The organism is Burkholderia sp. MSMB1588, assembly GCF_001546925.1.
GTDB classification, from domain to species: domain Bacteria; phylum Pseudomonadota; class Gammaproteobacteria; order Burkholderiales; family Burkholderiaceae; genus Burkholderia; species Burkholderia humptydooensis.
Genome location: NZ_CM003770.1, coordinates 2,005,451 through 2,063,121 on the forward strand (window position 1 = coordinate 2,005,451; position 57,671 = coordinate 2,063,121).

Genomic DNA, 57,671 nt, shown 5'->3' on the forward strand with positions numbered 1-57,671 from the left:
TCGGCAAGCTGAAGTGGAAGCAGGTGCTCGCGCCCGCGGTCCGCTATGCGCGCGACGGCTTCATCGTCGACGAGCAGCTCGCGCAACGCGGCGTCGACGCGTCGAAGGAGTTCGGCGGCAAGACGAACTTCGATCAATATTTCAACGGCCTGAAGGCGGGCGCGAACTTCAGGCAGCCGGAGCTCGCGGCGGTGCTCGCGCGCATCGCGAACGACGGCGCGAAGGACTTCTACGACGGCAGGACGGCCGACCTGATCGCCGCGTCGATGAAGAAGGGCGGCGGCCTGATCACGAAGCAGGACCTGATTCAGTACAAGGCGGTGTGGCGCGAGCCGATCCAGGCGAGCTGGAACGGCTATCGCGTGATCACCGCGCCGCCGCCGAGCTCGGGCGGCATCGGCCTCGTCCAGTTGCTGAAGATGAAGGCGGACCGCAAGGCCGACTTCGACGGCGTCTCGCTCAATTCGCCGCAATATGTGCACCTGATCGCCGAGATCGAGAAGCGCGTGTTCGCCGATCGCGCGCAGTATCTCGGCGACCCGGACTTCTACAAGGTGCCCGTCGCGCAGCTCACCGGCGACGCGTACATCGCGAAGCGCGCGGCCGAGGTGAATCCGGAGAAGCCGTCCGACACGAAGAGCGTGCAGCCGGGCCTGGGCACGTCGATGCCGGAGAAGGCGGAGACGACGCACTTCTCGGTCGTCGACAAGTGGGGCAACGCGGTGTCGAACACGTACACGATCAACGGCTACTTCGGCTCGGGCGTCGTCGCCGAAGGCACGGGCATCGTGCTCAACGACGAGATGGACGACTTCTCCGCGAAGCCGGGCGTCGCGAACATGTTCGGCGTCGTCGGCAGCGACGCGAACGCGATCGAGCCGAGGAAGCGGCCGCTGTCGTCGATGTCGCCGACGATCCTGACGAAGGACGGCAAGGTCGCGCTCGTGATCGGCACGCCGGGCGGCTCGCGGATCTTCACGTCGATCTTCCAGGTGATCACGAACCTGTACGACTTCAGGATGCCGCTGAAGGACGCGGTCGGCGCGATGCGCTTTCACCATCAACTGCTGCCGCCGAACACGATCTTCTGGGAGCCGTACCACCCGATCGACGGCGATCTGGCGAAGGGCATCGAGGCGAAGGGCTACACGCTGAAGGGCCAGGATTTCAGCGGCGACATCCAGGCGATCCAGATCGACGGCAAGACGCCCGAGGCCGTGTCCGATCCGCGCGGCCGCGGCGTGTCGCGCGTGATCCAGTGAGCGCGCAGCGCCGCGATCGCTTCGCATCGTTGGACGTGGCAGCCGTTCATCGACGCACGTAGCGGCGCGGGCGCTCATTCGCTCTTCCGGTCCGTTTGCGCCGCATTGCTCGCGAGGAAGCTGTCGACCGCGACGAGCGACTGCTCGTCCAGCGTGCCGAGAATGCCCTTGAGCTTCAGTTGCAGCTTCAGCGCGTCGAGGTAGCTCTCGAACAGCTTCTGGCGGATGTTCGAGATGTCGGTGCGCAGGTTCAGCGTCTCGTAAGTCGTGCTGTAGCCCACCTGGTGCGCCTTCATCGACGAGTCGTACGCGAGCCGCGCCGCCTGCAGCGACTGCTGCAGCGCGCGGATTCGCGCGCCGATCGATTGCAGCGCCGCGAGCGTCTCGCGATGGTCGGTGCTCAGTTGCTGCTCGACTTCGCGCAGCCGGTTCTGGTACTGCGTCGCGACGTGGTCGGCCTCGATCTTCCGGTAGTGCACGCTGCCGCCCGAGAAGATCGGAATCGTCACCTGCACGCCGATCGCGCTCTGATGGAAGTCGTTCTTGTCGGTGAGGCCGCGCAGGTTCGGATTGAGGCCGCGCGAATACGTCGCGAACAGGTCGACGGTCGGCAGGTGCTCCGCGTTGATGCGTTTCGACGCGAGCCGCGCGACGCGCAGGTCGCGGTACGCCTGCTGATACGACGGGTTGTCCTGAGGCTGGTAGTCGCCCGTCGGAATGCGCGGCGACACGCCGTGCATCGCGAGCCGCGGCCAGCGCGTGAAGTCGATCGCGGAGCCGAGCAGCGTCTCGTAGCGGGCGCGGCGCGCCTCGACGTCGGTGCGCGCGAGCGCCTCGTCCGATTGCGCGAGGCTTCTGCGCGCCTCGATCTCGGCCGTGTCGCCGATCGTCTTCATGCCGAGCTGCGCCATGCGGCGCGTGTCGCTCTCGAGGCGCGTGAGCGCGTCGACTTCGTCGTCGGCGAGCTGCAGTTTCTCGCGCGCGGACAGCAGATCGAAGCACGCGTTCGCGACGCGCATGATCAGCTCCTGCTTCGCGACTTCGAGCTGCTGCCGCGCGGATTCCTCGAATTCCTTCGCGCGGCTCATGTCGTACAGGTACGGCATGTTGAAGAGCGCCTGCGAGAGCTGCGCGGCGCCGTACGCGGCGGTGCTGTTGCCGCTCACGTCGATGCCGAACAGGTTCGCGTGCGTGCCGTAGCGGCCCCATTCGAGCTGCGCGCTCACCTGCGGCAGCATCTGCGCGCGCGCCTGCGGAAACTTCTGCCGCGCGGCGTCGTATTCGGCGCGCGCCTGGAGGAATTTCGGATCGTTCGAGATCGCGTGCTGATAAACGTCGTCGAGACAGAATGCGCGCGCCGATTCGGAACCGGTGCCGAGTGCGGCAAGCGCCGCGCAAACAGTAACGTAAGCCACATTGACGCGAAGCCGAAAGGATTTTGTCGTTAAGTGAAAACCCGCATGCCGAAATTTAGACGAGGCACCCAAATTCGCTGTTTCAAACATCTCCGTCTCCCTCTTCCGCCTTGTGTCAAGCGGTCTGCGACACAAATTAAACGTTTTAAATAATGAGTTGAAACGCATGCATCTTTTTGGTGAATTCCGGATCGTCAAAAATCTATATAAGACGCGGCCGGCCATCTTGTTTCTGTCTTGGGCGCATGATAGCCTGATTCCGGCTTGTAATCGCAGCGATAAAAAATAAACGTCGTTCGGTTATTTACGGCCATTGGCATTAATAGAGAAGTCTTGACGTCGTCTTTATTCTTTACGAGGAGATAGTTATGAAGGTCATGACGATGGAGCAGGCCAGGATGGTCAACGGTGGCGGCCCGATCAGCTCGCTGGGCACGCTGGCGGCGGCGTCCGGTCCGCTGTTCACGGCGCTCGGCCAGTTCATGCCGACGCTCGGCGGCTATCTGCAAGACCCGAAGAACTTCAATAGCAACGGCAAGTAAGCACTAGCCGTCGCATTCGCGCGGGGAGGCGCCCCCCGCGTAAAATCATCCGAAGTTCGAGCTGTAAAAACGGTAATCCGTGGCCAATCGAGATATAAAAACATTTATTCATTCGTTTTCGTTGGCAATCGGAGGAAATGATCAGGAGACAGTGATGTCGAGGCATCTCCGAATGGGGTCGTCCGCTCGGGCGGATGCGGATTCGGGTCGATGACATCGCTACCAGCGTAAAGGCCACCCCAATGCAAGCCATATCAGAACAGCAGGCCCGTGCGATCCGCGGCGGAGGCTCCGCGTACGCCAACTCGGCCGCCTACACGGTTTCCCTTGCGAATCAGTCGATCGGTCCCGTCGTCAACGGGCTCCTGACCGAGTACCAGGTCCAGGCCGTCAACCAGTTCAAGATGGCGCTCGGCTCCGGCAACTGACGCCGGTTTCGCGCATCGTTTCCCGTCGCGTTCCGCACAGGCGGGGCGCGCGTTCACGCCGCGCTCGCGCGCAGGCCTCGGGCCAGATCGCGCCGCGCGCGGGCCGGCATTGTCGTGTCCAGCGATTCGCAAGCTATGTGGTTCAATACAAATAAAGTCAGGCCCATTCTTCAGGACGAGGTGACCGAGTGCGGTCTCGCGTGCCTTGCGATGATCGCGACCTGGCACGGCCGCGACACCACGTTGCGCACGCTGCGCAACCGGTATCCGGTCAGGATCGATTCCGGGCTGTCGTTCTTCGATCTGATGGAGATCGCGAACGACCTCGGGATGCGTGCGCGCGGGCTCCAGTTCGAAGCGAACGAGATCGACGCGCTGAAGCTGCCCTGCATTCTGCACTGGGGGATGAACCACTACGTCGTGCTGACGAAGGTCTGCTACGGCAGCGTGCACATCGTCGATCCGGCGCTCGGCGAGACGAGGCTGCCGCTCGCGCAGGCGCTCACGCAGATCACGGGCTACGCGCTCGAGCTCAATCCGGACATCGGCTTCAAGCATGTCGGCACGTCGGACAGGATCCGTCTGGGCGACTATCTGGTCGGCTTGACGGGCATCCGCAAGAGCATCCTGCTCGGCGTCGCGGGCGGCATCGCCGCGCAGTTGCTGCTGCTGCTCGGGCCGTCATACGTGCAACTGACGATCGACGAGGCGCTGAAGAAGACCGACGTCGACATCCTGTACCTGCTGACGATCCTGTTCGGCATCGTGTTCCTGTTCGACACGCTGTATGCGAACCTCGTCGGCAACATCAAGAGCTACCTGCGCAACATCGTGTCGCAGCAGTTGTCGTCGAACATGGTCGGGCATCTCGCGCGGCTGCCGATCGGCTATTACCTGTTCCACAACACGGGCGATTCGATCTCGCGCGTGTCGTCGGTGTCGGAAATCGGCCGCTTTCTCGTCGACGGGCTGATCGGCGGGCTGCTCAATATCTTCACGTGCGTCGTCACGCTCGTGCTGATGCTGTACTACAGCCCGGTGCTCGCCGGCATCAGCCTCGCGGGGATGGTGCTGTTCGCGCTGTCGCGGCTCGCGATCCAGCCGCAACTGCAGGATGCGATGTCGCAGATCCTCACGCGCGGCGCCGAGGCCGACGCGCTCCTCATCGAGAACATCCGCTCCGCGCATTCGATCAAGCTGCTGTCGTCGGAGACGGCGCGCAGCAGCCTGTGGGTGAACGCGTTCACGCAGAAGCTGCAGGCGGTGCGCCAGCAGGAGCGGCTGCAACTGCTGTTCGACGCGATCTCGAAGGGCATCGTCCACGTCGAGCAGCTCGTGATCGTCACGTACGGCGCGTGGCTCGTGATGCACGGCCAGAGCACGATCGGCATCATCTACGCATTCATCCAATACAAGAACCTGTTCGCCGACAAGTTCGTCGATTCGATCCAGCTCTACGTGCGGCGCAAGGTGCTGCAGGTTCACATGGACCGCGTCGCCGACGTGCTGCAGACCGAGACCGAGGAGCCCGCGCCCGACGCGCCGGTGCGCTCGATCGAGCATTTCGACGGCTCGCTGTCGATCCGTGCGCTGACGTACACACCGAAGGGCGGCCGCCGTGCGATTCTCGAAGATGTGAATCTCGACGTGCCGGCCGGCGCGAAGATCGCGATCGTCGGCCGCACCGGCAGCGGCAAGACGACGCTGCTGAACCTGATCTGCGGGCTGTACCAGCCGGCGCCCGGTTCGCTGTTCGTCGGCGGCGTCGATTTGTCCGAGGTGAACCTGAGACTCTACCGGAAGCACGTCGCGGCGGTCACGCAGTCGGATCAACTGTTCCGCGGCACGATCCGCGACAACATCACGAACTTCGCGCCCGCGCCGCGCCTGGGCGCGATGCACGAGGCCGCGCGCCTCGCGTGCATCGATCGCGACATCGACGTGCTCGACAACCGCTACGACACGCCGCTCGGCGACACGCAGAAATTCCTGTCGGCGGGCCAGATGCAGCGGCTGCTGATCGCGCGCGCGCTGTATTGCGAGCCGCGCCTGCTGATCCTCGACGAGTTCTCGTCGAACCTCGACCAGGCGACGACGCACGAAATCTGCCGCAACGTGCTGACGCTGCCGTGCACGATCGTGCTCGTCACGCACGATGCGTCGATCCTGTCGATGGTCGAGCGCATCTACGAAATGCGCGACGGCCGCCTGGCCGACATCACGCCCGCGCGGCAGCCGGAGCTGGAGGTGCAGAAATGACGCTGATGCGGCTTTTTCTCTTCAATGCATTCTCGTACTGCTTTTTCGTGCGGCGGGTGGTCAAGCGGGTCGCGCTCGGCCGCTCGCCCGAGCGCGGGCTCGGCATGATGCGCTGGTGCGCGGGCGTGTGCCTGCGCCTGTTTCCGTCGATCCGCGGCTCGATCGAGATGTCGGTGCGGCACATGCTGAGCGCGCACCTGAACGACGATCCCGCGCGCATTCGCGGCGTCGCCGACGGCATCGTGCGCGAGCTGTTCGAGGCCGAGGTCGCGGGGCTGATGCTGCGCTCGCACAGCATCGCGTCGATGAAGGCGCTGATCGACCGGATGGCATGCGAGGGCGAGCCCGCGCTGCGCGCGGCGCTCGCGCGAGGCGGCCCGCTGATGCTCGCGGGGCTGCACTTCGGCAATCTGATGCTGTTCGTGTCGAAGCTGCGGCTGATGATTCCCGGCGACCGCAAGATGATGATCGTGATGCACAAGGACGCGCCGGGCGCGTTCTTCGACGACGCGCAGCGCCTCGTCGAAGAATACGGCGCGGGCAAGATCGAGCTGATCGACATCGAGCAGCGCGTGCATCTGCGCCGGCTCGTCACGGGCTTGCGCAAGGAGGCGCCCGTGTTCCTGCTGTTCTCCGACTTGCACGGCCGCTTCGGCAAGACCAACGCATGCCGGCTCGGCGGCCGCTGGGTGCGGCTCGCGGGCGGCGGCGTGAAGCTCGCGGTCGAGCACGACATTCCGGTGCTCGTGTCGTACGCGACGGGCGTGCCGTTTCGCGACGCGTGCAAAGTGCATTTCGTCGCGCTCGACGCGCGGCCCGCGTCGCGGATGCTCGGCGTCGCCGACGACGCGTCGCGCGTCGCGGCCACCCACCAGCGGATTGCCGACAAGCTCGAGGAAGCGCTCGTGAAGCAGCCCGAGCAATGGCACTTCTGGGAGCACTTCACGCCGTACCTGATGCCATCCCCGTTGCTCGAGCAGAATGCGCGCGCCGCCGCGCGGACGCTGCGCAGCGCCTGACGAGTTTCGCCCATGCCAATCTGGATGACCGCTCTGAGAGAGCAGAAGACGCCGCGCAAGCTCGCGCGCGGCACGACGTTCGGCACCGTGATCAACGGCGTCGTCGACGTGCCGATTTCGATGCGCTTTTTCTGCTATCTGTCGATCGCGATGTTCGCGATGTTCATCGTCGCGCTCGTGCGCCTCACGTATGCGAACACCGAGAACGTGATGGGGGTGCTCACGCCGCGCTCGGGGCTGATCGGCGTCGGCGCGCCGCCCGGATGGGCGGTGCGCGAGGTGTTCGTCGCGAAGGATCAGCACGTGAAGGCCGGGCAGAAGCTGTTGAGCGTCACGCGCGACACGAGCTTCGTGTCGCAGGCGAACAACGTGCAGGGGATGCGCGAATCGATCAAGCGGCAGCGCGTCGAGGTCGGCCAGCAGATCGACGCGGCGAAGCTCGAGTACCAGTCGACGATCCAGCAGATCAATCAGCAGATCGCGGCGTTCGAGCAAAGCCGCGGGCTCATCGACAAGCAGCTCCAGGACCAGAAGCGGATCGTCTCCGAATACCAGGAGCGGCGCGACCGCGTGAAGCAGTTGCTCAACGAGCAGGTCGTCACGCTCGAGCAGTACAACCAGGTCAACACGCAATACCTGCAGGCGAGCCAGGCGTATCAGGACCTGATGCTGCGCCGGGCCGACCTCGTGAAGAACGCGATGAAGCTGCGCGGCGATCTGGAAACCGTGCAGAGCAAGTACGACGGTTCGAACGCCGAGCTGAAGATCAAGCAGGAAGAGCTGAACTCGAAGGAATACAACATCGACGAGAGCGTGAACCAGGCGCTCTACGCGCCCGCCGACGGCCAGATCGTGCGGCTCGACGTCGTGCAGGGCAGCGTGATCGATCCGCCCGGCACGCGCGTCGTCGAGATCCTGCCCGCGAAGGCGGACGGGCTCATCGCCGAGCTGTACATCCCGTCGTCGAAGGCCGGCTTCGTCAAGCCGGGCCAGGAAGTGAAGCTCGCCTACGGCAGCTATCCGGTCGAGAAGTTCGGCACCTATCGCGGCAAGCTGCTGTCGGTGTCGCCCGTCGCGTTCACTGCGAGGGAGCTGAATCTGCCGGCCGACAACGGCGCGCCGCAGACCTACTTCAAGAGCTGGGTCGAGCTTGCCGAGCGCAGGCCCGCGTTCGAAGGCAAGGCGCTCGCGCTGAAGGCCGGCATGACGCTCAGGGCGGACATCGTGCTCGAGAAGCGCACGTTGCTCGAATGGCTGTTCGAACCGTTGTATCGGATCCGGCAGCGGATGTTCGGTACGCCCGCGTGACGGCTGATGCGTAATGGGTGACAAGCGGGGTGACAAGCGGGGTGACAAGCGGGGTGACAAGCATCGTCGACGGCGACGTGCGCGCCGCGGCTGGCGCGCTCCGGTGTCCTGCTGGCTCGGCGCGACGCTGCTCGCATGCGCGTGGTCCGCGCACGCGCAGGACAGCGGCGCGGCGAGATGGCGCGACGGCGCGGACGGCATCGGCTTCTTTCCGGGCGGCGACGCGCCCGGATTCGACGCGAGCGCGTGGGGACCGGTGCCCGGCGACGCGCGCCGCCGGGCGGCGGACGCGGCGGCGGCCGATGCGGGGCGCGGCGCGGCGTCGAACGGTGGCGCGGCGCTGGACGGCGCGCCGGACGGGGCAGGCATATCGGCGGCATCGAGCGCGTTCGCCTCGGACCCGAACGCGCCGCGCCCGCGCAAGCTCACCGAAGAGACGATCACGCTCGGCCAGCGCGCCGCTGCGGCCGCCGCCGCGCGGCGCGTGCGCGCCGAGGGCGACGACGGCATCGGCTTCGCCGACGTGCCCGGCGGGCCGCCTGCGGACGGCGCGGCATCCGCCGACGCGTGCAACGGCGGCGGGTGCGCGTCCGGCGGCGGCGACGACGGCGGCGGCGACAGCGCCGCGCCGCGCCGCCCGCCCGCTGGCGCGGCGCCGCGCTTCATCGCCGGCGTGCGCTACGACCGGATGCCGTACGAGCTGCACCCGATCGATCCGGAGCGGCTGCCCGACTTGCCGGAGGCGCAGGGGCCGACGCTTCTCGAGCAGTTGCGGGGCGACGACAGCAACATGATCGGGATCGGCTGGCACTACGTGCTGTCGACGGGGCGCTCGACGCCCGTGACGACGTCGACGGCGGCGCTCGGAATCGGCAGCTTCGTGAATCCGGGCTCCTCCGTGTCGATCAGCAACACGAACACGCCGGCGTTCACGTTCACGCATTTCTTCGGCGAGCACGTCGCGGCCGAGATCGTCGGCGGGATCCCGCCCGAGCTGACGATGCGCGGCCACGGCAGCATCGGGCTGCCGTTCGACAAGATCTTCCCCGGCGTGCAGGGGCGGCTGCCGCTCATCGACCTCGGCAACGCGCAGAGCAATCCGCTCGGCACGACGCGCGCGTGGCTCGCGTCGACCGTGTTCAAGTATTACCTCGGCAAGCGCGAGGACCGGCTCCGGCCGTACGTCGGCCTCGGCATCAGCTACACGCGCTTCACGAACACGAACCTGAACCCGGTGTTCGCGCACAAGCTCGCGTCGCTCGGCGGCCTGCTGTCGGCGGGCATCTCGCTCGGCGATCTGCAATCGCTGCTCACCGATCCGGGCGCGTTTGATCGCCTGCTGCAGGCGGGCGCGAACCTGATCCTGCCGAACGGCGTGCGCGCGACGGCGAGCGTGAAGAGCGCGTGGACGCCCGTGTTCGTCGTCGGCGCGAACTATCAGCTCACGCGCCAGTTGTCGCTGTCGACCTCGCTGTCGTACATTCCGCTGAAGGCGGCGATCACGGTCAACATCAACGATACGAAGCGGATTCTCGCGTCGAACACGACGACGCTCACCACGAACGTGCTGCTCTGCACGTTGCTGCTCAATTACCGGTTCTGAACGGCGCGGCGCGCGCGGTTCCTCGCCTTTCGCGGGCAATCGCCGGGCGGCACCGGCGCGCAGTCATTCGCCCGACATCCGAGCCTGCGATAATGTCCACGGAACGCGTCTGCGACGCGCAGCAAGGAGGCCGACATGGACATGAGCGAGAAGGACACGCGGCGCGACACCGCGCCGTTGCACGAGCGGCAGCGCCGCTTCGAGGAGGATCTCGTCGACGCGTATGACGAAGAGCTCGAAATGGAGTTCGACGATCGCCGCTTCGACGACGAGTCGCTCTTTTCCGCCGAGCGCCGCGAAGCGCGCAAGCGCTACTTCCGCGAGCTGTTCCGCATGCAGGGCGAGCTCGTGAAGCTGCAGGACTGGGTCGTGAGCACGGGGCACCGGCTCATCGTGATCTTCGAGGGCCGCGACGCGGCGGGCAAGGGCGGCGCGATCAAGCGGATCACGCAGCGCCTGAATCCGCGCGTGTGCCGGGTCGCCGCGCTGCCCGCGCCGAGCAACCGCGAGCGCACGCAGTGGTACTTCCAGCGCTATGTCGCGCATCTGCCCGCGGGCGGCGAGATCGTGCTGTTCGACCGTAGCTGGTACAACCGCGCGGGCGTCGAGCGCGTGATGAACTTCTGCACCGACGCGGAATACGAAGAGTTCTTCCGCTCGGTGCCCGAGTTCGAGAAGATGCTCGCGCGCAGCGGGATCCAGATCGTCAAATACTGGTTTTCGATCACCGACGAAGAGCAGGAAGTCCGCTTCCAGAACCGCATCGAGGATCCGCTCAAGCAATGGAAGCTGAGCCCGATGGATCTCGAGAGCCGGCGCCGCTGGGAGGCGTACACGGCGGCAAAGGAGGAGATGCTGATGCGCACGCACATTCCCGAGGCGCCGTGGTGGGTCGTGCAGGCGGTCGACAAGAAGCGCGCGCGGCTGAACTGCATCCACCATCTGCTGAGCCTCGTGCCTTACTACGAGATCGAGCGCGATTCGGTGTATCTGCCGCAGCGCGAGCATCACGACGACTACATCCGGCGCCCGGTGCCGGGAGAGATGATCGTGCCGGAGATTTACTGAAGTCTTTTTCCGACGCGCGCCGGGCGGGATTGACAAACCGCGCGTACTCCCGCAAGCTTGCGCACATGAATATCCACGGCTTCCGCATTGCGCACATTATTCGCACCATTCATCGAATGGTGGGTTAGCGCGCATCCGAAAGCAGTCACAGCAACCCGCCCCGTGAGGCGGGTTTTTTGTTTCCGTCTCCCGGGCGGCCACTCCCAGGAGAGCCTGCCATGCAGTCAGACGACGCCGTCACGGAAACACCCGAAACGGAAACACACGAAACCCTCATGCCCGTCGCGTCCGCGACGATCGCGCCGAGCGCGGGCACCCTCGATGATTACCTGAAGCTGATCCTGACCGCGCGCGTCTACGACGTCGCGCGCGAGACGGCGCTCGAGTGCGCGGGAAACCTGTCGGCGCGCGTGCGCAACACGGTGTGGTTCAAGCGCGAGGACACGCAGCCGGTGTTCTCCTTCAAGATCCGCGGCGCGTACAACAAGATCGCGCATCTGTCCGCCGACGCGCTCGTGCGCGGCGTGATCACCGCGTCGGCGGGCAATCACGCGCAGGGCGTCGCGCTCGCGGCGGCGCGGCTGCGCGTGAAGGCGACGATCGTCGTGCCGCAGACGGCGCCGCGCGTGAAGGTCGACGCGGTGCGCGCGCACGGCGGGCCGACTGTCGAGGTGGTCCAGGCGGGCGAATCGTACAGCGACGCGTATGCGCACGCGGTGAAGGTGCAGGCCGAGCGCGACCTCACGTTCGTCCATCCGTTCGACGATCCTTACGTGATCGCGGGCCAGGGCACGGTCGCGATGGAAATCCTGCGCCAGCATCAGGGGCCGATCCACGCGATCTTCGTGCCGATCGGCGGCGGCGGGCTCGCGGCGGGCGTCGCCGCGTACGTGAAGGCGGTGCGCCCCGAGATCAAGGTGATCGGCGTGCAGACCGACGATTCGTGCGCGATGAAGCAATCGCTCGCGGCGGGCAAGCGCGTCGAGCTCGCCGAGGTCGGGCTCTTCTCCGACGGCACCGCGGTCAAGCTCGTCGGCGAGGAGACGTTTCGCCTCTGCGCCGCGTATCTCGACGACGTCGTGACGGTCGACACCGACGCGCTCTGCGCGGCGATCAAGGACGTGTTCCAGGATACGCGCAGCGTGCTCGAGCCGGCGGGCTCGCTCGCGGTCGCGGGCGCGAAGCGATATGCGGAGCGCGAGGGGATCGAGGGCGAGACGCTCGTCGCGATCACGTCCGGCGCGAACATGAACTTCGACCGGATGCGCTTCGTCGCCGAGCGCGCCGAGGTGGGCGAGGCGCGCGAGGCCGTGTTCGCGGTGACGCTGCCCGAAGCGCGCGGCAGTTTTCGCCGGTTCTGCGCGCTCGTCGGCGAGCGCAACGTGACCGAGTTCAACTACCGGATCGCCGATGCGCAATCGGCGCACATCTTCGTCGGCGTGCAGATCGGGCATCGCGGCGAGTCGGCGGCGATCGCGGCGAGCTTCGTCGCGCACGGCTTCAGCGCCGTCGATCTGAGCGGCGACGAACTCGCGAAGCAGCACGTGCGGCACATGGTGGGCGGCCGCTCGCCGCTCGCGCGCGACGAGCGGCTATTCCGCTTCGAATTCCCCGAGCGGCCGGGCGCGCTGACGAAGTTCCTGTCGTCGATGGCGCCCGACTGGAACATCAGCCTGTTCCATTACCGCAATCAGGGCGGCGACGCGAGCTCGATTCTCGTCGGCCTGCAGGTGCCTCGGGCGGATCACGCGGCGTTCGACCGCTTTCTCGCGGCGCTCGGCTATCCGTATCGCGAGGAAACCGGCAATCCCGCCTATCGGCTGTTTCTCGGCTGACGTTCGCCGCCGGGCCGCCGGGCCGCCGCGCCGGGCGGCGGCGCGCTCATCGTGCGGACGTTGGCGCGGTCGCCGCGACGCGCGTGCAGCGCTGGGACGAGGCGGAGCCGCTGTCGCCCGTCGGCCGTGCGGGCGCGATCGCCGCGTGCCGCGCGAGCGCGGATTCGGATGCGCGCCGCGCGTGCGTGAGGCGATCCGCCGCAGCCGTTCGGCATCCGTTCGCTTACTTGAGCGCTTACCTGAGCTGGATGATGCCCCAGATCGCGATCAGCAGGCCCGCGCCGAAGCCGATGCCGAGCAGAATATAGGTTTCCATTTCGAATCCACGGATGAAGTGACGGTTGCGACCGGGGCGGCGCGATCGCGATTGGCGTGCGCCGCCCCGGTCCGGCACGCTACAATCGGCCGCCACATCCTACCGACGCAACCTTTCAGCAACCATGCCGGGCTCTTCCGTTCCGTCGAAATCGTCGAAATCGTCGAAATCGAACCTGCGCGCGCGCCTGCGATGGGCGGCGCTGTGGGGGCCGGGGCTCCTCGTCATGCTGGCCGACTGCGACGCCGGGAACGTCGTCGCCGCCGCGCAAGCCGGCGTGCAGTGGGGCGTCGGCCCGCTGCTGCTGCTGCTGGGCCTCGTGCCGTTGCTGTACATGATCCAGGAACTGACCGTGCGGCTCGGCATCTTTACCGGGCGCGGCCACGGCGAACTGATCCGCGCGCATTTCGGCGCGGGATGGGCGTGGCTGTCCGCGGCCGGCCTCGTCGTCGCGGTGCTCGGCTCGCTCGTGACCGAATTCACGGGCGTCGCGGGCGTCGGCGAGATGTTCGGCGTGCCGCGTTCGCTCAGCCTGCCGATCGCCGTCGCGCTGTTGATCGCGATCGTGATGACGGGCTCGCACAAGCGCGTCGACAAGGCGGCGATCGTGATCGGCGCGCTCGAGCTCACGTTCTTCGTCGTTGCGTGGAAGGCGCATCCGCAGTGGGGCGGGCTGCTGTCGAGCGCCGCGCGGCCGGCGTCGGCCGGCACGCCGGTCGGCTATCTTGCCGCCGCGCTGATCGGCGCGACGTTCAATCCGTGGATGGTCTTCTATCAGCAGGCGGCCGTCGCCGACCGGCGGCTCGGCCCCGACGACCGTCGCGCGGCGCGCGCCGAGACGGCCGTGGGCGCCGTGCTCACGCAACTGTTGACGGGCGCGGTGCTCGTCGCCGCCGCGGCGACGCTCGCCGGCGACGGCGCGCCGCGTGCGCTCGGCAGCGTCGGCGAGATCGCGGCGGCGCTCGAAACGGTGGTCGGCCCGCACGCGGCGCGCGTGCTGTTCGGCGCGGGCGTGCTGGGCGCATCGATGGTCGCGGCGATCGTCTGCTCGCTGTCGCTTGCCTGGGGGCTCGGCGAAGTGGCCGGCTACGAGCGCTCGCTCGACGACAAGCCGACGCGCGCGCCGTGGTTCTATGGCATCTATGTCGCGTCGGTCGCGGGCTGCGCGACGATCGTCTGGATCGCGCCCGACCTGGTGTCGCTGAACGTCGCGGCGCAAGTGGTCAACGCGGCGATGCTGCCGCTCGTCGCGGGCTTGCTCATCGCGCTCGCCGCGATCGCGTTGCCGCCGGCGCTGCGGCCGCGCGACGCCTATTTGTGGATGGTGTCGGCGGTGGCGGCGGCGGTGAGCCTCGCGGGGATCGTCGGCGCGGCCTCGGGCGTGATGTCGTGACGGCGGTGCGCGGGGGCGTGCGCCGACGCCGGGAGCAAGGCTTGCGGGGGCGCGGGGTGATGCTTCGTCAAGGGCCGGTATCAGAAGCCGGAGGGCAGAAGCCCGAGATCGAAGCCTGAAGCTCCGGTTCTGAAACTAGAAGCCCGAAATCCGGCGACTGCAGCCGCAAGCCGGACCGCAAAGCGCGCCCTGGAAAGCCGGAGCGCGAGAGGAACATGAGGAACGTGGCGCGGGCAGCAGCCATCCGTTTCGTGACGGCCGGGCGATGATTCGTCGATTCGGCCGGCGCGTGCCGTGCGCCGCCTTGCGCGGCGTCAGTCGACCGAAGGAAATCCGGCGCGCCCTTGCGTCAGGTCGAACAGCGTGTCGCGCGCGGCGTCGAGCGCGGTGGCGGGCAGCCGGATCACGAGCTTGACCGTCATCCCGTACGCGCTGTCGACGAGATCGTGCCCTTCCTGCTCGATCCAGCGGCGCACGCGCGCTTCGTCCGAATAGCCGAGCTCGACCGCGAGCCGTGCGTACGTGATCCGCTCGACGCGCTCGGCGTCGAGCAGCGCGGCGGCGATCGCGTCGGTGTACGCGCGCACGAGGCCGCCCGCGCCAAGCTTCACGCCGCCGAAGTAGCGCACGACCGCGCCGAGCACGCCGTCGAGGTCGTGATGGCGCAGCACTTCGAGAATCGGCCGGCCGGCGGTGCCGGACGGCTCGCCGTCGTCGGACATGCCCGACTGGCCGCCCGCGAGCAGCGCCCAGCAGACATGCGTCGCGGCCGGATGCTCGGCGCGCAGCCGCTGCAATTCGGCCATCGCCGCGTCGCGGTTCTCGACGGGGATCGCGTACGCGATGAAGCGGCTCTTGCGGATTTCGAGTTCGCGCGTATATGGGGCGGCGAGTGTGTAAGTCATGGGCGGTCTTGCGAAAAACGCATTGTATGCGACGTCGCGGCGCGATTTCGCGCGCAGGCAGGCGCCGCGCCCCGGCTGGCCGGCAGCCTGCGCGACATGCGCTATCGCGATTTTTTCCGTGTGATCTTCTTCGCGCCGCTGCCGCCGGCGCTGCGCGCCGCGTCGTCGCCCGCCGCGGCTTCGTCGCCATTCATCTGCTGGAGCCACGACAGCGCATCGACGTAAGACAGGAACTGCCGCAGATACTCGGGCGACAGCTCGCGCATCAGCGACAGCGACCGGTGCACGAGGCTGCTCGAATTGAGCGGCCCGGCGTTCTTCGGCACCTGTTCGAGCGACGCGCGCAACTGGCTGTCCGCGCTGAGCTTCGACCAGGTTTCCCGGAAGTAGTCGAGCATCTCCGGTTCGGGGCGCAACGCGACGCGGGTGCGGCTTGCTGCCTGGCCGGCGTGACTTTCGGCAGGAACGCCGGCGTCGCGCCGCTCGTGGCTGCCGATGTAGTCGAGCAGCGCGGCGAGCGGCCCGCGCGCGGGCCCGGCCGGCGACGCAGCCGGCGTTGGCGTCGAAGCCGAAGCCCCGTATTCGGCCCCATCCGCGTTCGATTCGGCGCGCCGAAGGTCGTCCGCGTAAGCGTCGATCAACGCCGCCAGCCGCGCGTCCAGCAGCCGGCGCGCGTCGCCGCCGTGACCGGCCGTCCGCTGCCGCAGCGCGTCGATGAAGCGAAAGCGCACGGGGTCGAGCCGGTCGGCGCCGCGCGCGCGCCATGCGTCGAGCGTGTGCTGCGCGCGCGCCGCGACGTCATTCACGATGTTCACCGTCGCCTGTCGTCCGCCGCGGCACCGGCGCGATTTCCACGCGCCGGTTCTTCGCGCGTCCCGCGTCGTCCGAATTCGGGCTCACCGGCTGCTCGGAGCCGAACGCGGCCGCGAACACCGATGCCGCCGGCACGCCTTCGTCGATGAACGCACGCGTCACCGTCAGCGCGCGCTTCGCCGACAATTCCCAGTTGTCGGCGAAGCGGCGGTTGCCCATGCGCACCTGCAGGTCGTCCGCGAAGCCGCTCACCATCAGGATCTCGTGATTCGCGTCGAGATACGCCGCGAGCGGCCCGGCGAGGCTTTTCAGCAGATCGCGTCCCGCGGGCTGCAATTCGTCGGAATTCAACGCGAACAGCACGCTGCCGCTGATGCCGATGCGCCCGTTGACGAGCGTCACGCGCCCCGCCGCGAGCGGGCCCGCCAGCGCCTGCTCGAGCGTCTTGCGGCGCTGCGATTCCAATTGCCGCTGCCTGACCTCGGCGTCGAGCTTCGACGACAGCTCCAACTGCACGCCGATCACGCCGACCAGGATCAGCACGAACGCGCCGAGCAGCACCGACATCAGGTCGCCGAACGCGGCCCAGATCGGCGCGGTCTGCTCGACGCCGCCGTCGATTTCGTCGCTCATGCTGCTTCGGCTCCGACGGACGCGCGCTCACCGGCAACGCGCTGCAGCTCTTCGATGATCTGCTTCTGCGACATCATGCTCAGGTCGATGACCTCGCGCGCCTGCGCGACGTAATACGCGAGCTGCTCGTCGCTGCGGGCGAGCGACTTGTCGAGCGCGGCCTCGATGCGTTGCAGATGCGCGACGAGCGTGCCGTTCGATTCGCCGAACGACTGGACGGCCGCGCCGAACGCGTCGCCGAGGCTCGCGACCTCGATCGCGCTGCCCGTGACCTGCGCGGCGACCGCGCCGAGCTTGCCGGTCTCGGCGTCGACCTTGTCCGTGAACTGCGCGCCCACGCGCTGCAGCAGATCCGCGCTCGTCGCGACGAGCGCGTCGACGGCCGCGCGCTGCTCGGTCGACGCGTGATTGACCGCGTCGAGCAGGGTTTCGAGCGTCGCGAGCATCCGGCCGCGCTCTTCGAGCATCGCGGTGTCGCGGACCATGCTGTCGGAGAGCTTCTGGCGCAGCTCGGCGACGACTTCGGCCGCGGCCTTCGGCGCTTCCGAGGCGGCCTGCACGAGCCGCGAGATCTCGGCGATCATGTCGCTCGCGTGCGCTTGCGTGTGGGCCGAGATGTCGCGGGCGGTTTGCGCGAGCGCGTCGCAGATCGCCTGCTGATGGTTTGCAGCGTGCGCGCTCGCCTGCTCCCATTCCGTGCCGAGCTTCGCGGCGATCGACGCGAGCGAAGCGGTCCACGCGGTCAGGCGTTGTTGATCGCGCGCTTCGAGCGTCGTCTGCAAATTCGAATGCGATTCGCCCATCGAGCGCAGCAGCGAAGCGGTGTGCTGTTCGAACGCCGCGGCTTGGGTCGAGATGTCGCGCGAGGTTTGCGCGAGCGCGTCGCAGATCGCCTGCTGATGGTTCGCGGCGTGCGCGCTCGCCTGCTCCCATTCCGTGCCGAGCTTCGCGGCGATCGACGCGAGCGAAGCGGTCCACGCGGTCAGGCGTTGCTCGTCGCGCGACATGAGTTGTGTTTGCAGGTCCGCATGCGACTCGCCGATCGTGCGCAGCAGCGCCGCCGAGTGCCGCTCGAACGTCGCGGCGGCCGTCTCCAGCGCCTGCCGGTTGCGCTCGGCATGCGTCTCGTTCGCTTGCTCCTGCTGCGCGAGCGCGGCGCGCCACGCCGCGGCCGCGCCGCTCGCCGTCGCGTCGAAGCGCGCCGAGACGCCGTCCAGCAGGTCCGCCGAGCGCCGATCGAACGATTCGGCGAAACGGTCGACCGATCCGTGCAGGCGCTCCGCGAGCGCGTCGCTCGAACGCTGATGCTCGGCGAGCGCATCGCGCCAGACGCTCGCGACGTTGGCCGCCGTCGTTTCGAAGCCGGCCGACAGCCGGTCGAGCTGCCGCTCCACCGCGCGCGTGACGGCGTCGTGCAGCGCGGACGTCTCGCGCGCGAGCGCGGCCATCGTGGTCTCCATGACGGGTTGCAGCGCCGATCCGGCGACGCGCGCGCTTTCCGCGACGCTGTCCTGCAGCGACTGCCCGACCGACGAAGCGAGACGCGCGTACGTTTCCTCGGCCTTGCCGAGAAACGCCTGCTGGCCGGCGATCTGCCGTTCGGCCGATGCGGCGCTCTGCTGCTCGAGCGCCGTCATCATCGTCTGCAGCCGGTCGACGAGCGCCGGCATCATGTCGGCTTGCCGCTGCAGGAGCCTGAAGGTTTCGCCGCGCTGATGCGCGTGCGAATGGGTGCGCAGCGTCGTCGCGATCTTCGCGTCGAGCGCTTGCGCGGCGTCGAGCCGCTCGCGCCGGCAAAGCGCCGACAGCAAACCCAGCATCGCCGACGTCGCCACGCCCGCAATCGACGTGCCGAACGCGAACCCGAGCCCCTTCACGGGCGAGGCGAGCGACGCGCGGATCGCCTGCAGGTCCGTCGCGCTTTCGAGCGCCGCGCCGGTGCCTCTAAGGGTCATCACCATCCCGACGAGCGTGCCCAGCATGCCGAGCAGCACGAGCAGGCCGACCAGATACGGCGTCAGCGCGGGGCCCGGCAGTGCGACGCGCTCGCCCTCGATGCGCACGCGCACTGCGTGGCGCAGGCTCGGATGCAGCCGTTCGAGCCACGCGCCGAGCGCGGACGGCGGCTCGGACAGCTCGGCGACCGCGCGCGCGAGCGTCGACGTGGCCTGCTGGTAGCGGCGCAATTCGAGCGCGCCGGCGAGATAGCAGGCCGCGATCACGAGTGTGACGGCGAGCGCGACGGGATTCGAGACGGCATAGCCGGCGCCGATCCAGCAGACCGCGGCGAGGCCGGCGAAAAAGACGACGAGATGAAGGTGAAATCTGGACATGGGAGCCCGGTTAGCTGGCGCGAAGGGCGGCGAGCAGCCCTTCGACCGGTTGAAAACGAACGTCTAGCTCGGCGAGCAGCACGCTCTGCATATCCTTGCGGAATGCGTCGAGCCGTGCGCCCGGCGCGGGGGCGGCGGTGTTTTTCGCGGCGTTGGCATCGGCGCCGATCGTCGCCCCGGACCCGGCCTCGGCCTCGGCGAGACGCTGCTGCTCGGCCTGGCGCACGCGCTCGAAGTACGCGCCGAGCAGCTTCGGCACGGACGCGAAGAGGCTCCGCTCGCGCGCGACGAGCGCGCGCTCCATCGTCGCGTCGAGCACCGCGAGCCGGGCGAGCGCGGGCGTTTGCGCGGCCATCGTCTGCCGAAGGCGGCTGCGCAGATCGCCGATGTCGATCTCCATCGCCTGCTGCATCGACAGGTAGTCGTGCCGAAAGAGCGTGAAATCGGCGGGCGCGTCGTTCGGCGGCGCGCCGCGCGTGGCGGCGCGGGTGACGCCGTCGCGTGCGGCGGCGAACGCGCCGGTGCGGGCAATCGCCTTCGCGAGCGACGCGCGCACGCGCGCGCCCTGGCCGTGCGGGGCGTCGCCGGCGGGGCGCGCGCCGGCCGCGACGGCGGGCGGACTCATGCTCAGCGCGGACGACAGCGCGATCGCGTCGGTCCACGCGAGCCATTGGCTCAGCCGGTCCGACAGCGACTGCCCGGACGGCGGAACGTCGGCGTCCGCGAGGCGGGCAAGCAGGCGGATCAGCGTCGGGCCGCCGAGCGCGCTACGTTGCGGGACTTGCACCATGCGACGAGTGTCAGTGTCAAAAAAAGGCAGCAGTTTACACGTTGGCGGCGGGCGGGCAGGCGTTCTTGATGCGGGAAGGGCGACGGACGGCTTCGGCGCGCCGTTGTGTGAGGGCGCAAAGGCCGGGGCCAGCGTCGTCGGAGCCGGTGGCCAGCTCGCGCATCGCACGCTCGGGTGCGTCGTCGATCGTCATGAAACGATCGACGCAACGCTCGAGCTCTTCCCATGCGGCGACGCCTCGCCGCACGCGAGCATGGCCATGAGCAATGGATCGGCATTCAAAAAGCATTTGTCCATTTTGGTTAGTCGGGTTGGCGCGTCGGGCCGGGGGCCGACCGACTTCATGTTTTCCTCAGCAGATTTGGTATCCTTATTCGCCAAAGAAGGCGGTTCGCCGGTACCGATACTGCGCTCGATCGCCTGACAACAAGGGGCGCGACGCGCCCCATTGCGGCGAACCTGAGAAAAAAAAGGATTTGAACCATGACGTTGGGGCCACGCGGGCCGCAGGAGGCGGCGTTTGCGCCGATCTTCGAGGCGATTCATCGTGGGCTGTTGCAGCGCGAGCGGCTGCTGAAGCTCGACACGCCGCTCGGCGCGAACACGCTGATTCCGTTGCGCGCGATCGGCGACGCCAGGCTCGGCCGCGATTACACGTGGACAATCGACGCCGCGACCACGCGCGACGACCTGAATCCCGACGCGCTGATCGCGCAGCCCGTGACGCTGTGGCTCCAGCAGCCGCGCGGCGTGCTCGACCTGAATGCCGACTACCGGCCGATCCACGGCTATGTGCATACCGTGCGCCGGCTCGGGGCCGACGGCGGCCTGACGTCGTGGCAAATCGGCTTTTCGTCGGCGCTGCACTTTCTCCGGCATCGCCGCGACGAGCATTTCTGGCTCGACCGCGATGCGCAGGACATCCTGTCCGACGTATTCAATCGCTATCCGCCGCTTCAGGGCGCATTCCGGTTCGCGCTGAGCGGGGCGCTCGCGAAGCGTTCGTATTGCCGGCAGAGCGAAACCGACTGGCACTTCGTCAACCGGATCATGGAAGACGAAGGGCTCTATGGCTACTGGACCCACGACGGTCGCGAGCAGAAGACGATGCTCCGGATCGTCGATCGCGTCGAGGCGCTGCCGGACGCCAAGCCGATCGACTTCTATCGAGGCCATGCCGGCGACGAGTTCGACGGGTTCACGCAATGGGCAACGCTGCGCCAGTTGAACAGCGTGCATGTCGCCTCGCGTTCCGGCGACTACCAGCACCCGACGACGCCCTTCGAGGTCCGGCAGTCGGTGCAAACGACCCGCTACGTCGAGCAGACGAACTGGCGCACGCAGGAGCAGAAGGCGATTCCGTATCCGCCGCTCGAAGACTATAGCGCGGGTGCGTACCGGTATCCGGACTCGGATCGAGGCGTTGCGTGGGCGCGCATTCGAGCGGAGGAGTACGAGTCGCGCTCGAGGCGGTACGCCGGGGTCGGCGGCTCGCGCTGGGTCGATGTCGGCGGCCGGTTCGTGCTGAACGATCATCCGGCGCACGCCGAAGCCGATCCGAAGGAGCGGGAATTCGTCGCCGTCGCGGCCCGCTGGACGATCGAGAACAACGTGCCGATCGCCCGCTCGGGCCTGCATTTCCCGTACAGCCTGCAATCGGACATCGAGCGGGCGCGCTCGGGTGAGGGCCCGGCGTTCGCGGTTGCGCCGCATCCGCAGGACGGCGCGACGGGCCTCTACGTCATCGAAGTGGACGCGCAGCGCACCGACATCGAATACCGCAGCCCGTTCGAGCATCGCAAGCCGGCCATGTCGGTCGAGATGGCGACGATCGTCACGCCGAACGGCGAGGAGGTCTGGACCGATCCGCTGAACCGCGTGCGCGCGCGATTCCATTGGGACAGGCAGAGTCCGCCCGACGCGTTCGAGACGTCGCCGCCGTTGCTGGTCGCGCAGTCGGATACCGGGCAGCAGTATGGCGGCGTACACGTGCCGCGTCGCGGCGAGACCGTCTATGTCGATTTCGTCGGCGGCGACTGCGACCGCCCGTATATCGTATCGCGCGCGCCGGGCGGGGCGACGCCGCCGATGTGGCATTCGGACGGGCTGCTGTCGGGCTTCCAGTCGCGCGAATACGGAGGCGGCGGCGGTTACAGCGAGATGCAGCTCGACGATGCGACCGGACAGGTGCGCGCGCGTCTGCTGAGCAAGACGCGGGGCGACTACAGCCATCTGACGCTCGGCTACGGGATCGTTCAGCGGGGCAATACGCGCGGCCGCTATCTCGGCTCGGGCTTCACGCTGCATGCCGACCAATACGGCGCGGTCCGCGCGAATCGCGGCCTGTACATCGGCACGCACTCGACCCGCCATGACGCCGAGCAACTGGAGGTGGACGCGGCGCGCGATCAACTGAAGGACGCGGCCGAGGTGCTCGCGCAGCAGTCGTCGCTGAGCGAGCAGCATCGCGCGGAGAGTCTGAAAGCGGGGCACGACGCGCTCACGGAACTGACCGACGCGACGCGGCAGCCGGTGGAGCCGGGCTTGAGCGGCGGGCGCACCTCGGGCGGCGGCACGGGCAGCGCGAACGGCTTCAAGGTGCCGGCGATGCTGCTCGGCAGCGCGGGCGGCATGGGCCTGACGACGTTTCAGTCGCTGCACGCGTCGGCGGATCGGCACGTGAACGTCGTCGCGGGCCAAAGCGCGTTCGTCGCGACGGGGAAGTCGTTCGTGGCAAGCGCGGGCGAGAAGGTGAGCGTGTTCGCGCAGGACGGGATCAAGCTGTTCTCGAAAGGGGACGTGCGTGTCGAGTCGCATCGCGAGACGATCGATCTGATCGGCCAGAAGACGGTGCGAATCGTGTCGGCGACGGAGCGCATCGAGATCGCGGCGGACAAGGAGATACTGATCACGTCGGGGCAGGCGTACATCCGGCTGAAGGACGGGGACATCCAGATCCATGCGCCGGGCAAGATCGACATCAAGGGCAGCATGCACAGCTTCTCAGGCCCGGCCGGCATGCCGTATCCGATGCCGACGCAGCCGGATGCGGTCTGTGTGCCGTGCATGATGAAACGCGCGGCGGGGCGATCGGCGTTCGTGTCGACGGGGGGCTGATGGATACGCAAACCGTGTTCGGCGAGGCCGATTCGTTAGGGGCGCACCTATATGTGCTCGTCGACCCGTTGCAGAACGGCAGTCTGCCCGGTGCATTGTCGGTCCGGTCGGATCATGTCGCGTGCCTGATGGACGGCGGAGCGGACGTGCGGGCCGTTTCGCCGCACCTCGTCTATATCCCTCCAAGTCACTTTGAATCGGCGCGCGCATGGCTGGAACGACATGGACCGTCATCGCCGTGCGCGACGCTGCTCGCATCGCCATTGCCGCTTGCAGCGCTCGCGGAGCATCTGAAGTCGTTTCTGCGCGTGTGCTTGCCGGATGGCGAACCGATCGTGCTCGCGTATTGGGATCCGGCGATTCTCGCGACGCTGGTCGGTTCGCAAGACGACGAGACGCTGTTCGTGAAAGGGCCGGTGTTGTCCGACCCGCAGCGTCAGGCATGGCTCGCGCCGATCCTGAGGTGGACGTATTGGGATCGCGAAGGCGCGCTGCGTCAGATCGACTGGCGTCAGGCTCGGATGCCGGCCTCCGCCGCGACGCTCAAGCCGCCGTTCAAGCTCGATCAGGGGCAGGTGGATGCGTTGATTGAGGCGAGTGTGCCGGACGGGTTGCTGCAACATTTTAGCGAGCATGCCCCAGAATTGTTGGCCGACGTGCCGGAGCGCGAGCGCTACGGTTTTGTGTGCCGCCAGATTGCGCGCGCGCGGCAGCACGGCATCGAGGGAACTGGCGCATGGATGGATTACTGTGTGCTCGCGATGCGACATGGGGAAGCGTTTGACTTGCGTCCCGATGGCGTGGTGCTGTTGCGCTCCCTCTTGCCGACGGCGAGTGATCGATTTGCGGCATCGTAGATACCTTCTGATCAGGATAGACGCGTATGACATTGACCCAACTCCGACGAGCCGTGCTTGCGACGTGTTTTGCCGCATTCACTCTGACGGCCTGCGCCGGTTCCAGCAGCCTGCCTGACGATCCGCTTGGCGGTGAAGGGCCCGCGCTTGCAATGGTGCCCGTCAATCATACTGATCGCTACGCGGTGAATATCTTTGTTGAGAAGTATTGGGCGGGGGACGCGAGCAGGCGTGGGGGAGGTGGGGGGGCGGCTTGTTGCTTTCCGGGGATGAGGGATTGGAGCAAACCCGTCACCGTGACATGGGAATGGGGATACGAGGAGGATCCGACGACCAAGGTGGTCACGATGCCCGACGAGAAGCACAGGGTCCAGGTGAATTTCCCTTCGGGCGGCCCGCATCAGGATCCGGACTGGCACAAGACGGACGCCTATCTGTGTGTCATTTTGCGTGATCTGAATACTGCGGCATTGGCGTTTTCGCCGAGCCGATCGGGCTGCGTAGCCAAATAACACTTTCCGACGAGAACGACGATGACGGTTCGACAGGCTGGCACCCCCATTACGAATGATGACCTGAAGCAGGTGGCAATTGATAGTGGTCTGATGGTGGCGCGCAGACAATGTCCCGCAGAAAAGGCGGATTTGGTTGCCTGTCGACTCTATCCGAGTCTGCCGTTCTTCTTCGATGGTACAAACAACAACATGGATCGGGATGTGCCGCTTAACAAGCATTCGAACGTCGCGAAGCTGTTCCGTATAACTAAAGATTCGATTCAATCGGATGTGCGGCGCACATATATTCCGGGTGTCGGGACGCCATTTAAATTCGAAAAGGTGGCCGGCTATACCGATCGTCTGAAAGACGATGAAGGTGGGGTGCTCGGGCTTGGGCTCGGCACTGGTGGTGACTTGCGCATCAAGTTCGCCCTCGCGGAGTTCTCTCGATTGCTCGAAGTTGAATGGGGACCGGGCTCATGGAAGCACATGCGCGAAATCACCGTGGCGATTTTCGGGTTTTCGCGGGGCGCAACGGAGGCACGAGCGTTTGCTCGTCGATTCGTGGAGCAGAAATGCAGTAAAGACGGCGGCAAGCTGTACTGGGCCGCTCCGAATGGCGTGCGCGTGCCGTTGCGTATCAACTTTATGGGGCTGTTCGATACCGTCGCTTCAGTGGGTGGTCCTGCCTTACATCTTGATTGGGCGTCGGAACTGGCGATCCCGGCCGAAGTGGAGCGTTGCGTGCACTATGTCTCGGCGCATGAGGTGCGACGAGCATTTCCGCTCGATTCGGTGCGCGTCGACAAGACCTATCCGGGCAACTGCGAGGAAGTCGTATATCCGGGCGTGCATTCCGATGTCGGCGGCGGTTACGGGCCGGAAGAGCAGGGGCGCGAGCAGGACTTGTCGTTGATTCCACTGCGACACATGTATGCAGAAGCTTTGCGGGCCGGCGTGCCATTGCAACCGCTAGACCAGATGGAGCCGAGATTTCGGGACGATTTCAAGCTGGCCGACGACGCTCGGATCGTGAAGTTATACAACGAGTATATGGCTGCGCTTCCGGCCGCGTTCGGCGATGGCCTCGAAGCGCTGATCCAACCGCACCGTTACCTGAACTTCCGGTGGCGCAGCGTTCTTGCTCGCAACCGTGCGGACGATCGCGTATTGGGTCGGCTCTATCAAAAAGTCGGCGCATCGTTTTGCGCGGCCGTGTCGGCCGGAACCGACGCTGACCACCCGCCATGCCAGCCGAACGAATGGGTCTATGACGTGCCGAAGGATCCCGAAGAGCAAGCCAGACAACTATTGGGCGAGCAGCGGCGGCTGGAGCGGCATATCGAGTTCCTGCGCAACCCGATCGAACGCCGCCCCGGCCCGCATAGCTACCCGCCGACCCCGCGCGAACTGACTCCATACGAAAAAATGATCCTGTCGGCGTGGGACGAGCAGGAGCCGCCTTTGCTGGCCGTCGATCAACTGCTGGCCGAATACGTTCACGATTCGGTTGCTGCATTCACGTCGTGGCCCTGTGCGCTATGGGATCAGCGGGGGATCTGGTGTGACCAGCGGCGCTATCTCGCGGAGAATGACCCGATGAATGCGGGGGATTTAGCAGTGGCGTAGGCTTTCGCCGATGTCAGAGTCATTACGGCTCGAACGTCGATAGAAGGGTCCACGCGGATCGCGTAGGCGGTGCGGACCGCGTGGCGTGGCGCGAGGCCACGCGCCGTAGTGACGAGGCGCTCGACGCGCCGCCCGCTCGTCAGCCACCCGGGACAATCGGCTACCATACGCCCCGCGCGATTTTTTTCCCGACCAGACGGAGCGTTTCCCGTGATTCAGCCAACGGAAGTATTCAAGGACAACCTCGCCCAACTGCCCGCGATCGACGGCATCGAGCGCATCGATCTCGTCGACGGCGGCGGCGCGGTGGTCGCGAGCATCGAGAACAAGCCGGGCAAGCAAGGCTCGCTGGCGGTCTATCACTATCTGCGCGACGCGTTCGGCACGCTCGACGCGCAAGCCGCCGAGCACGGCCTCGCGGTGTTCGCCGAACACACCGCCGACGCGCGCCATCGCCCCGGCGCGCATCCGAACGTCGACCGGCTGCTCGTGATCGCGGCGGGCGGCGACGCGCTGCGCATCGACGTCGTCGCGAGAGGCTGACGCGCTTCGTTCAGGCGATCGGTGCGCGCATGCGCGCACCGCGCCCGATCGTCCGTCACGTCACCGGCTGAGCAGCACCGTCGGGTTCGCCGGCATGCCGTTCCATACCATCGGCGTGTCGAGCAGTTCGATCTTGCCGATCCGCTTGTCGCCCGGCACGTTGATCGCCCACACGCGGAAGCTGCTGCCGCTGAGCGGATTGGCCGCGTTCGCGTCGTCGACGGTGGGCGTCCACCACGCGCGGAATCCGCCTTGCAGCACGCGGTATGTCTGGCTGCCGTCCGCATACGTGACGCGCAGCGTGTAATCGCAGCCGCTGCCTTTGCAATACCACGGGTACATGCCTTTATCGACGGTGATCGCCTGACGGTCCGCAGCGGAGGTCGGATCGAACGTCGCGATCAGGTTTCCGGTGTAGGAGAACGGCGGATAGATGTATGACGCGCCCGGAGACCCGGCCTTGCTGAAGCTCACGACGATCGTGTGGACCGGCACGCCGGTTTGCACGGGCAGATTCTGGTTGACGCCGTAGAGCCCCTTGTTGTCGGTCGTCGGCGTGTACGGCGCGCGCGCCTGCGCGGCCGCGTCCCACTTGCTGTAGCCGGTCGGCGACGCCGCGTCGGCCAGCACGCGCGATGCGATCCATGCCTGCATCCGGCCCGTGTTGTAGTCCGAGAACGTCGCGAACGGGTAGCCGCTCGACTGATCGCCGGCGCCGCCCTGCATCGGGTCCTGCTTGTAGCAGCGACCTTGCGCGTCGAGCTGATGCGAGCTCGCGCACTTCGCGTAGCTCGATGCGGTGGCGGGCACGAGCACGTCGAGGAACTCGCGGTGGTTCGGGGCGTAGCCCCACGCCGATCCGCTCAGGCTGCCGCCCGCATACGGATAGGCGCCTTTCGCGTACTCGTCGGCCGCGTGATTGAGGCCGAACGCGTGCCCCTGCTCGTGAATGAAGATGCCGGTGTACCGATGATCGCCGACCGCCGCGCCCGAGCCGACGCCGCCAAGGCCGCCGCCGAGGTTCGCGAACTTCCCGTTTGCGTTCAGCGCGATGAGCGGCGCGTAGTACTGCTCGTTGAGCGGGCCGTCGCCGTTCGCGGTGCGCATGCTCGTGATCAGCGTGAGCATCGCGCTCATCACGCCGTAGCCGTCTTTCTGCTGGTCGAGCGCGGTCACCGAATAGGCGGGCTGCGCGGCGCCCGTGCGGTCCGCGCGCGGGCCGACGACGACCGTCGCGAGGCTGAAGCGTCCGGCCGGGTGCGTGCGGACCTTCAGGTCGGCGGTCGGCCATTTCGCGAAAATCTCCTGCTGCGTGGCGGCGTCGGGCGCTTGCGTGGCCGACAGCGGCGGCGAATTGGTGTCGTCGGCGCCGAACAGGTAGAACGGCAGGATCGTCAACCGCACGTCGGCGTCGGTGCCGAACAGGGGCGCTTGCGCGACGCTCGACGTGTAGTTGGACGCCGACACGCTGAACGACACGCCCGGCACCATCCATGCGGCGGGCACGACGGCGCTCCATCGATCGGCCGCATACGCGCGGCCGTTGGATTCGGTCGGCGGCAGCGCGGACGGCGGGCTCAGCGCGAGCGCGCCGAGCTTCGCGCCGTCCTTCCACGCCTCCAGCACGGGCTGCGCCGCGTCGGCCTGGCCGATGGCGATCAACGCGAGCGCATCGCGCTTGCCGATCAGGCGCAGGCTCGCGCTCGCGTTCGGCAGCGTCCAGCTCAGGCCGCCGCTCGGTATCACGTGCGTTTGCGCGAATTCCATCCTGGCGATCGAGAGCTGGCTCGCGGACGTGCTGCTCGGCGCGGGCGCGGGTGTAGCGCCCGGCGTATTGCCTGTCGTATCGCCCGTCGTTCCCGCGGCGCCTGCCGCCGCCGCCGGCGTCAAGGGCGCGGCGGCGCCCGCGCTCGGCGCACTGGAGGAACCGTCGCCTCCGCATGCGGCGAGCAGCAGGGCGGAGAGCGAGGCGGCGAGGGCGGTTCGCGAGGCGAGGCGGCGGGATGTCATGTGCGTTGTGTCGTTGTCCGGAAAGGGATGGTCGGATGTGTCCGGCGAATCGGCGCTGGCGCGCGTGCCGCCTCTCCTCCTTTTCTCATCATTGGTGCTCGGGGCGGCAGGTCATGCGGAGCGCGAGACCTTGCGCATGATAAACACAATGCATCTCGATGACATTGACGTTTTTCCAGATCCGGACGTTCGATGCCGTGCGAAAACGTGGAGAGCGATGCGCGTCGTTCAAGAATGTTCAGAATGTCGAAGCATGTCGTGTGGCATGGGGTGGAGAGCTGCGTCATCGATGAAGCGAACGCCGAAGCGCGCATCGCATGATGCCGCCGCACGTCGGTCGCTCGGTGCCTCTTCATGGCGATTCGCGAAAAAGAAAATCGATTGTGTGAATCGGAATTCGATGCGTTTTTTTTCGATATCGAATCGTTGAAACTTTACGACAGCGCCGGAATGTGCCGGAAAGCGCCGGAATGATCGATGCGGCGCGATGCGCGCTTTCATGCCGGCGCGCAGGTGGGGCGCGCCGCCGGATGCGTTTTCAAGAAGCGCCGGGTGGAATCCGATAAAAATGACTTGATTCCCGGAATCAACGTTGACACTCGAGTTGCGCGGGAAATAATCTTGCTGCGATATCTTCGAGCCGAGGCGTTAATGTTCGATCTCTCTTCTTCATCCCAATCGGAGCAGTCCGGCCACGCGCGCACCGCCGCGTATCTGCGCGAAATCTGGCAGGCCGCGAACGGCGATCCCGATCTTCTGCATGCGCTCGATTTCAGCGGCGCGGGCGTGCTGCCGTCGGTCTTTCCGGTCACCGATTTCGCATCGGCCGCGATCGGCGCGGCGAGCGTCGCGCTCGCCGAGTTCGTGCATCGCGCGACCGGCACGCTGCCCGGCGTGCGCGTCGATCGCCGCTATGCATCGATCTGGTTCGGCACGTCGCTGCGCCCGCGCGGCTGGGACATGCCGCCTCTGTGGGACGCGATCGCGGGCGACTACCGCACGGCCGACGGCTGGATCAGGCTGCACACGAACGCGCCGCATCATCGCGACGCCGCGCTCGCCGTGCTCGCCGTGCTCGGCACGCGGCCCGACAGGCAGGCCGTCGCCCGCGCGGTCGAGCAGTGGCGCGGCGACGCGCTCGAATCGGCCGTCGTCGAGCACGGCGGCTGCGCGGCCGTCATGCATACGCAGGACGAATGGGCGCGTCATCCGCAAGGGCTCGCGGTGAGCGCGGAGCCGCTGATGATTCATGACGACGTGAGCGTCGACGGCAAGCGCCCCGCGTGGCCGACGTCGGCCGAGCGGCCGCTCTACGGCGTGCGCGTGCTCGACCTGACGCGCATCCTCGCGGGCCCGGTCGCGACGCGCTTTCTCGCGGGCTTCGGCGCGCAGGTGCTGCGCATCGATCCGATCGGCTGGGACGAGCCGGGCACGGTGCCCGAAGTGGTGCTCGGCAAGCGCTGCGCGCGCGTCGACCTGAAATCCGGCGAAGGGCGCGCGCTGCTGCGCCGCCTGATCGGCGAGGCCGACGTGATGGTTCACGGCTACCGGCCCGGCGCGCTCGACCGTCTCGGCTTCGACGCCGACGAACGGCGACGGATCAATCCGGGCCTCGTCGACGTATCGCTCGACGCGTATGGCTGGAGCGGGCCGTGGCGCGCCCGCCGGGGCTTCGACAGCCTCGTGCAGACGAGCGCGGGCATCGTGGCGGCGGGCATGCGCGAAACCGGCGGCGAGCGCCCGGTGCCGCTGCCCGCTCAGGCGCTCGACCACGGCGCGGGTTATCTGCTTGCGACCGCCGCGATTCGCGGCCTCGCGCGCCGGCTCGCGACGGGCGTCGGCGCGCGCATGCGCGCGTCGCTTGCGCGCACGGCGGTGCTGCTCGTATCGGGCGGCTCGCAGGAGGCGGACCGGCCGCCCATCGCGCGGGAGACGGCGGACGATCTCGACGCATGGAGCGAGCAAACGAGCTGGGGACCGGCGCAGCGCGTGCGCGCGCCGGTGGCGATCGAGCGCGCGCCGGTGCAATGGCCGCATCCGGCGCGTGCGCTTGGCACGTCGCCCGCCGAATGGTAGCGGGCAGACGGGCGCGGAAGCGGGTGCATTCGTTGCGGCCGCACGGGAGCATGCACATGGAACAGGTAATCGTAGTCAGCAGCGGCGGCACGGGAATCGGCCTGGCGACCGCGCGCCGTTTCACGCGGCAGCGCGCGCGCGTGGTGATCGTCGGCCGCCGCGCCGACGTGCTCGCGCGCGCGGCCGGGCAGATCGGCGATGCGTATCCCGACGCGGCGGCGGCCGCGTCGCCAGATTGTTCGTCGACGTCACGAACGATGCAGGGACGCACGATGAAAACGATTGGACTGATCGGCGGGATGAACTGGGAATCGTCGGCCGAATATTATCGACTGGTCAACCAGCACATGAGGGCGCGCCTCGGCGGGTGCCGCAACGCGCGCAGCATCATGGCCACGGTCTGCTTCGACGAGATCAAGACGCTGCAGCACGCGGGCGAGTGGGACGAACTGGGCCGCCTGATGCAGCAGGCCGCGCGGCCGGCGCGCAAGGCGTGATTCCCTGCGTGCCGCGATCGGCCGCGGTCCGCCGCTCAATGCAGCATCCCAAGCCGCTCCGCCATCGGATACCGCTGCACGTAGCGCTGAAACGCATCGATGAACACGTTCTCGGCCGCGTTCATCCGGCGCTCGCGGTTCCACATCAGAAAGATCTCGACGTCGAGCAGCCCTTCCTCCGGCGGCAGCCGCCAGAGCCGCTGGCGCGCGAGGTCGTCGCGCACGATGTGCTCGGGCAGGCAGCCGATGCCGTAGCCCGCGAACACGAGGCGGCGGATTTCGTCGAGGCTCGGCGATGTCGCGACGATGCGCCCGGTGAAGCCGCGCTGATCGCGGAACACGGTGAGCGGCGCGAGCGCGTCGCCAATCTGGTCACTGGTGAAGGAAACGAAATTCTCGGCGAGCAGATCCTCGATTTTCAGCGCCTGACGGCCGAACAACCGGTGGTGACGCCCGCAAAACATTGCATAGCGTTGTCGCAAAAAACTGCGTAATTCGATTTTATCGACCGGCGTTCGACATAATGCGAGCCCGCAAGTCGCGGTTTTCTGCAATAAAGAAGAAAGGATATCCGCCGAGCGCATCACTTCGACGTGCAGATCGACCCGTGGATAAGTGCGGCGGAACTCGGCGAGGAATTCGTCGTAGACGGGCGATTCGACGCGGCTCACGCACAGCAGGCGCACCGAGCCGATCAGCTCGCCGCCGCGGTCGTCGAGCTCGTTGTCGAGCCGCGACATGTGGCCGTAGATGTCGGTCGCGATCCGGTAGACCTCCTCGCCCGCGCGCGTCGGCAGGAACTGCGCGCCGCGCCGCTGGATCAGCGTGCGGCCGAGCGAACCCTCGAGCCGCTTGAGCGCCTGGCTCACCGCCGGCTGCGTCAGGTGCAGGCGCGCGGCCGCGCGGCTGATGCTGCGCTCCTGCATGATCGCCAGATACGTGCGCAGCAGATTCCAGTCGAGGCGGTCCATCAGAACGCGTGAAACATGGCTTCGAATATTCGGCATTTATTTTTACTCCAGAGAAACGATTTTGCATCGTAGAACTGGATTAATGAAATTTATTCGAAAGATAATAACTTAGAATTTGACCGATTAATCCCGGTGCGCGATAAAACGCCCATTTGCCGAATCCGGGCGATTCGGCCGGGCGGACATTTCAGCGAGGAGGTTGCATTGAACCGGGGCATCCCACCGAGCCCGCCGGCGCGCCAGCCGCGCCGTGCGGCCGGCGCCGCGTTCGTCGGCACGATGATCGAGTGGTACGACTTCTACATCTACGCGAACGCGGCCGCGCTCGTCTTCGGCGAGCTGTTCTTCCCGTCGCACGATCCGTTCACGAGCACGATGGCGTCGTTCGCGACGTTCGCGGTCGGCTTCTTCGCGCGCCCGTTCGGCGGACTCGTCTTCGGCCACCTCGGCGACCGGATCGGCCGCAAGAAGGCGCTGATGACGACGCTCGCGATGATGGGCGCGGCGACCGTCTGCGTCGGCCTGCTGCCGAGCTACGAGCGCGTCGGCCTGCTCGCGCCCGCGCTGCTCGTGCTGCTGCGGATCGTGCAGGGCGTCGCGGTGGGCGGCGAATGGGGCGGCGCGGTGCTGATGGCGGGCGAGCACGCGCCGTACGGGCGGCGCACGTTCTTCGCGTCGTTCGCGCAGCTCGGCAGCCCGGCCGGGCTCATCCTGTCGCTCGTCGCGTTTCGCGCGGTCGCGTCGATGGAGCACGATGCGTTCATGTCGTGGGGCTGGCGGCTGCCGTTTCTCGCGAGCGTGGCGCTGCTCGCGGTCGGCGTGTTCGTTCGGCTGAAGGTCGACGAATCGCCCGAGTTCGCGCACGAGAAGACGATGGCGCGCACCGTCGCGCGGCCGATCGCCGAGGTGCTGCGCACATCGCGCGCGATGCTGCTGTTCTGCCTGTGCGCGAACACGATCGGCATCGCGGGGCTGTATTTCACGAACACGTTCATGATCGCATTCACGACGCAGCACGTCGGCGTGACGAAATCGCTGATCCTCGATTGCCTGTTCATCGTCGCGATCATCCAGTTCGTGTCGCAGCCGATCGCCGCATGGCTCGCCGGCAAGCTCGGCGACGCGCGCTTTCTCAAGCTCGCCGCGCTGTTCGCGATGGCGTCGCCGTATCCGATGTTCGTGCTCGTGCAGACCGGGCGCCTCGTGCCGATGGTGGCCGGCATCGCGATCGCGACCGTGTTTCTCGCCGGCTTCTATTCGGTGATCGCGGGTTTCGTGAGCGGCGCGTTCCCGACGCGCGTCCGCTATTCGGCGATCTCGATTTCGTACCAGATGTGCGGCGCGATCGCGGGCGGGCTGACGCCGCTCGCCGGCACGTGGCTCGCGCACCGGTTCGCCGGGCAGTGGTGGCCGCTCGCGGTGTTCTACACGTGCCTCGCGGCGTTGTCGCTCGTCGGCGTGATCGCGCTCGATGCGCACCGCCATCGGCGGGCCGACGTCGCCGACGCCGTGCTCACGCGCTGATTCGGAACAAAAGGAGGAATGCCTCAGTGTGGGAAATTGACGGTACGCGGCTCTGGAACAGCCTGACGGAGCTCGCGCAAATCGGCGGCACCGCGCGCGGCGGCGTGCGCCGGCTCGCGCTGACCGACGCCGACCGGCGCGGCCGCGAGCGCTTCGCGCAATGGTGTCGCGAAGCGGGGATGACGGTGCGCGTCGATGCGATCGGCAACCTGTTTGCCCGGCGCGCCGGCGCGGATGACGCGCAGCCGGCCGTGCTCGTCGGCAGCCATCTCGACACGCAGCCCGAAGGCGGCCGCTTCGACGGCGCTTACGGCGTGCTCGCCGGGCTCGAGCTCGTGCGCACGCTGAACGATCGCGGAATCGTCACCGGCAAGCCGATCGAGATCGTGTCGTGGACCAACGAGGAGGGCGCGCGCTTCACGCCGGCGATGCTCGGCTCGGCGGTGTTCACCGGCGCGCTGCCGCTCGACGCGGCGCTCGCCGCGCGCGATGCGGACGGTGTCACGCTTGCCGAGGCGCTCGACGCGTGCGGCTATCGCGACGCGCTGCGCACGGCATGGCTGCGCGGCGCGCATGCGGCGCGCAGCCCGGAGCCGGCGCTCGCGCAGTTGCGCGAACGCGTCGATGCGTACTTCGAAGCGCACATCGAGCAGGGCCCGGTGCTGGAGCGGCACGGTGCGGCGATCGGCGTCGTCACGGGCGGACAGGCGATCCGCTGGCTCGACGCGACCGTGACGGGCGTCGCCGCGCACGCGGGCACGACGCCGATGCCGTATCGGAAGGACGCGCTCGTCGCGAGCGCCGAGATCGCGCTCGCGATCGAAGCGCTCGTCGCGCGCCATGCGCCCGACGCGCTCGCGACGATCGGGCAGGGCGCGATCGACAATGCGTCGCGCAACACGATCGCCGGGCGCGTCGCGTTCGGCATCGACCTTCGTCATCCTGACGATGACAGGCTCGACGCGATCGAGCGCGAGCTGCGCGACGCGTGCGCGCAAATCGCCGGGCGTCGCGGCGTCGCGGTCGACATCGGCGTGCATTGGTCGAGCCCAGCGACGCCGTTCGATCCGGCGTGCGTCGCGCTCGTCGACGCGGCCGCGCGCCGCTGCGGCTACGCGCACGAGCGGATCGCGAGCGGCGCCGGGCACGACGCGATCCGTCTCGCGCGCTGCGTGCCGGCCGCGATGGTGTTCATTCCGTGCGTCGGCGGGCTGTCGCACAACGCGGCCGAGCGCGCGCTGCCCGAGCACGTCGAGGCGGGCGCGAACGTGCTGCTCGGCGCGGTGCTCGCGCGCGCCGGCGTGCGCGAGCACGCGGCGCAATCGACGCAGTCGGCGCATGCGGGCGCGCACGCGGACACCGCCGCGCAGCCGCATTGACCGATCGATCCTGGAACGAACCGAGTTCGCATGCTGACTTATTTTCATCCGGACCAACTGAAGCACAGTCCGCTCACCTATCTGTCGCGCGGCAAGATGCGCGCGCCGCACGAGGTGCCCGAACGGGCCGTGCGGCTGCTCGACGCCGCGAAATCGCTCGGCTTCGACGTGCGCGCGCCCGAGGACTTCGGCACGGCGCCGCTCGCGGCCGTGCACAGCGAGCCGTACCTGCGCTTTCTTGCCGGCGCGCATCGCGAGTGGCGGCGCATCCCGGAGGACTGGGGGCCCGAGGTGATCTCGAACATCTACGTGCGCGAGCCGAATCCGCTGCGCGGCGTGCTCGCGCAGGCGGCGCGCTATCTCGTGGACGGCAGTTGTCCGATCGGCGAGCACACGTATCGCGCCGCGTACTGGTCCGCGCAGAGCGCGCTCGCCGGCGCGGCGGCGCTCGGCCGCGGCGCGCGCGACGCGTACGCGCTCTGCCGTCCGCCCGGCCATCATGCGCGCCGCGACGCGGCGGGCGGCTTCTGCTATCTGAACAACGCGGCAATCGCCGCGCAGGCGCTGCGCGCCGGCCACGCGCGCGTCGCGATCCTCGATACCGACATGCATCACGGCCAGGGCATCCAGGAGCTGTTCTACGATCGCGACGACGTGCTGTACGTGTCGATCCACGGCGATCCGACGAACTTCTATCCGGCCGTCACCGGCTACGAAGCGGAGCGCGGAGCGGGGCGCGGCGAAGGGTTCAACGTGAACCTGCCGATGCCGCACGGCTCAGCCGAACCGGTGTTCTTCGCGCAGCTCGAGCGCGCGAAGGCGATCGTCGAGCGTTTCGCGCCCGACGTGCTGGTGTTCGCGCTCGGCTTCGACGTGTATCGCGAGGACCCGCAGGCGAAGGTCGCTGTGACGACCGAGGGCTTCGGGCGGCTCGGCGCGCTCGTCGGCGGATTGCGCGTGCCGACGCTGATCGTGCAGGAAGGCGGCTATCACCTCGATACGCTCGAGCGCAACGCCGCCGCATTGTTTCGCGGTTATCAGGCGGCGCGCTGATCGCGTCCGCCGGAGCGTCGGGGCGGCGAAGCCGCCGCCGCCCCGACGCTCGACCGGTTTCGTTGGTTCGGCACTAGTGGCTGATCGAGGCTAGTGCGCCGCCCGCCATCTGGAGGTGGCCCTTGGATGCAGGCGGATTTTGCCGCGCGATCGCTCGCGCGGCTTTTCTCTTTTTGCGCCGCGCTTTCGGGCGCGGCGGCGAACGCGCAGCCGCTCGATGTCGCGCTCGATGCCGCGCCGCTCCGATCGAGCCGGCGCGGCGGGCCGCTCTCATGCGAGGCGGTTTCGACTGCGGCGTGTCATCGAACGATCGCTCGCCCGAGCGATCACGAAGCCGCGCCTTTCACTGCGTTCGCGGCATTCGCGGCGCCCACGCCGTTCCCCGCTGCCGCGTCCGTCGAGTCGCGCTGCGGCGCGTCGCCGCCGGCTCCGCGCGCCTCCCACCAGTACTTGCCCGCACGCAGTTGCGGGTCCCGGATCGCCAGATATGTCGTGCTCCACAATTGCGCGGCGTTCGCTTCGGTCGCGTCGGCGCTGCGCGTGCCGAACGCCTCCGTCTGGTATTGCCCGTTCGCGTATGACCACGACCACATCTCGGTCGAGCGCATGTCCTTCGCGCTCGCGATCGCCTGCCAGATCTGCTGCCGCGCCTGCGTGAGCAGCGTGCGCAGGTCGCCCGGCAAATCGGTGCGCGCGAGCTGCCGGTCGAGGCCCGCGGCCCACATCGCCTGCTGCCACGACCAGATCACCGTGCCGTGATATGCGGAGTTCGTGAAGCGCGGCCACAGCGTCGGGGCCGCATACGCCGGATTCGCGATCAGCATGCCGACGTCGGTCACGAGACCGACCGGGAATGGACGCATCACGTCGGTGACGATGCGTGCGAGCAGCGCCGGCGGCGGATCGCCGAACAGCAGCACGAAGCCGCCGTCCGAATGCATGATCGGAATCGGGTTGCCGTTCGCGTCGAGCGCGATCGCATCGAACTGCAGCGCCGTGTTCGGCACCGTGCCGGCCGGCACGCCCGCTTGCGGCGCGTAAGCGGCGAGCTTCGCGCGCGCGTCGTCCGGCGTGACGGCGACCTGGAAGTACGGCGGCGCGGCGCGTTCCCAGACGGCCGCCGCCGCGCCTGCGTTCGCGAGAACGGCGCGCTGGTCGGCGCTCAGATACGGGTCGAGCAGCCCGCGCGCGAGGAAGTTGCTCGTCGCGCGCAGCGCGGCCGGCACGAGCGCGACGTTGACGTCGTACGGGTAGACGCCGCCGCCGATGCCGTCGGTGCTGTCGCGCCAGTTGCCGACGATCTCGCCCGGGCGCAGCCGGATCAGGTTCGCGGCGAGCGCCTGCTGCGCGAACGGCTGCGCGGTCTGCGCGACGCGCAGCAGATTGGCGACGAAGCGGCTGCCGTTGGTCGCGCCATCGCCGCCCTTTTGCGCGAGATACGCGGCGGCGCGCGCCTGCCCGCGCGGATCCTCGATCAGCCAGTCCTCCATGATCGGCGCGAGCATGTAGTCGCCGTCGATCATCTTGTAGTCGTAGGTCGGCGTCGGATCGTTCGGGCGGCCGTGCTTCCGGTTGTCGATCAGCGCGAATTCGCCGATGCCTTCCTCGTGCGCGACCTTGCCGTCCGCGGACAGGCGGCTCAGCACCGAGCCGAGCCCGGCCTCGATCACGTCGGGCTGCAGCACGGGCATCAGCATCCGCACCGAGATCAGCGTGTCGCGGCCGAAGTAGGTGTCGTACTGCCACGAGCCCGCGAGCAGCTTGTCGCTGAAGCTCAGGAATTCGAACACGTTCTGGCTCAGCGGATCGGGGTTGACGGCCGACGTGAACAGATTCGCGCGCGTGATCGGCTGCAGCGGCGTCTCGCCGCTGAACGCCTCGATCCGCAGCCGCAGCGTCGGCGCGCCGGACGATGATTGCAGCAGCAGCTTGCCGGCGCCGTCGGCGGCGATCGCGCCGCCGTCGATCACCGTGACGCGCAGCGCGTAGCCCGGCGCGCCGTCGACACGGTTGCGCTGCCAGAGCGCGACGTTGCTCGACACGGACGGCTGCGCGACGATGTCGGACGGCACGGTCGCGCCGCCGTTGTAGTCGCGCAGGAAGCGCACGGAGCTCAGCAGCGCCTGCCGGATCGACAGGCTGCTCACGTCGGCCGACACGTCGACGCCGATGCCGTACAGCGTCCGGCCCGACGCGTCCTGCATGGTGGCAGGCGCGATCGGCGTGTCCTGGCTCCAGTTGACGGGCTGCGGCGTGTCGTCGAACCAGAGGCCCGCGCCGCTGTTGCCGGCCGGAAACACGACGAGCAGGCGCGGCTTCGTCGACGAGCGCATCAGCAGATGCGCGGCGATCTTGTCCTGCCGGTAGAACGCGTTGATCTGCCCGCCGCGGTCGAGCCGGAACACGAGCGCGGACGCGGACGGTTCGCCGCCGCCCGAGATGTCGTCGTGATCGGAACAGCTTGCGAGAAAGGCAATGAAAAAGGCGAATAAATAACTGAAGACTTTCCTCGTATCAAGACGCGCCTTCATATCTCCTCCATTTGCTCTTGGGCAAGGGAAATTGTGTCGGTGGGTCCGGTGAGCGGACGTTGCCTGACGGGCGAAAGCACTGCTGAATGACGCTTGAATCGGGATGCTCGGTGCGAGACGACCGGATGCGCGCGGGGGCCTGACGGATGCGGATCGCGGCGTGCTGATGCAGCAACGTGCGGTTGCATGCTAAACCATTCGTCACAGGAATGGGGCGCGAATGGGTATTGCCTTTTGCGTCTTCAATGTATCGAGTTGTTAATGATTCAAACGAGCGCGCATTAAAAATGCGGAATTTGGTAATCGATCCCGCTTAATTCGCGTGAAACCGTAGCGCGCGGTCGCGGCGAATCGTCTGTCGATCCGATGGGTGAACAGGAACGTGCTCGTCGGGCTGAAACGGCGGGAACGTCCCGCTCGCGTCGAATCTGGCGATTTCGCCGTTTTCGCGCTGCCGCTGCGAATCGGCGAGCGCATCGGAGGCCGGCATGCGCTGAAGATCCGCGCACATGATTCGAGCGGCGATGCGTCGAAGTTTGCGGTGCGTTCGCGATGTGGCCGAGTGAGCATGCGCGCATGCATGCGGCGCGCGCCGCGTCAATCGACGCCCCGCACTCCCGCGAGCGCGACCGCTTCGTCATAGATCGCCGTCTGCGCGACGCCGTTCGCGATCGCCGCATCGTCGACGTCGCCGCTCAACATCCCCCAGCGCCGATACTGCGACAGGAACCACAGGCCGTCGCTCGCCGCCGGCCGGTTCGCCGTTCCGTTCGAGTAGAAGCGGATCGGCGCGGGCGGCTGCGCGAACGGCCCCGCGCCGTAATCCCCGAGCAGCCGCGGCGCGATCTGCTCGACGGGCACGCCGATCGCGTCCGGCTTTGCGAGCCACTGGGCCGCCCGCATCCGATGCGCCGGATCGTCGAGCCACGCGCACGCGTCGAGCAGCGTGCGCACGAGCAGCCGCGCGGCATTCGGATACAGCGCGACGAATTCGCGCCGGCACGCGAGCGCCTTCTCCGGATGATCGCGCCACACTTCGCTCGTCGCCGCGACCGTGCGGCCCGCGCCGCACGCCTCGGCGACCGCGTTCCACGGCTCGCCGACGCACAGTCCGTCGAGCTCGCCCGCCGCGAGCGCGCCGACCATCTCCGGCGGCGGAATCACGACGCTGCGGATGTCGCGCAGCGGATCGACGCCATGCGACGCGAGCCAGTGATACAGCCACATCGCATGCGTGCCGGTCGGGAACGTCTGCGCGAACACGGGGCGCCGGCCGAGCGTCGCGAGCGCGGCCTTCAGGTTGCCGGACGCGCGGTGCGCGTCGGCGAGCCGGTTCGAGAACGTGATCGCCTGGCCGTTGCGGTTCAGCACCATCGGCACCGCCATCTCGGCGCGCGGCCCGCCGATGCCGAGCTGCACGCCGTAGACGAGCCCGTACAGCGCATGCGCCGCGTCGAGCTCGCCCGACAGCAGCTTGTCGCGGATGCTCGCCCACGACGGCTGCCGGCAAAGCTCGAGCGTGAGGCCGTAACGTTCGCCGAGTTCGAGCCGCTTCGCCGCGACGAGCGGCGCCGCGTCGCTGAGCGCGACGAAGCCGATGCGCAGACGGCCGCGTTCGGGCGCGTCGGGAGTCGCTTGGTTGATGCGCGCTGGGTCCATGCTGAGTGCACCTTAGGGTCAAGATTGCGAGTGCGCCGCGAGCAGCCGGCGGGCCGCCTCGACGATCCGGATGCCCTGATCCATCGCGCTGCGGCGCAGCGTCGCGTACGCGTCCTGCTCGGACAGCTTGCGGCGGTCCATCAGCATGCGCTTCGCGCGGTCGATCAGCTTGCGCTCCGCGAGCTCGAGCTCGACGTCGGCGAGCCGCTTGCGCAACTGCTCGTCGTGCGAGAAGCGCGCGAGCGCGACTTCGAGAATCGGCGCGAGCCGCCCGGCGGACAGCCCTTCGATCAGATACGCGCTCACGCCCGCGCCGACCGCCGCGCGGATCAACCGCTGGTCGGCGTCGTGGCTGAACATCAGCACGGGGCGCGGCGCGGTCGCGTTCATCACCGCGAGCTGCTCGAGCGTGTCGCGCGACGGCGATTCGGTGTCGATGATCACGACGTCCGGGCGCTGCTCCTCGACGGCCGCGGGCAGCCGCGCGGGCGTCGCGACCTCGTCGAGCATCTCGTAGCCGAGGCGCGCGAGCGTGTCGCGCAGCTCGCCGAGCGGCTTGTCGGTATCGGTGACGAGCAGCACCCGCAGCCGGGAGGAAGGATCGGTCGATTCCATGTGTCGGACGGAAGCGGCGGGCGCGTTGCGGCGGCGCCCGCCCATGCTCTTGTGTTGACTACTACACCATACGCGCGCGCACGCGGCGCGCAACCGCCGGCTGGCGCGGCTCAGGCCGCGTGGCAGACCGGCGGGCGATCGAGCGCGCATGCGGCGGCGTGCGAGGCGTGTGCGGCATGCACGCCGTCCGAACCAGCGGGCGCCGTCGCGTCCCGCGCCGCGCAAGCGCCGCCGATTGCGAGCGCTTCGCCGATCGCGCGGCCGACGAGGATCACGGCCGGGCTGCCGAGCCCCGCTTCGGCCGCACCCGACGCGAGGCGGCCGAGCGCGCCGGTCCAGCGCCGCTCGGCCGGCGTGCCCGCCCATTGCACGACGGCGGCGGGCGTCGCGGCGTCGAGCGCCGAGAGCAGGCCCGCCGCGAGCCGCTCGATGCGGCTCATCCCCATGTAGATCGCGAGCGTCGTGCCGGTTGCGGCAAGGCTTGCCCAGTCGGGCTCGCCGTGGTCCTGCCGGTGTGCGGTGACGAACGTCACGCCCTGGCAGTGATCGCGGTGCGTGAGCGACACGCCGAGGCTCGCCGCGGCCGCGAAGCCCGACGATATCCCGTTGACGATCTCGACCGGCACGCGCGCCGCGCGCAACGCGGCGAGCTCCTCGCCCGCGCGGCCGAACAGCAGCACGTCGCCGCCCTTGACGCGCACGACGTGCGCGCCGCGCAGCGCGTAGCGGCACATCAGCCGCTCGATGAACGCCTGCGGCGTCGAGCGGCAGCCGCCGCGCTTGCCGACGCGGATCACGCGCGCTTGCGGCGCGAGCGCGACGATGTCCGGATTGACGAGGTCGTCGAGCAGCAGCACGTCGGCGGCCGCGAGCGCCTTCGCCGCCTTCAGCGTCAGCAGGTCCAGATCGCCGGGGCCGGCGCCGAGCAGCGTGACTTTGCCCATCGTGTTCATCTTCGTATCCCCATGCCGTGCGCGCGGCGCGTTCGCGGCAAATGCGCTTCGCCAAAAAAAGAACGGTGTCCTGCGCATCCGGCCGACGAATCGGCCGGACGCGTGGGACACCGTTGTCCAATTGGACCGTCCGTCGGCGGACGATCCGGAAGAAGTCATGCGATGCGGCACCGGCGCCGTTGCCGATGACGCTTCACGTTGAGCAATATCCGGGCCAGCGCCGCTCGCGCGCCCGGTGACGCGGGGCGGCGGCTTCGCGCGTCGTGTCGTGCAGGCGAGGGCGGTGCGTCGGGGGGCGTCGGGGGCGTCGGGGACATCGTGCGCGTCAGCCGCGGTGGTCGGTTGGTCATCGATGGGCGTGCAAGCCGCCGCGGCGGCTAGGGCGCGGCGCGCGGACCGCCCCGTCGCCGCACCGGTTCAGCACCGGTTCAGCACCGACCTGTCGCACGCCGACAGTGCTGCATCGCACCAGATCTGTGCTTCGCTGCCTCATCGCGCATCGTCGGCGCGCGGCGCGAAACCAGTGCAATCGCGTGCAATCGGGCGCAATCCCGCGCGGCATCAAGCTTTGCAGCGACTGGCACGGCGCTTGCTGAGCGATCGACGGGCGACTCAACGACGATTCGCTTCGCAGCACCGAATACCGATCCGCCCGGCAACGGGCTTCCTGGGCAACGGCGTCCTACGCATCCGGTCACTCGACCGGGTTCGCAGGGCGCCGTTTTCGTTTGGTGAGACAACTCCGATGTCCGACAAAGCCACCCGCATCGATCTTCTCGACTGGCGCACCGCGCCGATGCGCGCGTTCCATCTGACGTGGATCGCGTTCTTCGTGTGTTTCTTCGCGTGGTTCGCGTGCGCGCCGCTGATGCCGCTGATCGCCCGCGAATTCAGGCTGAGCGCGGACCAGGTCGCGAACGTCAACATCGCCGCCGTTGCGGCGACGATCGCGGTGCGGCTCGTCGTCGGTCCGCTGTGCGACCGCTTCGGCCCGCGCCGCGTCTATGCGGGCCTCCTCGCGCTCGGCGCGATTCCGGTGTTCGCGGTGACGTTCGCGCACGATTACCCGACGTTCCTGCTGTGCCGGCTCGGCATCGGCGCGATCGGCGCGAGCTTCGTGATCACGCAGTACCACACGTCGGTGATGTTCGCGCCGAACGTCGTCGGCACCGCGAACGCGGCGGCGGCCGGCTGGGGCAACGCGGGCGCGGGCGCCGCGCAGGCGGCGATGCCGCTTCTCGTCGCCGCCGCGCTGCTGCTCGGGCTGCCCGACGCGTGCGCGTGGCGCGCGGCGCTCGCGGCGCCGGGCATCGCGATGCTCGTGATGGCGATCGTCTACTGGCGCGGCACGCAGGACTGCCCGCAGGGCGATTTCGTCGCGCTGCGCGCGCGCGGCGTGACGATCGACTGCGGCAAGAAGGGCGGTTTCGCGAGCTTCGCCGCCGCGTGCGCGAACTACCGTGTGTGGATGCTGTTCGTCACGTATGGCGCGTGCTTCGGCGTCGAGGTGTTCATGCACAACATCGCCGCGCTCTATTACGTCAATCACTTCCAGTTGTCGCTGAGGGACGCGGGCCTCGCCGCCGGCATCTTCGGCCTTCTCGCGCTTTTCGCGCGCGCGCTGGGCGGCTGGCTGTCGGACCGCGTGGCCGCGCGCCGCGGGCTCGACGTGCGCGCGACGCTGCTGTTCGCGCTGATCGTCGGCGAAGGGCTCGGGCTGCTGGGGTTCGCGCACGCGGGCAGCGTGCCGGCCGCTGTCGTCGCGATGGTCGCGTTCGGCCTCTTCACGCATATGGCGTGCGGCGCGACCTACGCGCTCGTGCCGTTCATCGATCGCCGCGCGCTCGGCGGCGTCGCGGGGATCATCGGCGCGGGCGGCAACGTCGGCGCGGTCGCGGCCGGCTTCCTGATGAAAGGCGTCGGCGATATCCAACAAACGCTCACGCTGCTAGGCCTATTCGTCACCGTTTCGGCGTTCTGCGCGCTCGCGGTACGGTTCAGCGCCGAGCACAAGGCGCGCGAGGCGGCGCTGCGCGAGCGCGCGCTCGCCGCGAGCGGCTTCACGCATTGACGAACGGCTTCACGGATCAACAAAAGGGCATTCATCATGAAAATCGTCGTCATCGGTCACGGGATGGTCGGTCACAAGCTGCTCGAATGCATCGCGGCCGGCGCGCAGGGCGCGAGCGCCGCGCCGCAGGTCGCGGTGATCTGCGAAGAGCCGCGCCCCGCGTACGATCGCGTTCACCTGTCCGAATTCTTCGCCGGCAAGTCCGCCGATGATCTGTCGCTCGTCGAGCCGGGCTTCTTCGAGCATCACCCGAACTTCCGCCTGCTGCTGAACACGAAGGCGGTCGCGATCGACCGCGGCGCGCGCACGGTCGCGCTGTCGACGGGCGAGACGCTCGCGTATGACAAGCTCGTGCTCGCCACCGGCTCGACGCCGTTCGTGCCGAGCGTGCCGGGCCGCGAGCGCGCCGGCTGCTTCGTCTACCGGACGATCGAGGACCTCGAGGCGATGCGGGCCTGCGGCGCGCGCGCGAAGTCGGGCGTCGTCGTCGGCGGCGGGCTGCTCGGCCTCGAATGCGCGAAGGCGCTGCGCGACATGGGGCTCGCCGCGCACGTCGTCGAGTTCGCGCCGCGGCTGATGGCCGTGCAGGTCGACGAAGGCGGCGGCCGGATGCTGCGCGAGAAGATCGAGGCGCTCGGCGTGCAGGTGCACACGGGCAAGAACACGCTCGAGATCGTCGACGGCGAGACGGGCGCGCACCGGATGGCGTTCGCCGACGGCACGCATCTCGACACCGACATGATCGTGTTCTCGGCGGGCATCCGGCCGCGCGACGAGATCGCGCGCGCGTGCGGGCTCGAGATCGGCCCGCGCGGCGGCGTCGCGATCGACAGCGGCTGCCGCACGAGCGACGCGAACGTCTACGCGATCGGCGAATGCGCGGCGTGGAACGGCCAGACGTTCGGCCTCGTCGCGCCCGGCTACGACATGGCGCGCGTCGTCGCGCGGCGGCTCGCGGGCGGCGACGACGCGTTCACCGGCGCGGACCTGAGCACGAAGCTCAAGCTGATGGGCGTGGACGTCGCGAGCATCGGCGACGCGCACGGCAAGACGCCCGGCAGCCGCGCGTACCAGTTCGCCGACGAGCGCCGCGGCGTCTACAAGAAGCTCGTCGTGTCCGAGTGCGGGAAGACATTGCTCGGCGCGGTGATGGTCGGCGACGCGGCCGATTACGGCACGCTCTTGCAGATGATGCTGAACCGGATCGAGCTGCCGCAGGCGCCCGAATTCCTGATCCTGCCGCAGGCGGACGGCGCGGCGAAGCCGGCGCCCGGCGTCGGCGCGCTGCCCGACGCCGCGCAGATCTGCTCGTGCAACAACGTGACGAAGGCGCAACTGTGCGAAGCGGTGGCGCAGGGTGCGACGAGCATCGGCGCGCTCAAGGGCTGCACCGGCGCGGGCACGTCGTGCGGCGGCTGCGTGCCGCTCGTCACGCAGGTGATGAAGGCGGAGATGAAGAAGCACGGCCTCGACGTGAACAACCATCTGTGCGAGCACTTCCCGTATTCGCGGCAGGAGCTCCATCACCTGGTGCGCGTCGAGCGGATCAAGACGTTCGGCGCGCTGTTGAGCAGGCACGGGCGCGGCCTCGGCTGCGACGTCTGCAAGCCGGCCGTCGCCGGCATCCTCGCGTCGTGCTGGAACGAGTTCGTGCTGAAGAAGGAGCACGCGTCGCTGCAGGATTCGAACGACTACTACCTCGCGAACATCCAGCGCGACGGCACGTATTCGGTCGTGCCGCGGATGCCGGGCGGCGAAGTCACGCCGCAAGGGCTGATCGCGGTCGGCCAGGTCGCGCAGAAGTTCGGCCTCTACACGAAGATCACGGGCGGCCAGCGCGTCGATCTGTTCGGCGCGCGCGTCGAGCAACTGCCGCTCATCTGGGAAGAACTGATCGCGGCCGGCTTCGAATCGGGCCACGCATACGGCAAGTCGGTGCGCACCGTGAAATCGTGCGTCGGTTCGACGTGGTGCCGCTACGGCGTCGGCGATTCGGTCGGCCTCGCGATCGAGCTCGAGAACCGCTACAAGGGCCTGCGCGCGCCGCACAAGCTGAAGTTCGGCGTGTCCGGCTGCACGCGCGAATGCGCGGAGGCGCAGGGCAAGGACATCGGCGTGATCGCGACCGAGAAGGGCTGGAACCTGTACGTGTGCGGCAACGGCGGGATGAAGCCGCGCCACGCGGAGCTGCTCGCGGCCGACCTCGACCGCGCGACGCTCGTGCGCTACGTCGACCGCTTCCTGATGTTCTACATCCGCACGGCCGACCGCCTGCAGCGCACGAGCGTGTGGCGCGAGAACCTCGAAGGCGGGCTCGACTACCTGATCGACGTGGTCGTGCACGACAGGCTCGGGCTCGCGGCGGAGCTGGAAGCGGAGATGCAGCACGTCGTCGATACGTACGAATGCGAATGGAAGCGGGCCGTCACCGATCCGGCGACGCGCCGGCGCTTCCGCCATTTCATCAACAGCGACGCGCCCGATTCGACGATCGCGTTCGTCGAGGCGCGCGGCCAGATCCGCCCGGCGACGCTGGACGAGCGCGATGCGGCCGGCCCGGGCGGCGCGCGCGCCGTGCGCGCGGCACAGATGCCCGCCGAAGCGCGCACCGAAGCGCAACCCGCAGTGCAAACCGAAACCGAGACGGCCTGAGCGCGCCGTCTTCGTCAGCCAACGCTAGGAGATCGCCATGAACAACCCACGTCATGCATCCGCGTGGACGCCCGTCTGCGCACTCGACGAGATCGTGCCGAATACCGGCGTGTGCGCGCTCGTCAACGGCGAGCAGATCGCCGTGTTCCATGTCGACGCCGGCGACGGCGGCCGCGCGTTCGCGATCGGCAACGTCGATCCGCATTCGCACGCGGCCGTGCTGTCGCGCGGGCTGATCGGCAGCCTCGGCGAGCGGATCGTCGTCGCATCGCCGCTCTACAAGCATCACTTCGACCTGCGCACGGGCGAGTGCGTCGAGGCGCCGGACAAGTCGGTGAGCGCGTATCCGTCGCGCGTCGAGGACGGCTACGTGTGGGTCGCGGCGTAACGCGCCGCATCGGCCGATGGCGACGAAGCGAGGCGAGGCGAACGTGACGGGCGCGAGCGTGAAGACCGTGTGCCCATACTGCGGCGTCGGCTGCGGGATGGTGCTGCACGTCGAGGGCGGCGAGGTGGTCAAGGTGTCCGGCGACGCCGAGCATCCGACCAATTTCGGGCGTCTGTGCACGAAGGGCTCGTCCGCGCACGTCGCGCTGCGCAACGCGGGCCGGCTGGAGCGCGCGTTCGTGCGCGACGCGCGCGACCGCGATCCCGCGCCCGTGCCGATCGCCGACGCGATCGCGCAGACCGCGCGCCGGCTGCGCGCGGCGCTCGACGCGCACGGCCCCGACGCGCTTGCGTTCTACGTGTCGGGGCAGATGTCGCTCGAAGCGCAGTACCTCGTCAACAAGCTCGCGAAAGGCTACGTGCGCACGCCGCACATCGAATCGAACTCGCGGCTCTGCATGGCGAGCGCGGGCAGCGGCTACAAGCTGTCGCTCGGCGCGGACGGCCCGCCCGGCTCGTACCAGGATTTCGACTGCGCGGACCTGTTCTTCGTGATCGGCTCGAACATGGCCGACTGCCATCCGATCCTGTTCCTGCGGATGATGGATCGCGTGAAGGCGGGCGCGAAGCTCGTCGTCGTCGATCCGCGCCGCACCGCGACGGCCGAGAAGGCGGACCTGTTCCTGCAGATCCGGCCGGGCACCGATCTCGCGCTGCTCAACGGCCTGCTGCATCTGCTGCACGCGAGCGGCAGGACCGACGCCGAATTCATCGCCGCGCACACCGAAGGCTGGGACGCGATGCCGGATTTTCTCGGCAGCTACACGCCGCAGCGGGTCGCCGCGATCACGGGCCTCGCCGAGGCCGACATCCGGCTCGCCGCGCAATGGATCGGCGACGCGCGCGAATGGACGAGCTGCTGGACGATGGGGCTCAACCAGAGCACGCACGGCACATGGAACACGAACGCGATCTGCAACCTGCATCTCGCCACGGGCAAGATCTGCCGGCCGGGCAGCGGGCCGTTCTCGCTGACCGGGCAGCCGAACGCGATGGGCGGCCGCGAGATGGGCTACATGGGGCCGGGGCTGCCCGGCCAGCGCTCGGCGCTCGACGGCGACGACCGCCGTTTCGCCGAGGACGTATGGGGGCTGCCCGCCGGCACGATTCGCCCGGACGCGGGCGGCGGCGCCGTCGACCTGTTCGCGAAGATGGCGGCGGGCGACGTGAAGGCGTGCTGGATCATCTGCACGAATCCGGCCGCGACCGTCGCGAACCGCAAGAACGTGATCGCCGGGCTGCAGGCGGCCGAGGTCGTGATCGTGCAGGACGCGTTCCTCGACACTGAGACGAACCGCTACGCTGACATCCTGCTGCCCGGCGCGCTGTGGGCGGAAGCCGAGGGCGTGATGATCAATTCGGAGCGCAACCTGACGCTGATGCGGCAGGCGGTCGAGCCGCCCGGCGACGCGTGGCCGGACTGGCGGATCGTCGCGGCGGTCGCGCGCGAGATGGGCTACGGCGACGCGTTCGACTATGGTTCGGCTGCCGAAGTATTCGATGAGATCCGGCGCTTCGCGAATCCGAAGACGGGCTACGACCTGCGCGGCGCGAGCCATGCGGCGCTGCGCGATGCGCCGCTGCAATGGCCGTGTCCGCCGGACGGCGGGCAGAACCGCCATCCGGTCCGCTACCTGAACGACGGCACGAGCCGGACGCGCGTGACGCTGCCCGACGGCCGCGTGCCGCGGATCGCATTCCCGACGCCGACCGGCAAGGCGCGCTTCCACGCGCGGCCGCACGTCGCGCCGGCCGAGATGCCGACGCCCGAATTCCCGATCGTGCTGAATACGGGGCGCCTGCAGCATCAATGGCACACGATGACGAAGACGGGCAAGGTCGCGATGCTGAACAAGCTCAATCCGCGTCCGTTCGTCGAGATCCATTCGGACGACGCGGCCGCGCTGTCGATCGCCGCGAAGGACGCGGTGGAGATCCGCTCGGCGCGCGGCCGCGCGGTGCTGCCCGCCGTCGTCACGGATCGCGTGCAGCCAGGCGCGTGCTTCGCGCCGATGCACTGGAACGACGTCTACGGCGACGATCTGTGCGTGAACGCGGTCACGAACGACGCGGTCGATCCGGTGTCGCTGCAGCCTGAACTCAAATTCTGCGCGGTCGCGCTCGCGCGCGTCGACGCGCCGGGCAACGCGGACGCCGGGGGCGACGTCGAGGCGGACGACCGCGCTCGCGCGCCGCGCGCCGCATGGCACGAAGCAACCAGCTCGCACGAAGCCGATGCGCACGCCGCGCGCGAAGCGGCCCGCGCCGCCGCCGCCTCCGAGGAACCCGACATGTCCGACATCGACCCCTTCGCCGCGCTGCTCGGCGTTCCCGCCGCGGCGAGCGCGCCGCAGCTCACCGATGCGGAGCGCGTCTACGTCGCGGGCTTCGTGAGCGGGCTGCGCTCGGCCGAGGGGCGGCGTGCGGCTGGCGTGCCCGTGCTGCCCGCGAGCGCGCCGTTCGATGCGAGGGCGCGTCTGTGGGTCGACGGGCTGCTCGCCGGGCTGTTCAGCCGCGCGCCGGGCGGCGCGGCGGCGCGCGTGGACTCGCTCGTCGACGCGCGCGCGGATGCGGCGCAGCCGGCAGCGCGCGCGGCCGTCGATGCGCCGAGCGTGCCGAGCGGCGTGCGGATCGTGCGCGCGCGGCCGAAGGTGGTGCTGCTGTGGGCGTCGCAGACGGGCAACGTCGAATCGCTGACCGAGCGCTACGCGACGCAACTGATGGACTCGGGCTTCGAGATCCGCGTCGCGTGCATGGCCGACTATCCGGCCGCGTCGCTCGCGAAGGCGCAGTACGCGCTGCTGATGACGAGCACGTTCGGCGACGGCGACGCGCCCGACAACGGCCAGGATTTCTGGGCGGCGCTCCTCGCGGAGGACGCGCCGCGCGCCGACGGGCTGCGCTACGCGGTGCTCGCGTTCGGCGACCGCAACTACGACCAGTTCTGCGGCCACGGCCGCCGGCTCGATGCGCGGCTCGCCGCGCTCGGCGCGACGCGGCTCGTCGAGCGCGTCGACTGCGACGCCGAATTCCAGCCGGCCGCCGACGCATGGCTCGAGCGCGCGATCGCGCGGATCAAGGAAGAGGATGCGGCGCTGCACGCGGTGCCGGCGGACGGGATGATTCCGTCGGGCGCGATTCCGACGAAGACGCGTCCGGCCGCGTCGCGGCTCGTCGCGAACCTGCGGCTCAACGAGCCGGGCGCGGCGAAGGATACGCGCTGCGTGTCGCTGTCGACGGACGGCGCGGCGCTCGAATACGAAACGGGCGACGCGCTCGGCGTGTGGCCGGCGAACTGCCCGGAGCTCGTCGACGAGCTGCTGACGCTCACGCGCCTGAAGCCGGACGCGCCGGTGGCGGTCGCGGGCGTGGGCGAGCTGCGGCTTGCCGACGCGCTCGCGAAGCATCTCGACATCACGCGGCCGCATCCGGACGCGCTCGCGTTCGTCGCGTCGCGCAGCCGCTCGGGCGAAGCGCTCGCGCGCCTGCTCGGCGACGACCGCAAGGCCGACCTGAAGCAGTGGCTATGGGGCCAGCAGCTCGCCGACGTGCTGCACGAGTTTCCACTGGAGCTCTCGGCGGCCGAGCTCGTCGGCATGCTCAAGCGCCTGCAGCCGCGGCTCTATTCGATCGCGTCGAGCCCGAACGCGCATCGCGGCGAGATCCACCTGACGGTGTCGGCCGTGCGCTACGGCAACGGGCGGCGGCAGCGCAAGGGCGTCGCGTCGACGTTCCTCGCGGACCGCGCGGCCGACGCGCCCGTGCCGGTGTTCGTGCAGAAGTCCGCGCATTTCCGGCCGCCGGCGGGTGGTGACGTGCCGATCGTGATGGTCGGACCGGGCACGGGCATCGCGCCGTTCCGCGGCTTTTTGCACGAGCGCCGCGCGCGCGGCGCGAAAGGGCGCAACTGGCTGTTCTTTGGCGAGCAGCACGCGGACACCGATTTCTATTACCGCGACGAGCTCGCGCAGATGCGCGCGGACGGCTTTCTCACGCGGCTCGACGTGGCGTTCTCGCGCGACCAGACAGAGAAGATCTACGTGCAGGACCGGATGGTCGAGCAGGGCGCGGCGCTGTGGGCGTGGCTCGAGGAGGGCGCGCATTTCTACGTGTGCGGCGACGCGTCGCGCATGGCGAAGGACGTCGACGCGGCGCTGAAGACAATCGTCGCGCGGCATGGAGGGATGACCGACGAGCAGGCGGCGGACTACGTCGCGCGGCTCGCGAAGGACAAGCGTTATGCAAGAGACGTTTATTGAAGCGGGCGCGCCGCGCGACGGCGGCGCGGCGACGCCGAGGAACACGGCTTACGTGGGGCCGGCGCAGATGTACGGGCGCAGGCGGCGGGTGCGCAGCCGCGCCGCGCGGGAGGCCGCGCGCATGCGCGCGTGCCGGGACCGGAGCGCGCGCTTGCGCGGCGCGGCGGCTTGAGGCGCGCGGGCGGGCGCCGGCGCGAATCCTGCCGGGTCGGGGATCGCCGCGTTCGCGGCGGCGGTGGCGGTGGGGGCGGCGTCGCGCGTCAGCCCGCGAACTCGTCCTTCAACGCCCGATACAGCCGCCGATAGCGCGCGAGCCGCTCGCCGAGCAGGCCCGCCGACGCCGGGTCGGGCCGGTACGTCTCCGCGATCGCCGGCGCGGTGCACACGTCGTCGATCGCATCGTGCGTCGCCGCGAGCCGCGCGAGCCGCGCCGCGCCGAGCGCCGCGCCGACCGCGCCGCTCGCGTGCCGGTGCATCGCGAGCCCCGTCGCGTTCGCGCACAACTGCGCCCAGAACGCGCTCTTCGAGCCGCCGCCGATGAACGACGCGTCGTCGAGCGTCGTGCCGGCGCGGCGCAGCGCTGCGTAGCCGTCCGCCATCGCGAACGCGACGCCTTCCATCACCGCATACGCGAGGTCGCCCGCGCGATGCTCGCTCGCGAGCCCGAAGAACACGCCGCGCGCGTTCGCGTCGTTGTGCGGCGTGCGCTCGCCGCTCAGGTAGGGCAGAAACAGCGGCGCGCGCGATGCGTCCGCGCGCTCGGCGAGCGCGGGCAGCGTGTCGACGGCGACGTCGTGCGTCTTCGCGAACCAGTCGAGGCTCGCCGCGGCCGACAGGATCACGCTCATCTGATGCCAGCGCTCGGGCAGGCAATGGCAGAACGCGTGCACGCCGTCGCCGGGATTCGGCGCGAAGCGGTCGTTGCCGGCGAACAGCACGCCCGACGTGCCGAGCGACAGGAACCCGCTGCCCGCGTTCGCGACGCCCATGCCGATCGCGCTCGCCGCGTTGTCGCCCGCGCCGCCCGCGATCGTGACGGGGCCGGCCACGCCCCATTCGCGCCGCAGCGCGTCGCGCAACTGCGCGGCCGCGGCGCTGCCTTCGACGAGGCGCGGCATCTGCTCGCGCGACAGCTCGGTCGCGGCGAGCATCCGCTCGGACCAGTCGCGCCGGCCGACGTCGAGCCACAGCGTGCCGGACGCGTCCGACATGTCGGACACGAATTCGCCGGACAGCCGCCACGCGACGTAATCCTTCGGCAGCAGCACCTTGTGCGCGGCGCGGAACACCGCGGGCTCGTATTTCGCGAGCCACAGCAGCTTCGGCGCGGTGAAGCCCGGCATCGCCATGTTGCCGGTGATCGCGCGCGATTCGGGCACGAGCGCCTCGAGCTCGACGCATTCGGCCGCGGCGCGCGTGTCGTTCCACAGGATCGCGGGGCGCAGCACTTGCCCCGCGCGGTCGACGAGCGTCGCGCCGTGCATCTGGCCGGACAGGCCGATCCCGCGCAGCGCGGCAAAGCCGCGCGGGTGCACGGCGCGCACGGCGGCGAGCGCGTCGAGCGTCGCGTGCCACCACGCCTGCGGGCTTTGCTCGGACCAGTGCGGGTGAGGCCGCTCGACGGCGAGCGGCGCGCTGCCCGTGGCGAGCGGCGCGGAATCGGCGTCGGTTAGGATCGCCTTGACTTCGGACGTGCCGAGATCGATGCCGAGGAAGGTCACGGGTGGAGGCTCCGGTGTGAAAGGGTGACGGTGCGCGCGGCGTGCGACGGCGCGGTGGGTGCGACGAGTGCGGCGGGTGCGGCGTCCGTGGCCGGCGCCGCGTCCGCGGCGGGCCGCGCGTGCGGTTCGTGCTTCGCCTGCGGCTCATGCGGCTCGTTCAGCCGGTGCAGCGCGCGAAAGCGCGACGGCGGCATTCCCTTCATGGCGAGGAATTGCCGGTTGAAGTTCGACAGGTTGTTGAAGCCGACGCGATAGCAGATGTCGGTGACGCTCAGCGCCGAGCACATCAGCAGCTCGCACGCCTCGTTGATCCGCAGCCGGTTCAGGTACTGGACGAACGTCGAGCCGGTATGCCGGCGAAAGAAGCGCGTGAACGTGCTGACGCTCATGCCGGCGAATTCGGCGACGTCCGCCTCGCGCAGCGTGCCCGGCAGGTTCTGCCGCAGGTACGCGAGTACCTGGTTGATCGTGGACGACATGTAGTGCTGCGCGTCGATCCGGTAGCCGGGGCCGGCGAGCATGCGGCGCGCGGCACACGACGACAGCCGGTCGAACAGCGACATCAGCACCTCGACGCGCCGGCAGCCGTGCGCGCTCGCGAGCTCGATCATCAGCGGCGCGACGGCAAGCCCCACCTCGTCCGGAAACTGCACGCCGCGCGACGCTTCGTCGATCAGGTCGAGCACCGGCTGCAGCTCGGCGAACGCGGCGACCATTTTCTCGGCCGCCTCGCGCGAGAACTGCAGCACGACGTCGCGCGACGGCACGCGCTCGCCGGGGCCGAGCTCGCTGATCCAGTTGTGCGGCAGGTTCGGCCCGGTGACGACGAGGTTGCCGGGCGCGAAATCGCCGATATGGTCGCCGACGAAGAACTTGCCGCGCGACGCCTGGATCAGGTGGATTTCGTACTCCGGATGAAAATGCCACTTCGCGACCGTGTGCGGATAGTCGTGCGACCACGCGCGAAACGATTCGTCGCGGCGGGTGGGGACGATCTCGAGGTCTGGGTTCATCTGTCGCTCCTGCGCGTGCACGGGCCGGCGCTCGCCGTTCAAGAGCGCGACATCGTCAGCCCGTGCGGCGCGCCCGGCGACGGCCGCATCGCGGCGCCGGCGGGCGTCCCGGCGCCGGGCAGCATCACGTTGCGCCCGGTCGCCGCGTCGAACAGATGCAGGTCGCGCTCGTCGAACGTGAACGTTACCACGGCGCCGAGCGCGGGGGCGGCCGACGCGGGCACGAGCGCCGAGAACGGCGTGCCGTTCCAGCCGAACGTGACGAGCGCCTCGGCGCCGAGCAGCTCGACGAGCTCGACGCGGCCTTCGAGCGCGAGCGCGCCCGCCGGCCCGGACGCGTTTTGCGCGCCGGCGCCGGCGCCCGTCGCGATCCGGAGATAGTTCGGCCGGAGCGCGAGCTTCACGCGCAGGCCGTCGGCCAGGCCCGCGAAGCGGCGCGCGGCGAGCGGCCAGCGCGCGCCGCCCGCGGCGAGCGTGACGCCGCCCGCCGCGCGCTCGATCGCGCCGTCGGCGAAGTTCATCGCCGGCGTGCCGATGAAGCCCGCCGCGAACACCGTGTGCGGGCAGCCGTACAGCTCGGCCGGCGTGCCGAGCTGCTCGATGCGCCCGCCGCGCATCAGCACGACGCGGTCCGCAAGCGTCATCGCCTCGAGCTGGTCGTGCGTCACGTACAGCGTCGTCGTCTTCAGCCGCTGGTGGAGCCGCTTGATGTCGCCGCGCAGTTGCGCGCGCAGCTTCGCGTCGAGATTCGACAGCGGCTCGTCGAACAGGAACACGTCGGGCGTCTTGATCATCGCGCGCGCGATCGCCGCGCGCTGCTGCTGGCCGCCCGACATCGCGCGCGGCTTGCGCTCGAGGAGCGCGTCGAGGCTCAGCACGCGCGCGACCTCGCGCACCCGCCGGTCGATCTCGGCGGCGGGCACCTTCAGGCGCCGCAGCCCGAACGCGATGTTCTCGTATACGGTCATGTGCGGATACAGCGCGTAGTTCTGGAACACCATCGCGACGTTGCGCTCGCGCGCGGCGAGATCGTTGACGACGGTGCCGCCGATCGCGAGCGCGCCGCCCGTGATGGTTTCGAGCCCGGCGATCATCCGCAGCATCGTCGATTTGCCGCAGCCCGACGGGCCGAGCAGCACGATGAACTCGCCGTCGCCGATCTCGAGATCGAGCGGATGCAGGACGGGCGCGCCGCCGTCGTAGCGTTTCGTCAAACCGGTGCAGACGATCTGTGCCATCGCTCAATCCATTTCGATCTGAATCTTCACGTCGTGCGGCTGGCCGCTCGCCGCCGCCTCGAACGCGCGCAGGCCGTCCGAGAACGGGAACGTGCGCGAAATGAACGGCTTCACGTCGATCGCGCCGGACGCGATCAGCGCGAGCGCGCGCGGGAAGACGTTCGCGTAGCGGAACACCGATTCGATCCGCGCTTCCTTCGCCTGCAGCGAGACGACGTCGAGCGGCACCGGATCGAGCGGCATCCCGACCAGCACGAGGCAGCCGTTCGGGCACAGCAGGTCGACGATCCCCGCATACGCCTTCGCGTTGCCGCTCGCCTCGAACACGACGTCCGCGCCCCAGCCGTCGGTTTCGCGCGCGACCGCTTCGGCGAGCGACTGCGTGCTCGCGTCGACCGTCGTCACCGCGCGGTTCGACGCGAACAGCGCGAGCTTCTCCTTGACGACATCGGCAAGAATCACGCGCGCGGCGCCGCCCGCGAGCGCGGCGAGCGCCGTCATCGCGCCGATCGTGCCCGCGCCGACGACGACGGCGATGTCGCCCGGCTTCATCGCCGCTTTCTTCGCGGCCTGCAGCCCGATCGCGAGCGGCTCGACGATCGCGCCCTCGGCGAACGACACGTTCTCCGGCAGCCGGTACGTGAACGCCGCCGGATGCACGACGTAGGGCGTCAAGCAGCCGTGCACGGGCGGCGTCGCCCAGAAGCGCACCGACGGATCGAGGTTGTAGAGGCCGTGCAGCGTCGCTCTTGAATCGAAGCGCGGGATGCCGGGCTCCATGCAGACGCGCTCGCCCACGCGCAGGTACGTGACGTCGCGCCCGACCTCGACGATCGTGCCCGACGCCTCGTGGCCGAGCACCATCGGCGCGTCGACCCGGAACGGGCCGATTCCGCCGTGCGTGTAGTAGTGGACGTCGCTGCCGCACACGCCCACCGTGTGGATGCGGATCTTGACGTCGGACGGGCCGACATCGAGCGGCAGGTCGATGTCGCGCAGCGCGAGGTCGCGCGCCTTTTCGAGTACGAGGGCTTTCAACGGATTCTCCTTGTTGGCCGCTTATCGGCCTTTGAGCATCGAGTTCAGCAGTCGGCTCAGCATGCCGACGAAGACGAGGGGCGGCAGCGCGAGCAGCACCGTCGACGCGTTGATCACGCCCCACGGCACCTCCTGGCCGAGCGACGTGAACGCGGAAGCGACGACGGGCAGCGTCGCCGAGCGCGACGACGTGAGCGCGAGCGCGATCATCAGCTCGTTCCAGACGAGCACGAAGCTGAACACGATGCCGCCCAGCAGCGTGCTCGCGCAAACGGGCAGCGCGACGCGCCAGAACACCGCGTACGGCCCGTAGCCGTCGAGCGCGGCCGCCTCCTCGATCTCGCGCGGCAGCCGGCGGAACACGGGAATCGACAGCCACGTGATCGTCGACAGCGTGACGAGCAGATACGTGACGATCATCGACAGCTTCGTGTCGTAGAGCCCGAGGTCGACCCAGATCGCGATCAGCGGAATCGCGACCGCGACGGGCGGCAGAAAGCGCAGCGACAGCAGGAAGAACTGGATGTCGCGCTTGCCGCGCACCGGATAGCGGGCGATCGCGTATGCGGCGGGCACGCCGAGCACGGCGCCCAGCACGACCGCCGCGCCGACGATCGCGAGGCTGTTGCAAAGGCCGATCGTCACCTCGGGGCTCGACAGCACCTGCCGGTAGTTGTCGAGCGTCGGCGCGAAGATGAAGCGCGGCGTCGGCGTGACGATGTCGAGCAGGCGCTTGAGCGAATTGATGAGCGCCCAGGCGAGCGGAAACACGGCGACGAGCGCGATCGCGCCGCCGATTGCGATGGTGCCGCCGCGCGCGATCAGTCGTCCCATTTGTCGACCCGCTTCCAGATGAACGTGAACACGAGCGTCGTCGCGACCATCATCAGCACCGCCATGCTCGACGCGTACGACACCTTGCCTGACAGCCCGATGCCTTGCGCGTACGCGTACATGTCGAGCGTCTCGGTCGCGATGCCGGGGCCGCCCTTGGTCATCACGTAGATGAGGTCGAACGAGCGCAGCGATTCGACCATCTTGATGAACACGAGGCTCATGATCGGCGCCTTGAGCATCGGCAGCGCGATGTACGCGTAGACCTGCCACGTCGACGCGTAGTCGAGCCGCGCCGCTTCGAGCGGCTCGGGCGGCAGCGTCTCCAGCAGCTTGAGCACGACGACGGAGAAGAAGAGGCCCCATTGCCAGACGTCGACGAGCGCGACCGCGACGAGCGCGAGATGCGGATCGGCGAGGAACGCGGTGTTCGCGACGCCGAGCGTGCCGAGCAGCCAGCTCAGGATGCCCGTGAGCGGCGCGTACATGAACTTCCAGATGAACGCGGCCGACACGCGCGGCAGCAGCACCGGCATGATCAGGATCAGCACCGCGGCGCGGCGCC

44 protein-coding genes and 2 pseudogenes (2 of these 46 running past the window's edge) are annotated in these 57,671 nt (G+C 68.7%); 26 read left to right on the top strand and 20 right to left on the bottom strand.

What is annotated here, in order from left to right; all coding sequences use genetic code 11:
• On the top strand, positions 1-1,262 hold the 3' portion of the coding sequence (ggt, locus tag WS92_RS08070) for a gamma-glutamyltransferase (protein WP_059932807.1). Its footprint begins 460 nt before the window's first position; 1,262 of the gene's 1,722 nt are visible here — the last part of the coding sequence; its start codon lies beyond the left edge, outside the window; the stop codon is at positions 1,260-1,262.
• A gap of 74 nt (positions 1,263-1,336) precedes the next feature.
• Here ggt and WS92_RS08075 read toward each other — a convergent pair whose 3' ends face one another.
• Positions 1,337-2,902 (bottom strand): TolC family protein, encoded by a 1,566-nt coding sequence (locus WS92_RS08075; protein ID WP_059932805.1) that lies wholly within the window; start codon positions 2,900-2,902, stop codon positions 1,337-1,339.
• Positions 2,903-3,045: 143 nt separating this feature from the next.
• Between WS92_RS08075 and WS92_RS08080 the strand changes: the two genes are divergently transcribed.
• From WS92_RS08080 to ilvA, 8 genes are all read left to right on the top strand, one after another.
• On the top strand, positions 3,046-3,219 hold the full coding sequence (locus WS92_RS08080) for a hypothetical protein (RefSeq protein WP_009915194.1): 174 nt from the start codon (positions 3,046-3,048) through the stop codon (positions 3,217-3,219).
• A gap of 242 nt (positions 3,220-3,461) precedes the next feature.
• A complete protein-coding gene (locus WS92_RS08085) occupies positions 3,462-3,647 on the top strand; it encodes a hypothetical protein (RefSeq protein ID WP_059932879.1) in 186 nt (61 codons plus the stop codon).
• Positions 3,648-3,782: 135 nt separating this feature from the next.
• Positions 3,783-5,906 (top strand): peptidase domain-containing ABC transporter, encoded by a 2,124-nt coding sequence (locus WS92_RS08090; RefSeq protein ID WP_059932803.1) that lies wholly within the window; start codon positions 3,783-3,785, stop codon positions 5,904-5,906.
• Positions 5,903-6,925 (top strand): lysophospholipid acyltransferase family protein, encoded by a 1,023-nt coding sequence (locus tag WS92_RS08095; protein WP_059932802.1) that lies wholly within the window; start codon positions 5,903-5,905, stop codon positions 6,923-6,925. Before WS92_RS08090 ends, WS92_RS08095 begins: the two co-directional genes overlap by 4 nt.
• A 12-nt stretch (positions 6,926-6,937) precedes the next feature.
• A complete protein-coding gene (locus tag WS92_RS08100; protein ID WP_059932801.1) occupies positions 6,938-8,233 on the top strand; it encodes a beta-barrel domain-containing protein in 1,296 nt (431 codons plus the stop codon).
• 13 nt (positions 8,234-8,246) lie between these two features.
• Positions 8,247-9,836, top strand: coding sequence for an OmpW/AlkL family protein (locus tag WS92_RS34450; protein WP_059932799.1), 1,590 nt, complete (start codon positions 8,247-8,249; stop codon positions 9,834-9,836).
• Positions 9,837-9,971: 135 nt separating this feature from the next.
• A complete protein-coding gene (ppk2, locus tag WS92_RS08110) occupies positions 9,972-10,904 on the top strand; it encodes a polyphosphate kinase 2 (RefSeq protein WP_006027078.1) in 933 nt (310 codons plus the stop codon).
• Between the two features lie 275 nt (positions 10,905-11,179).
• Positions 11,180-12,739, top strand: coding sequence for a threonine ammonia-lyase, biosynthetic (ilvA, locus tag WS92_RS08115; protein ID WP_061083826.1), 1,560 nt, complete (start codon positions 11,180-11,182; stop codon positions 12,737-12,739).
• Between the two features lie 235 nt (positions 12,740-12,974).
• On the opposite strand, the gene WS92_RS35650 is transcribed toward ilvA, so the two are convergent.
• A complete protein-coding gene (locus WS92_RS35650) occupies positions 12,975-13,133 on the bottom strand; it encodes a hypothetical protein (protein WP_155246035.1) in 159 nt (52 codons plus the stop codon).
• 46 nt (positions 13,134-13,179) lie between these two features.
• Between WS92_RS35650 and WS92_RS08120 the strand changes: the two genes are divergently transcribed.
• Positions 13,180-14,448 (top strand): NRAMP family divalent metal transporter, encoded by a 1,269-nt coding sequence (locus WS92_RS08120; RefSeq protein ID WP_059931690.1) that lies wholly within the window; start codon positions 13,180-13,182, stop codon positions 14,446-14,448.
• 314 nt (positions 14,449-14,762) lie between these two features.
• Here the strand turns inward: WS92_RS08120 and WS92_RS08125 are convergent, their stop codons facing one another.
• The 5 genes from WS92_RS08125 to WS92_RS08145 all read right to left on the bottom strand — a co-directional run bounded on the left by WS92_RS08125 (position 14,763) and on the right by WS92_RS08145 (position 19,922).
• Positions 14,763-15,353 carry an IMPACT family protein gene (locus WS92_RS08125; RefSeq protein ID WP_006027081.1) on the bottom strand — a complete coding sequence of 197 codons (591 nt, stop codon included), beginning with the start codon at positions 15,351-15,353 and terminating at the stop codon, positions 14,763-14,765.
• A 101-nt stretch (positions 15,354-15,454) separates the two neighbouring features.
• Positions 15,455-16,159 carry a DUF2894 domain-containing protein gene (locus WS92_RS08130; protein WP_059931700.1) on the bottom strand — a complete coding sequence of 235 codons (705 nt, stop codon included), beginning with the start codon at positions 16,157-16,159 and terminating at the stop codon, positions 15,455-15,457.
• A complete protein-coding gene (locus WS92_RS08135) occupies positions 16,152-16,799 on the bottom strand; it encodes an OmpA family protein (RefSeq protein WP_059931692.1) in 648 nt (215 codons plus the stop codon). The genes WS92_RS08130 and WS92_RS08135 overlap by 8 nt, the downstream gene beginning before the upstream one ends.
• Positions 16,796-19,132, bottom strand: coding sequence for a DUF802 domain-containing protein (locus WS92_RS08140; RefSeq protein ID WP_059931694.1), 2,337 nt, complete (start codon positions 19,130-19,132; stop codon positions 16,796-16,798). Before WS92_RS08140 ends, WS92_RS08135 begins: the two co-directional genes overlap by 4 nt.
• Positions 19,133-19,142: 10 nt before the next feature.
• On the bottom strand, positions 19,143-19,922 hold the full coding sequence (locus tag WS92_RS08145; protein ID WP_059931696.1) for a DUF3348 domain-containing protein: 780 nt from the start codon (positions 19,920-19,922) through the stop codon (positions 19,143-19,145).
• A gap of 13 nt (positions 19,923-19,935) precedes the next feature.
• On the opposite strand from WS92_RS08145, the gene WS92_RS34455 reads away from it, so the two are divergent.
• The 6 genes from WS92_RS34455 (at position 19,936) to WS92_RS08170 (ending at position 26,565) form a co-directional block, all read left to right on the top strand.
• Positions 19,936-20,346 (top strand): hypothetical protein, encoded by a 411-nt coding sequence (locus WS92_RS34455; RefSeq protein WP_141667993.1) that lies wholly within the window; start codon positions 19,936-19,938, stop codon positions 20,344-20,346.
• Positions 20,347-20,405: 59 nt separating this feature from the next.
• Positions 20,406-23,039: a type VI secretion system Vgr family protein gene (locus tag WS92_RS08155; protein WP_061083827.1), complete on the top strand. Its 2,634-nt coding sequence runs from the start codon at positions 20,406-20,408 to the stop codon at positions 23,037-23,039.
• A complete protein-coding gene (locus tag WS92_RS08160; RefSeq protein WP_059929321.1) occupies positions 23,039-23,896 on the top strand; it encodes a DUF4123 domain-containing protein in 858 nt (285 codons plus the stop codon). Before WS92_RS08155 ends, WS92_RS08160 begins: the two co-directional genes overlap by 1 nt.
• A gap of 26 nt (positions 23,897-23,922) precedes the next feature.
• Entirely contained in the window at positions 23,923-24,408 is a 486-nt protein-coding gene (locus WS92_RS31510; RefSeq protein ID WP_015601411.1) for a DUF3304 domain-containing protein, read from the top strand.
• Positions 24,409-24,429: 21 nt separating this feature from the next.
• Entirely contained in the window at positions 24,430-26,022 is a 1,593-nt protein-coding gene (locus tag WS92_RS08165; protein WP_061083828.1) for a T6SS phospholipase effector Tle1-like catalytic domain-containing protein, read from the top strand.
• Positions 26,023-26,232: 210 nt separating this feature from the next.
• A complete protein-coding gene (locus WS92_RS08170) occupies positions 26,233-26,565 on the top strand; it encodes a DUF2322 family protein (RefSeq protein WP_015604015.1) in 333 nt (110 codons plus the stop codon).
• A 60-nt stretch (positions 26,566-26,625) separates the two neighbouring features.
• On the opposite strand, the gene WS92_RS08175 is transcribed toward WS92_RS08170, so the two are convergent.
• Positions 26,626-28,575 carry a M66 family metalloprotease gene (locus tag WS92_RS08175; protein ID WP_231755979.1) on the bottom strand — a complete coding sequence of 650 codons (1,950 nt, stop codon included), beginning with the start codon at positions 28,573-28,575 and terminating at the stop codon, positions 26,626-26,628.
• 228 nt (positions 28,576-28,803) lie between these two features.
• Positions 28,804-29,076, bottom strand: a complete 273-nt coding sequence (locus WS92_RS34460) for a hypothetical protein (RefSeq protein ID WP_141667994.1) — start codon at positions 29,074-29,076, stop codon at positions 28,804-28,806.
• Between the two features lie 150 nt (positions 29,077-29,226).
• On the opposite strand from WS92_RS34460, the gene WS92_RS08180 reads away from it, so the two are divergent.
• From WS92_RS08180 to WS92_RS37135, 3 genes and pseudogenes are all read left to right on the top strand, one after another.
• On the top strand, positions 29,227-30,651 hold the full coding sequence (locus WS92_RS08180; protein ID WP_059933806.1) for a CoA transferase: 1,425 nt from the start codon (positions 29,227-29,229) through the stop codon (positions 30,649-30,651).
• Positions 30,652-30,707: 56 nt separating this feature from the next.
• Positions 30,708-30,848: pseudogene (locus tag WS92_RS37130) on the top strand (SDR family NAD(P)-dependent oxidoreductase); the annotation flags it as partial.
• A gap of 75 nt (positions 30,849-30,923) precedes the next feature.
• Positions 30,924-31,130 (top strand): annotated as a pseudogene (locus WS92_RS37135) (aspartate racemase); the annotation flags it as partial.
• Between the two features lie 53 nt (positions 31,131-31,183).
• On the opposite strand, the gene WS92_RS08190 reads toward WS92_RS37135, so the two are convergent.
• Complete coding sequence (locus tag WS92_RS08190) at positions 31,184-32,155, bottom strand: LysR family transcriptional regulator (protein ID WP_015603344.1); 972 nt, start codon at positions 32,153-32,155, stop codon at positions 31,184-31,186.
• A 168-nt stretch (positions 32,156-32,323) separates the two neighbouring features.
• Between WS92_RS08190 and WS92_RS08195 the strand changes: the two genes are divergently transcribed.
• From WS92_RS08195 to WS92_RS08205, 3 genes are read left to right on the top strand one after another with little or no spacing between them, the layout of a single operon-like run.
• The gene (locus WS92_RS08195; protein ID WP_059933804.1) at positions 32,324-33,643 is read left to right on the top strand and encodes an MFS transporter; all 1,320 of its coding nucleotides are present in this window, start codon (positions 32,324-32,326) and stop codon (positions 33,641-33,643) included.
• Between the two features lie 26 nt (positions 33,644-33,669).
• Complete coding sequence (locus WS92_RS08200) at positions 33,670-35,022, top strand: Zn-dependent hydrolase (RefSeq protein WP_059933801.1); 1,353 nt, start codon at positions 33,670-33,672, stop codon at positions 35,020-35,022.
• Positions 35,023-35,052: 30 nt separating this feature from the next.
• Positions 35,053-36,075: a histone deacetylase family protein gene (locus tag WS92_RS08205; protein ID WP_059933797.1), complete on the top strand. Its 1,023-nt coding sequence runs from the start codon at positions 35,053-35,055 to the stop codon at positions 36,073-36,075.
• A gap of 326 nt (positions 36,076-36,401) precedes the next feature.
• Here WS92_RS08205 and WS92_RS08210 read toward each other — a convergent pair whose 3' ends face one another.
• From WS92_RS08210 to cobA, 4 genes are all read right to left on the bottom strand, one after another.
• Entirely contained in the window at positions 36,402-38,606 is a 2,205-nt protein-coding gene (locus WS92_RS08210) for a glucosidase family protein (protein WP_059933794.1), read from the bottom strand.
• Between the two features lie 597 nt (positions 38,607-39,203).
• Complete coding sequence (locus tag WS92_RS08220; RefSeq protein ID WP_059933789.1) at positions 39,204-40,265, bottom strand: CmpA/NrtA family ABC transporter substrate-binding protein; 1,062 nt, start codon at positions 40,263-40,265, stop codon at positions 39,204-39,206.
• Between the two features lie 18 nt (positions 40,266-40,283).
• Positions 40,284-40,880, bottom strand: coding sequence for an ANTAR domain-containing response regulator (locus WS92_RS08225; protein ID WP_009915157.1), 597 nt, complete (start codon positions 40,878-40,880; stop codon positions 40,284-40,286).
• A 110-nt stretch (positions 40,881-40,990) separates the two neighbouring features.
• Entirely contained in the window at positions 40,991-41,833 is an 843-nt protein-coding gene (cobA, locus tag WS92_RS08230) for a uroporphyrinogen-III C-methyltransferase (protein WP_059933812.1), read from the bottom strand.
• Between the two features lie 745 nt (positions 41,834-42,578).
• Between cobA and WS92_RS08235 the strand changes: the two genes are divergently transcribed.
• From WS92_RS08235 to WS92_RS08250, 4 genes are read left to right on the top strand one after another with little or no spacing between them, the layout of a single operon-like run.
• Positions 42,579-43,904, top strand: a complete 1,326-nt coding sequence (locus tag WS92_RS08235; protein ID WP_059933786.1) for an MFS transporter — start codon at positions 42,579-42,581, stop codon at positions 43,902-43,904.
• A 36-nt stretch (positions 43,905-43,940) separates the two neighbouring features.
• Complete coding sequence (gene nirB, locus WS92_RS08240) at positions 43,941-46,556, top strand: nitrite reductase large subunit NirB (RefSeq protein ID WP_059933781.1); 2,616 nt, start codon at positions 43,941-43,943, stop codon at positions 46,554-46,556.
• 37 nt (positions 46,557-46,593) lie between these two features.
• The gene (nirD, locus tag WS92_RS08245; protein ID WP_006027103.1) at positions 46,594-46,944 is read left to right on the top strand and encodes a nitrite reductase small subunit NirD; all 351 of its coding nucleotides are present in this window, start codon (positions 46,594-46,596) and stop codon (positions 46,942-46,944) included.
• A 43-nt stretch (positions 46,945-46,987) separates the two neighbouring features.
• Positions 46,988-51,262, top strand: coding sequence for a bifunctional nitrate reductase/sulfite reductase flavoprotein subunit alpha (locus WS92_RS08250; RefSeq protein ID WP_059933809.1), 4,275 nt, complete (start codon positions 46,988-46,990; stop codon positions 51,260-51,262).
• A gap of 260 nt (positions 51,263-51,522) precedes the next feature.
• Here the strand turns inward: WS92_RS08250 and xylB are convergent, their stop codons facing one another.
• The 6 genes in view from xylB to WS92_RS08280 are tightly spaced (at most 21 nt apart) and all read right to left on the bottom strand, a layout consistent with a single transcriptional unit that may run on beyond the window.
• Positions 51,523-52,983: a xylulokinase gene (gene xylB / locus WS92_RS08255; protein WP_006027105.1), complete on the bottom strand. Its 1,461-nt coding sequence runs from the start codon at positions 52,981-52,983 to the stop codon at positions 51,523-51,525.
• Positions 52,980-54,038 carry a helix-turn-helix domain-containing protein gene (locus tag WS92_RS08260; protein WP_059933778.1) on the bottom strand — a complete coding sequence of 353 codons (1,059 nt, stop codon included), beginning with the start codon at positions 54,036-54,038 and terminating at the stop codon, positions 52,980-52,982. The genes xylB and WS92_RS08260 overlap by 4 nt, the downstream gene beginning before the upstream one ends.
• On the bottom strand, positions 54,035-55,234 hold the full coding sequence (ugpC, locus tag WS92_RS08265) for an ABC transporter ATP-binding protein (RefSeq protein ID WP_006027107.1): 1,200 nt from the start codon (positions 55,232-55,234) through the stop codon (positions 54,035-54,037). Before ugpC ends, WS92_RS08260 begins: the two co-directional genes overlap by 4 nt.
• A 3-nt stretch (positions 55,235-55,237) precedes the next feature.
• The gene (locus tag WS92_RS08270) at positions 55,238-56,272 is read right to left on the bottom strand and encodes an NAD(P)-dependent alcohol dehydrogenase (RefSeq protein ID WP_059933775.1); all 1,035 of its coding nucleotides are present in this window, start codon (positions 56,270-56,272) and stop codon (positions 55,238-55,240) included.
• Positions 56,273-56,293: 21 nt separating this feature from the next.
• Positions 56,294-57,106 (bottom strand): carbohydrate ABC transporter permease, encoded by an 813-nt coding sequence (locus WS92_RS08275; protein WP_059933772.1) that lies wholly within the window; start codon positions 57,104-57,106, stop codon positions 56,294-56,296.
• Positions 57,094-57,671, bottom strand: partial view of a carbohydrate ABC transporter permease gene (locus WS92_RS08280; RefSeq protein ID WP_059933769.1) — the 3' portion only. It continues 301 nt past the right edge of the window; 578 of the gene's 879 nt are visible here — the last part of the coding sequence; its start codon lies off the right edge, out of view — the gene reads right to left on this strand; it ends in the stop codon at positions 57,094-57,096. The genes WS92_RS08275 and WS92_RS08280 overlap by 13 nt, the downstream gene beginning before the upstream one ends.

Bases quoted from the DNA above. Each gene is read 5' to 3' on its own strand.
- WS92_RS08075 (WP_059932805.1), bottom strand. From the start codon at position 2,902: ATGGCCGGCCGCGTCTTATATAGATTTTTGACGATCCGGAATTCACCA.
- WS92_RS08080 (WP_009915194.1), top strand. From the start codon at position 3,046: ATGAAGGTCATGACGATGGAGCAGGCCAGGATGGTCAACGGTGGCGGC.
- WS92_RS08085 (WP_059932879.1), top strand. From the start codon at position 3,462: ATGCAAGCCATATCAGAACAGCAGGCCCGTGCGATCCGCGGCGGAGGC.
- WS92_RS08090 (WP_059932803.1), top strand. From the start codon at position 3,783: ATGTGGTTCAATACAAATAAAGTCAGGCCCATTCTTCAGGACGAGGTG.
- WS92_RS08095 (WP_059932802.1), top strand. From the start codon at position 5,903: ATGACGCTGATGCGGCTTTTTCTCTTCAATGCATTCTCGTACTGCTTT.
- WS92_RS08100 (WP_059932801.1), top strand. From the start codon at position 6,938: ATGCCAATCTGGATGACCGCTCTGAGAGAGCAGAAGACGCCGCGCAAG.
- WS92_RS34450 (WP_059932799.1), top strand. From the start codon at position 8,247: ATGGGTGACAAGCGGGGTGACAAGCGGGGTGACAAGCGGGGTGACAAG.
- ppk2 (WP_006027078.1), top strand. From the start codon at position 9,972: ATGGACATGAGCGAGAAGGACACGCGGCGCGACACCGCGCCGTTGCAC.
- ilvA (WP_061083826.1), top strand. From the start codon at position 11,180: ATGCCCGTCGCGTCCGCGACGATCGCGCCGAGCGCGGGCACCCTCGAT.
- WS92_RS08120 (WP_059931690.1), top strand. From the start codon at position 13,180: ATGCCGGGCTCTTCCGTTCCGTCGAAATCGTCGAAATCGTCGAAATCG.
- WS92_RS08125 (WP_006027081.1), bottom strand. From the start codon at position 15,353: ATGACTTACACACTCGCCGCCCCATATACGCGCGAACTCGAAATCCGC.
- WS92_RS08135 (WP_059931692.1), bottom strand. From the start codon at position 16,799: ATGAGCGACGAAATCGACGGCGGCGTCGAGCAGACCGCGCCGATCTGG.
- WS92_RS08140 (WP_059931694.1), bottom strand. From the start codon at position 19,132: ATGTCCAGATTTCACCTTCATCTCGTCGTCTTTTTCGCCGGCCTCGCC.
- WS92_RS08145 (WP_059931696.1), bottom strand. From the start codon at position 19,922: ATGGTGCAAGTCCCGCAACGTAGCGCGCTCGGCGGCCCGACGCTGATC.
- WS92_RS08155 (WP_061083827.1), top strand. From the start codon at position 20,406: ATGACGTTGGGGCCACGCGGGCCGCAGGAGGCGGCGTTTGCGCCGATC.
- WS92_RS08160 (WP_059929321.1), top strand. From the start codon at position 23,039: ATGGATACGCAAACCGTGTTCGGCGAGGCCGATTCGTTAGGGGCGCAC.
- WS92_RS31510 (WP_015601411.1), top strand. From the start codon at position 23,923: ATGACATTGACCCAACTCCGACGAGCCGTGCTTGCGACGTGTTTTGCC.
- WS92_RS08165 (WP_061083828.1), top strand. From the start codon at position 24,430: ATGACGGTTCGACAGGCTGGCACCCCCATTACGAATGATGACCTGAAG.
- WS92_RS08175 (WP_231755979.1), bottom strand. From the start codon at position 28,575: ATGACATCCCGCCGCCTCGCCTCGCGAACCGCCCTCGCCGCCTCGCTC.
- WS92_RS34460 (WP_141667994.1), bottom strand. From the start codon at position 29,076: ATGAAAGCGCGCATCGCGCCGCATCGATCATTCCGGCGCTTTCCGGCA.
- WS92_RS08180 (WP_059933806.1), top strand. From the start codon at position 29,227: ATGTTCGATCTCTCTTCTTCATCCCAATCGGAGCAGTCCGGCCACGCG.
- WS92_RS08190 (WP_015603344.1), bottom strand. From the start codon at position 32,155: ATGCCGAATATTCGAAGCCATGTTTCACGCGTTCTGATGGACCGCCTC.
- WS92_RS08205 (WP_059933797.1), top strand. From the start codon at position 35,053: ATGCTGACTTATTTTCATCCGGACCAACTGAAGCACAGTCCGCTCACC.
- WS92_RS08210 (WP_059933794.1), bottom strand. From the start codon at position 38,606: ATGAAGGCGCGTCTTGATACGAGGAAAGTCTTCAGTTATTTATTCGCC.
- WS92_RS08220 (WP_059933789.1), bottom strand. From the start codon at position 40,265: ATGGACCCAGCGCGCATCAACCAAGCGACTCCCGACGCGCCCGAACGC.
- WS92_RS08225 (WP_009915157.1), bottom strand. From the start codon at position 40,880: ATGGAATCGACCGATCCTTCCTCCCGGCTGCGGGTGCTGCTCGTCACC.
- cobA (WP_059933812.1), bottom strand. From the start codon at position 41,833: ATGAACACGATGGGCAAAGTCACGCTGCTCGGCGCCGGCCCCGGCGAT.
- WS92_RS08235 (WP_059933786.1), top strand. From the start codon at position 42,579: ATGTCCGACAAAGCCACCCGCATCGATCTTCTCGACTGGCGCACCGCG.
- nirB (WP_059933781.1), top strand. From the start codon at position 43,941: ATGAAAATCGTCGTCATCGGTCACGGGATGGTCGGTCACAAGCTGCTC.
- nirD (WP_006027103.1), top strand. From the start codon at position 46,594: ATGAACAACCCACGTCATGCATCCGCGTGGACGCCCGTCTGCGCACTC.
- ugpC (WP_006027107.1), bottom strand. From the start codon at position 55,234: ATGGCACAGATCGTCTGCACCGGTTTGACGAAACGCTACGACGGCGGC.
- WS92_RS08275 (WP_059933772.1), bottom strand. From the start codon at position 57,106: ATGGGACGACTGATCGCGCGCGGCGGCACCATCGCAATCGGCGGCGCG.